The following is a 56,866-nucleotide window of genomic DNA, read 5'->3' as shown; positions in this document are numbered from 1 at the left end:
CGGGATACAGATACATATCGGCGGTGATCTCCATGCCGTCGCGCCGCGCCTGTTCGACGCGCTCGATCACCTGAGCCATTTTGCCCCAGTTTTTACGTCCCGCCGCCTTCAGGTGATAGATCTCGGCGCGGATGTTAGCCTCGCGCGAAATGGTGATCAGCTCTTCGAGCGCTTCGAGGAAGTGATCGCCTTCGCTGCGCAGATGCGAGATGTACAGGCCGCCGTACTGCGACACGACTTTCGCCAGCGCGATCAGTTCGTCGGTGCTGGCATAGGCGGCGGGCGGATAGATCAGCGCGGAGGACAGGCCGACCGCGCCTTCGCGCATCGCCTGCGCCGCCAGTTCCTGCATGTCTTCGAGTTCGGCTGGCGTCGGCGGGCGATCCTCATAGCCAAGCGCGTGAATGCGCAGCGTCGATGTGCCGACGAACGAGGCGACATTGGTCGAGACGCCGCGCCGCACCAACGACTCCAGATACTCGCCGAGGGTTGTCCAATCGACTTCGTACTGAATGTCGTTGTTGCCGAGGATGCCGCGCGTGCCCGCCGCTTTCATCGCATCGCTGAGCGGCCCCATCGAGAAGCCTTCGCCCAGAACTTCGAGCGTCACGCCCTGCCGCAAATTGCCTTGCGAGCGGCCATCCTCAATCAGCGACTCGACTGCCCAGCTCAGCATGTTGATGAAGCCGGGCGCAACCGCCAGCCCGTCCGCGTTGATGACCTGCTGGCCGCTCAATGTGCCCGGTGCGCCAATAGCGGCAATCGCCTGCCCGTCAATGCCAATGTCCCCAACGAACGGCGCGCTGCCGCTCCCGTCATAGATCGTCCCGCCGCGAATCACGATGTCATGCATGGCTCTGCCCCCTGTGTGCGCCGGAGATTGTACAATGGGTGATGTTCGGCTCTCAAATGATGAAAAGGACTGTTTTTGGATGAGTGCCCGTGAGAATGTTTTTGCCCAGCGCATCAGTTTATTGTGGCTCAACCCGGATCAAGAGATGCCGTCGAGCAACTGGGGGCACACCGCGCCCGACCTCGAACTCGCGGAGATCGCGAAGGCGCTCAGCCTGCATCCGCACTATACGCAGCGCATCCTCAAGCTGCTGCACAGCCTGACGACCGACCCGGCGGTGATCGAGTACCGCCAAGCCGTGCTGGATGATATTCTGCACAACCCGGCGCTGGCAAATGGGCTGGAAGACCTGCTCGGCAAAATCCAGACGTTTGACCGCTATGCCGAACTCGGGCGCAAATCCGACGCGTCGATTCATCAGGTGGTGTATCGCCTCGGCGAGCTGCAAAACTACCTTGACTGCATCGGCACGCTGCGCGGGCTGCTGGACGCCGCCGACCGCAACCTGCATTCGCCGGGGCTGCAAGCGATTCGGGCGCTGGCGCGGCGCATCGAAGCGGACGAGACGTTCGGGCGGCTGAAGCGCGAACTGCCGGGCATGCTCGCCCAAATCGAGAACATCCACAGCGTGACCATTGGCGTCAACCTCAACAGCGACCTCGCCCCGGTCGGCGCGACGCTGCTGGCGATCAACAAGTTTCGCTACAAAGGCTCGGCCTCGTTCATGAGCCGTCTGTTTCGCGGCGACGACAAGCCGGAGACCGAAGGCATCGCGCCGCTGCACGGCACGAGCGGCATGCAGGAAGTGCACACGCTCGATGCGATTGTCTTTCCCGAAGAAGAACGCGCGAAGGCGTCGGCGACGATGATGCTCATGCCGCTGCTCAAAGACCTGTCGCAAATCCTCGACAAGATCAGCAAGCGGATTGTGCAGGGCCTGCGCGACTACATGCAGATCGAGATCGGCTTTCTGCTGCAAATCCGCGAAGACCTCGCGTTTTACCTCGGCGCGGCGCGGTTGATTCAGCGCTTGCGGGCATGTGGACTGCCGCTGTGTCGTCCGACGCTCGCACCGATGGCGGAGCGCGTGGGCGAACTGCAGGATGCCTACAACCTGAATCTCGCGCTGCTCTACAGCGAAGGTCGCACGGTTGATCTGCATGAGCGCATCGTGCTCAATGATGTGACGTTTGGCGACGAGGGGCGGATCTACATCCTCACCGGACCGAATCAGGGTGGCAAGACCGTGTTTTCGCAGGGCGTGGGCTTGACACAGGTGCTGTTTCAGGCGGGGTTATATGTGCCTGCGGCCAGCGCCCGCCTCAGTCCGGTCGATGGCATCTACACGCATTTCGCCGTCGCCGAGAAGATCAGCCAGCAGGCGGGGCGGCTGGGTGAGGAAGCGCGCCGCCTGAACGCGATCTTCACGCTGGCGACGCGGCACAGTCTGCTGCTGCTCAATGAGTCGTTCAGCAGCACGAGCGCGGGCGAAAGCCTGTACCTCGCCCGGGACATTGTGCGCGTGATGCGGCGGCTCGGCACGCGGGCAATCTTCGCCACGCACCTGCACGACCTCGCGGCGGACTGCGCCAACATCAACGCGGAGACGCCGGGCGACAGTGCCGTCGCCAGCCTCGTCTCGGTGATGGTCAGCGAAGGCGATGGTGAGGCGCTGAAACGCAGCTACAAGATCGTGCCGTCGCCGCCGATGGGGCGCAGCTATGCCCGCGAGATCGCCGCGCAGTATGGCATCAGCTACGAGCAGTTGACGGCGGCGCTCCAAGCGCGCAAGTTGATCGACGGCGAGGCGTGATTTGCGGGTACAATCGGCCAGACTCCCGTGTTACAGGTCGGTGTTCTAAGGGAGGTGTTGAAAACCCCCACCCCCTCCCGCGGGAAGAGGGGCACCCCTTGTCCCTACAAAAGCTGCTTTCGTAGGGACGAGACATGTCTCGTCCTTAGGATTAACATGCGGTCGTGGGCTTATGCACATAGCAGCAAGATTGAGGTGACCCTATGAAGTTTTCCCGACGCTGGCTCGGCGGATGGATTGCGGTAAGTTTGCTGATGGGTGGCGCAGTCGCCGCGCAGGACGCCCCGACGAGTTTGCTCTTCCGGCGGCTGCACCGTGACATCATCGTCAATGCGGACATCTGGTCGGCACAGCCGGAGATCTTGTCGGCGGGTTACGGCTTCGACAATATCATCGGCGTGGATGGCGGCGAAGCGGAAGTGCGGGCGGCGGGTGGCGCGTGGAACACGGTCGAGTGCTCGTCCGGCGCGGACCCGGCGCGCAGCGTGCTGACCTCGTCCGCGCCCGCCGATGGCCTGACCAATCTGTTCGACCAGCCGACGAGCTACAGCGACGGCTTACCCGTGGTGTTCAGCATGCCCGTGCTGCCGAGCACCGTGAATCACACTGACTTTCTCGTCACGTTGAACACAGGCGTGACCGTCGTTCCCGACTCCGCCAGCATTTACCCCAATTGGGAGTTGAACGAACGGCATGTGGTGGTGCTGTTCGGGCAGTTTGGCAACCGCTTGATCAATGGTGAAGCGGGCGCGGAATACGCGGTGCGCGTCGACGTAGTGGCGGATGCGACGCCGCTCACGCTGGTCGCGCCGAGCGGTTTGGTCACCGCGGTCGGGCTGTTCAAAGAGTCGACCCTGTCGCCGTATGAGTCCGGGCCGTATCTGGTCGGCGCGAAGCTCAATCGCATTTCGGCGGAGGGCGAGGGCGGCGTGCAGTTCCTCAATGCGAACATGCCGAATGACGGGATCACGCTGTACGGCGCAGAAGCCCAGTATCGATTGCGTTTGTTCACCTCCGGCGGCTTTTCGCCGGATGGTGTGCGCGGTCTGCGACCGAATGCCTACGAAGATCACTTCCGCATTCAGGCGACGCGGGCGAGCGGGCGACCGCTGATGATCGAAGAAGTGGGACTGAACTACACCGTGCGCGGCGGCACCATCCGTGTGATCGGGCTGGCGGATCTGGGGCGCGGGCTGGCGTTCACGTTCAGCGGACATCCGGTGATCGCCTATGACGACTGTTACGAGGAAGATCACGACAACTACATTGACATCATTCTGGCGGGTGATGAAGAGGCGATGCGCAGCATCACCGCGGTGGAAATTCCGGCGGCGGGGGACTATATGCCGTTCTACAACCCCGGCGGCCCCGGCAACAACCCGACGCCCGGCGTGCGCTACACTGCCCCCGGCCCCGCCGACCTGGAACCCGTCATCATCGCGCTGGACGATCCGCTGGTCGTGTCGTATCAGGGGTGAGTCCGCAGGTAATCACGCGGTGTAAGCCCGACAACCGCTTTGAATTCATGCGTGAAATGCGCCTGATCATAATAGGCGAATTCCGCGCTAATGTGCGCGAGGGATACGCCATTGGCCTGCTTCAAAGCGAGGCGGGCGGCTTCGACTCGCTGCAGCCGGGCAAAGTGTTTGGGCGTCATGCCAACATGGATTTGATAGAGCCGCTCAAGCTGGCGCTGGCTGATGTAGAGATCGTCCGCGATGCGCTTCATGTCAAGCTGCCCGGCGTGCTGCTTGATCTGGTAGAGCGAGTGCAGCACGTACGGCGAGGCAGTAGGTTGGAGGCGCGCCAACAGCCAGGCTTCCAGCCGGGCGATTTTCGCGGTGAGGGTAGGCGCTTCAGCCATTTGCTCATGCAGCAGGAGGAGTGGACGTTGGCCCACAGCGCCCATGAGTTCCGTGCTGTTCGCCAGTTCGACCAGCGGAATTCCCAGAAACGGATACGCGGCGCCGGGGTGAAAGCGGATACCGAGCACATCGACTGCGCCAGTGAAGCTCATGCGGCGGCTGATTGTGTTCGTGCCATCCAGAAATACGGGATCGGTGATTGGTTGACTATCCAGCGCGAGCCCGCCACCGAAATCGAAGCCTAAGCCGAAGCCGCCGCCGGGATGCATGAATTCCGGCGCGACTGCCAGTGCGTGAGCCCGGCGCATGCCCCAATACGAGGCGATGAAGGGACGCAGCGCGGGCGTTGGTGGCACGAGCACGAAGCCGAGATGGGCTAAACGTTCCTCCGGGCTGACCGGCATCATCTCCCCCCAACATGTCGGAAATTTACAAGACCGCGCAGCGGCGCACTGCTATCCTAAGCATATCTACATGTGCCTGAAGGAGACAAGTATGCCGCATACGATTGGGATTATCGCCTTTGATGACGTCCTCACCAGTGAAGTGATTGCGCCGGTGGAAGTGTTCGCTAACGCCATTGAGCGCGGCTTGCTGCCGGATGCTCGTGTGCTCCTGATCGGCGTTGAGCCGCAGATGCAGGTGCGCACAGCGGAAGGCATCCGGCTGGCCGTCGACTGCACCGTCGCCGATGCGCCTGACCTAACGGTGCTCATCGTCCCCGGCGCCAATGATGTAGACGCGCTCATGCAGCACGCCGCATTGAACGCCTTCATCCGCAAGCACGCGGACGCGGCTGAGTATGTCGCCAGTGTGTGCGCCGGGGCGTTTCTGCTGGGCAGTGCGGGCGTGCTCGACGGCAAACAGGCGACCACGTGGTTCGGTGGGGAGTCCAGCTTGCAGGCGCAGTTCCCGCAGATCAACGTGGTCTTTGATGCGCCCGTCGTCAGCGATCAGCGGGTGATCACGGCGAACGGCGGGTTAGTCGCGTATCGCGCAGCGCTCGTGCTGCTGGCGCGGCTGACCTCGGCGGACGCCGCCGAACAGGTCTATCGTGGCTTAGGGATTAATCGCCTCGGCACGTGGGCAGCCATTGTGGAAAGCATTGCATAACCTGAGCCAAGCTCAAAATTGGCGTGAAGTGTAACCAGGCCCGGCATTGCCCCTCTCCCAACGGAGAGGGGCAGTTGAGCGCAGAGAAACGGGGTGCGGTTACACTTCCGAATTCGTCTTGATGAAATCGACGAGATCGTCGATGTGCGTGAAGGCCATGCCGGTGACCGTGTCTGCTGCGCCGTAGTAGATGGCGATGCGCCCGGTGTCCGGGTCGTGGAGCGACGCGCACGGGAACACGACGTTCGGCACATCGCCGACGCACTCATACAGCATCTGCGGCGACAGGAGGTACGGCGCGGCGCGGTGGATCACCTTCCACGGCTGGTCGAGGTCGAGCAGGGCGGCGCCCATGCTGTACACGAAGCCATTGCACGAAGTCAGCACGCCGTGATAGATGAGCAGCCAACCCTCGCTCGTCTCAATCGGAATTGGCCCCGCGCCGATCTTCGTGCTCTCCCAACGCCAGCCCTTCGGCTTCATGACGAAGCGATGATTACCCCAATGCACCATATCGGGGCTCTGGCTGATAAAAATATCACCAAAGGGCGTATGCCCCGTGTCGCTCGGGCGGCTGAACATGACGTACTTGCCGTTGATTTTGCGCGGGAACAGCACGCCGTTGCGGTTGTGCGGCAGGAACGCATTCTCCAAGAAATGGTACTCGTTGAAATCATACGTATAGCCGATGCCGATGGTCGGGCCGTGGTAGCCGTTGCACCACGTCACGTAGTAGCGGTCTTCGATCCACACGACGCGCGGATCGTAGCGGTGCTGAAATTCCGCGAGTTCGGGATCGTTGAACTGCCATTCGATCGGCTGGGGTTCGATGTTCCAGTTCACGCCATCATCGCTGCGCCCGGTGTGCAGCGTCATGATGCGGCGCGTGTCGTCGACGCGGAAGACGCCCGCGAACTTGCCCTCATGCGCGACGGCGGCGCTGTTAAAAATACTGTTCGACGTGGGGGTGGCATCACGCTGGATGATCGGGTTGCCGCTGAAGCGCCACAGGGGCGCGCTGCTGCCCGCGGGACGGTCTTCCCACGGAATATTGGGGAGGGACTGGCCAACCATTTTGACTTTTGGGGGTGCGGATTGCGTAATCATGGGTATGATCCTACTCTATGAAGGCTTGACAAACTGTTGCTTCAACTCTATCGTAAAAATAGTTTTCGAACAAGTTCGATTTTGTTTGATTGGCCAAATTTGATGCCTAAGAATCCGACGATGCGTGAGATTGCTGCGAAAGCGGAAGTCGCGCTGAGCACCGTCTCCCAAGTCCTCAACAACCGCGCGAACGTCGCGCCGGATACGCGCGAACGCGTGCTGCAAGCCGCGGCTGAACTCGGCTACCGCCCGAAAGTCGCCATTGATGCGCCCTTCGCCGCTACCTCCTCGACCATCGGCTTGATCACGCGCCGCCGCAATCACGAACGCCTGATCGTGAACCCGTTCTACTCGTACATCATTGCCGGGGTGGAGCGGGAATGTCAGCGCCAGCACATCAACCTGATGTACGCGAATCTCGAAGTGGACGAGCGCAACCACGCGCAGAGTCTGCCGGGGATGCTGCTCAATGAACTGGTGGACGGCGTGATCATCGTCGGCGCGTTTCTCGAGGAGGCGGTCGCGGACATCAGCCGCCGCATCCGGCGCAATATCGTGCTGGTGGATGGCTACACGTCGCAAGAGGCGTTTGACAGTGTGCTGATCGACAACTACGCGGGCGCGGTCAATGCGGTGACGCATCTGCTCGATCACGGCCATCGGCACATCGGGTTGATCGGCAGCAGCCCGGATGCGTATCCGAGTGTGCTGGAGCGGCGGCGCGGGTATCTGGCGGCGCTGGCGGCACGGGGGATCGAGCAGACCTATATCGAGGACAGCCCGCGCTTAGAACGGATTGACGCCTATGACGCGGCGCTCCGTCTGCTGAAGCGCTGTCCGCAGATCACGGCGATCTTCGCCATCAACGACGACAGTGCCATCGGCGTGCTGAATGCTGCCCGCGAACTCGGGCGGCGCGTGCCGGACAATCTCTCGGTGATCGGCTTTGATGACATTGATCTCGCGCAGGAGGTGACCCCCGCGCTGACGACGATCCACGTCGACAAGGTGCTGATGGGCACGATGGCGCTGCGCTTGCTGCGCGACCGCGTGAGCGACCCGGAACGCATGGCGATCACGACGACAATCACGACGCAGTTGATCGCGCGGGAGAGTCAGGCAGATTTAGCCTTACCCCTCTCCAGAGAGGAGGCCCCTCCCCTGGGAGTGGGGTGAGGGCGGTGGCAAAAACGGATGCCCTGGTGGGCATCCCTACAATTTCGTTTCTTTCTGTTCACTTTAAGGATGAAGAACTTGGCTCAACTGACACTCAACGGGGCATGGACGCTGTACAAACAGGGCGATCCCACGCCCATCCCGGCGACCGTGCCGGGCTGCGTCCACACGGATTTGCTGGCGCATGGCCTGCTGGACGATCCGTTTTACCGCGACAACGAACTGAAGCAGATGTGGATCGGCGAGACCGACTGGCACTATGCGCGGACGTTCACGGTCGCGCCGGAGTTTTTGGCGCATGACCGCGTGCTGCTGCGCTGCCACGGGCTGGACACGCTGGCGACTATCCGCGTGAACGGCGTCGAAATCGGGCGGGCGGACAACATGTTCCGCACGTGGGACTTTGACGTGAAAAGCGTGTTGCAAGTGGGCGAAAACACCATCGAAGTGGCGTTCGCCGCTGCCATGACCTACGCCTGTCAGATGGACGCCGAAAAGGGCGAGTGGCCCGGATGGGTCGAACCGATGCGCATCAACAGCGGCGCGTGGATTCGCAAAGAGCCGTGCAACTTTGGCTGGGACTGGGGTCCGAAGATGGTCACCAGCGGCATCTGGCGCGCCATCGAATTGGTCACCTATGAGGCGGCGCGTTTGTCTGATGTGCTGGTTACGCAGCACCATGACAACGGCGAAGTGTCGCTCACGGTGAAAATTGCGGCGGAAGTGTTCGGTGATGCGCCGATCCATGCGGCGGTGCAGGTGCTCAAAGAGGGCGCGGCGGTCACGGCGACCATGCCGGTCGTGCTCACCGATGGCGCGGGGTTGGTCACGCTGCGCATTCCCGATCCGCACTTGTGGTGGGTGAATGGTTTGGGCGAACAGCCGCTGTATGAGGTCAAAGTTGGCCTGTTTGACAACGGCGATGGCTTCATCGATACGTGGACGAAGCGCATTGGCCTGCGCACGCTCACGCTCGAACGCCACCCCGACGAATGGGGCGAGTCATTTTACTTTGCCTGCAACGGCGTGCCCTTCTTCGCCAAAGGCGCGAACTGGATTCCGGCCAGCCCCTACCCGTGGGAGCCGCAGTACGCACTCTATCAGATGCTGATCAGCGCGGCGGCGGACGTGCACATGAATATGCTGCGCGTGTGGGGCGGCGGTGTCTACGAGGATGATGCGTTCTACGCCCTGTGCGACGAGTACGGGATCGCCATCTGGCAGGATTTCATGTTCGCGTGCGGCACCTACCCGACGACCGATGCTGAGTTCATGGCGAACGTCAAAGCCGAGGCGACTGACAACATCAAGCGACTGCGGCATCACCCGTGTATGGCGCTGTGGTGCGGCAATAACGAGATTGAGCAGGGCATGGGCGGGAGCGGCTGGCAGTCCAAGCTGAGATGGGATGACTACGGCCTGCTGTGGGACAAGCTGCTGCCGGAACTGGTGGCGGAACTCGCCCCGCAGACGGCATACTGGCCGGGCAGCCCGCACACCCCGATTGGCGACCGCAACGATCACATGAACCCCGCGGCGGGCGATACGCATCTGTGGGGCGTGTGGCACGGTAAGCAGCCGTTTGAGTGGTATCACACGCGCCCGGATCGCTTTGTGAGCGAATTTGGCTTCCAGTCGTTCCCCGAGCCCGCGACGGTCTACGAATACACGCTGCCGCAGGATCGCAACATCACCAGCTACGTGATGGAGCACCACCAGCGCAGCGGCATCGGCAACAGCACGATCATTCACTATCTGCTCGACTGGTTCCGCCTATCGACCTCGTTCGATGGGACGCTGTGGCTGAGCCAGATTTTGCAGGGCATGGCGATGAAATACGCCGTTGAAGGCTGGCGGCGCAATATGCCCCGCTCGATGGGCGCGCTCTACTGGCAGTTGAACGACATGTGGCCCGCGCCGAGCTGGTCGTCGCTGGATTGGAAGGGCAACTGGAAGGCGCTGCACTACATGGCGCGGCGTTTCTTCGCCCCGCTGCTGATCACCGGCGTAGAAGACGAGGCCGGCGGCACGGTGCACATCCACGCGACGAACGATCAGCGTGTGGAAGGCGTGGGCGAAGCGGAATATGTGCTCACGACCGCGCACGGTGAGGTGCTGGAACACAGCACGTTCCCGGTGCGTGTTACGGCTGGAACGACGGCAGTGGTCGGCAGCGTTGATGTGCGCCGCTGGCTCGACGCGTATTCGCCGCGCGATTTGCTGATGTGGGTGAGTTTGCGCGTGGATGGTGCGGTCATCTCTGAAGATCTGGTGACGTTCTGCCGCCCCAAGCATCTCGAACTGGCACAGCCGAGCATCACACTGGATGTGCACACGGTCAGCGACGGCGAGTTCGATGTGACGCTCACGACGGACGCGGCAGCGCTCTATGTGTGGCTGGAACTGGCGAACGCGAAGTTCAGCGACAACTTTGTGCATCTGCGCCCCGGCACGCCCAAGACGATCCGCGTGCGCGCGCAGGACGCCGCCGATCTCAAGGTGCGCTCGCTGGTGGATACGTACTAAGCGACCCACCTGCTGCGCAAGCCGTCCCTCCTGGGGAGAGGGACAAGACCGCCCCCCCCCCCCGGGGGGGGGGGGGGGGCGCCGCGAAGGGGGGAGGTTTTGAAAAAGGTTCGAGTCCGACCCCATCCCCGGCCCCTCCCCGAATTCGGGGAGGGGAGCCAACACCGTTTGTCAAGTCGAGTTTGTTTTCGTAGGGACGCGCTTTATCGCGTCCGCTTGTGTCCGTTAACGACGCGCACTTACACGCGTTTGCGTGTATTGGTGCTTTTGCGATGCCCCTCCAACCGCTGGGATCGTGCTATAGTTGCAGCCATTGGCAACCATTGAGCATGGAGCAGCGCATGGATAACCAGCACAAGGGCGCGGCGTGGCTAATTAAGGAGCTGTGGGGCTTTGGGCAAGTGCCCCCCGAAGATAACGCGCTCACCTACGCCAAAGCGATCATGGTGTGCGCGTATGGCGATGGCGGTTTCTCACCGGAAGAACGCGCGTGGGTGCTTGGCTACTTCGCCGCGCTTGACTATTCTGAGGCATTTTTGGCGGTGTTGGAGCAGTATGACCCCGCAGACGACGCGCACAAGTTCGCCGCGCTGGTGGATCACTTAGCGTTGACCGCGCAGCCTGACACTCGCCTCTCGCTGATCTATGATGGCATTCGCGCGGCGTCTGCCGACAAGATCATCGACGCGGGCGAACTCGCAGCGATCAAGCGGTTGGCCGCGCTGATCGATGTGTCTGAGGAGACGGTCGACGATATCATCAATGCGTATATCACCGAAGTGAACGCGAAAATGGCGCGGATCATGCTGTGTTTCCCGGCGGGTATGCCGTTTTGATACACCCCACCCCTCCTCGAATTCAGGGACGGGAGACAGAAACGATTTGCCTGTGTAGGAACGAGGCATGCCTTGTCCCTACAAAAGCGTCTTTAACGGGAAGTTGTACGCGTTTTGGAAATCCGTTTCGGAGACTGACGGGGGCGTAGGGGCAGACCTGCGTGTCTGCCCGAAAAAGGGCGCACACACAGGTGCGCCCCTACAAGTTGATGCTTAAATTGTTTTGGGACCCCGATTCTGATTTTCTCTTCTACACCTTCACGACGATGATTTCGGTCTGCGGTTGACCGAGCCACTCGTTGCCGTTTTCCGTCACCAGCACATCTTCTTCCAACGACACCAGCCCGTAACCGGGGACATGCACGCCGAGTTCCAGCGTGAAGCAGTTGCCCGCTTCCACGATCCCGAACGGCGTCTGACCGTAGCGTTCCCAGCGTGGGCCGAGCAGTGTCGAGCCGTCGTGCACGGTGCGCCCGATGTGATGTCCGACCGCATGCTGATATTCCGGGTAGCCCGCCGCGACGATGAAATTACGTGCCGCGTCATCCACGACCGCGCCCTGCACGCCCGGTTTGAGCACGTCCCACGCCGCCATGATCGCGCCGCGCACCGAGTCGAAGGCATGCTGCACGGGCTGCGGAATGCTGGTTTCGCCCGCGGGCTGCAGATACCACACGCGCTGAATGTCCGAGATGTAATCGTTGAGCACGACGCCCTGATCGATGCGGACGGTTTGCCCCGGCGCGGTGATGTACTGCGCGGACGGCGACACGTGCCCTTGCGGTGAGTCCGGGCCGATGGTCACGGTCGGGCAGTAGGCCGTATCCCATGACGGGATGACGCCTTCTTTGGCGTATTCGCCGTGCACGTAGTTGGCGATCTCAAGTTCGCTCAGGCCAGGCTTCAGATATTTGGTGATGCGTCCGATGATGTCGTCGGTGAGCGCGACGGCAGCGCGAATGCGCGCGATTTCGGCGGGCGTCTTGCGACCACGCAGCGAATTGAGAATGCCATCCGCTGAGATGAGCTGATACGGCTTACCCGCGAGATAGCGCTGGAGCGTCAGGTACATGCCGTGGGATAGACCATCGGCGGCGGTGTCGCTCTCCGAGTAGTTGACGGCGATTTGCTGGGGCGCGAGGCGATCCAGCACTTCGACCAGCGCGGGCTGAATGCTCTGATCGTACTTGATGCATTCGTCCCAGCAGCCCATGCGCTCAAAGTTGACGATTTCGTAGCGCCCGGCAATGGCCACCTTGTAGCCGCTCTTGGTGATGATGAGCGCGGTGTGCCACGTGACATTCACGGGGCAGATTAGCGGCAGGGCGGGGTCGGCGTTGTGCTCGGTTTCGCGCACGAACGTCAGCCATAGGTCGACATTTTTCTCTTGCAGAATGCCGACGGCCTGCTGAATCTTTTCGAGTTGAATTGTGTAATCCATGAGGAGTCCTTTTGGAGCAAAAGTCAGAAACGAACCTCACCTCGACCTACTCTCCTCTAGGAGAGGGGGGGCTAACCCGCGCAAGTCCCTCTCCTTTAGGAGAGGGACTTAGGGTGAGGTTGATTGCCTAGTTTACCGCAGCGAACGCGGATCGAAAGCGTCGCGCAGACCATCGCCGAGGAAGTTGATCCCGAGCGTGGTCAGCATGATGAAGAACGCGGGGAAGAACCAGTAGAAATAGTAGTTGATGTAGGTGTTCGCTTCGCCCATGATGTTGCCCCACGTCGGAGTGGGTGCGCGCACGCCGAGGCCGAGGAAGCCGAGATAAGCTTCGAGCAGAATGGCGGAGGCCACGCCGAGCGTCGCCGACACGATGATCGGGGCGAAGCAGTTCGGCAGCACATGGCGCATGATGATCCGCCACGTCCCCGCGCCAATCGACCGCGCCGAGGTGATGTATTCCTGTTCCTTGACCGCCAGTACGACCGAACGCACGATGCGCGACACGCGCATCCAACTGGTCAGGCCGATGACGAACACGATCACGATCATGGTGCTGCTGTAGGTGCGCCCCATGAAGCTGAAGTCGGGGAACTGCGTCGGATCCGAGAAGATGCGCAGCGCGATCAAGGCGAGGAACAACTGCGGAATGCTCAGCATCGCTTCGGCGAGGCGCATCAGCAGGGAGTCGATATACCCGCCCAGGTACCCGGCCAATAGACCGATCACCGTGCCGACGAACATCTGCACGATCACCGCGGTCACGCCGACGAACAGCGAGATTTGCCCGCCGTAGACCGTCCGCGCCAGCAGGTCACGCCCGATTACGTCCGTGCCGAACGGAAATTCGGATGACGGATACTGGAGCGCACGCGACGGATCATTGAACGTCGAAGCGCGTTCCGGAATGAGGAGCGAGCCGACAAACACGAACGCAAAAACCAGGATGAGCAGCCCCGCGCCCACCAGCGCCATACGATGCCGGCGCAGGCGCGCCATGCTGCGCTGAAAGTTGGACTTGCCTTTGATGTAGGTGTCCAGTTTGGGGACGGTCTGGACCGTTTCGAGATTTTTGACTGTGCTCATGGTGTTCTCCCGTCCCTAATACCGAATCCGCGGATCAAACCACGTATAGACGACATCGGTCAAAATCTGAAACACGACGACCAGTACGCATAACAGCATCAAAATCGCCATCATCACGGGGACGTCAGCGCGTTCAAAGCTTTCGATGAACAGACGGCCCATGCCCGGCCACGCGAAGATGCGCTCGGTCACAACCGCGCCCGCCAGCAGGAAGGGGAGGTCGAGGCCGATCAGCGTGATCAGTGGGAGCGAGGCATTCTTGAGCGCGTGCCGGCGTACAACATAGCTGTCGGCCATGCCCTTAGCGTGCGCGGTGCGGATGTAATCCTGACCGAGCACTTCCAGCATCGACGAGCGGATGAAGCGCACATAGCCGGCCAGTTGAATGGCGACCAGACAAAACACGGGCATGAGCATGTGCACGATAAGGTCGACGGTGGAGCCGTCGCCGGTGCCGCCGATGGGTAAGGCTGGTAAGTCCCACCTCGTAAACTGTACGCCGAATATGTAGATGGTCATCAGCGCGATGAAGAAGATGGGCATCGAGTAGAAGAAGAATGAAACGCCCGTGATGACATTATCAACAAAGGTATATTGTCGCGTGGCTGAGTACACGCCAATGGCCAGCGCCAGAATCAATGTGATGCCGTAGGAGGGGATCATCAGCGTGAGGGTGGCGGGCAGGCGTTCTTCAATGCGCGTCCACGCGGGTTTGCGTGTGACGAACGAATTGCCGAGATCACCGCGCAGCACGCCTTGGCGGGTGCCGGGCTGCATATTCGTGCCGTCGCCATTCACATCGATCATCTGCCAGTCGTTGCCGATCAGCCACGTGACATACTGCTCGAACATCGGACGATCCAGCCCCATACGGCGGCGGATTTCCTCACGCTGGGCGGCAGTCGGGCGTTGGCGCGATTCGGCAAACACGGCCAGCGGGTCGCCGAGGGCATTGGTGAACGCGAACAGGATGAAGCTGAGAATGAACAGCAGGGGTAAGGCTTGCAGGGTGCGCCGCAGAATATACTGAGCCATGCAGGGAACTTTCGTCTGATCTCATAACATAAAAAGAGTGAGGACGAGTCAGCTTATGACCCGTCCTCACCGCTGAGGCAACTAATTTAGCTCGCGAGCTGCCAGTTCACAATGTCAAACCACGTGTTGCCGACGCCCGAACCGATGCGCGGGGTTTCCGCGAAGCGGCTGCCGATGAACGCATAGTTATCGCCACGCGGGAACAGATTGATCAGCGGCGCGTTGTCGCGCATGATGGTCTGAATCGTGTAGGCGGCGTCCAGACGTTCCTGCTCGTCGAGCGAGGACAGGGTCACCTGCGCGGCGGCATCCATTTCTTCGCTGCAGAAGCCGGTGAAGTTCTGGCCACCGGGGTTGGCTTCGCTGGGGATCTGCGCGCAGTTCAGCGATTCATACACGGTCACGTTGGCCGGATTGGTCAGCGCGGTGTTGTTGGCGAACTGGGCGATGTCATATTCGCCGACGGCGTTGATGCCGCTGTTCGCCCAAGCACCGAAGAATTCCGAGGCGGGGTAGGCTTCGAGAATCGTGCCGACGCCGACTTCCGCGAGCTGCTGCTGCACGACGGCCTGAATGTTGTTGCGCCAGCCGGCGGTGGTGGTGCTGTAACGCAGAACCAGTTCGACGCCGTCCTTATCACGCGTGCCGTCGTTATTGCTGTCGACCCAACCCGCGGCGTCGAGCAGTGCATTGGCTTGGGCAATGTCGTGCGGGGTCACGCCGAGGTTCGGATCTTCAAACGGCGAACCGGCATAAATGCTGTCGGTGGGGCTGACGGTGCCGGCCAGCAGCGCGTCGGAGATCGCCTGACGGTCGAGCGCAAAGCGGATCGCCTGACGGACGTTGACATCCTGCAGCGCGGGGTGACCGGCGCGCGGGTGTTCTTCGGTGCGCAGGTTCAGCCACAGGCTTTCGATGTAACCACCGAAGACGGTGACCATTTCGACGCCTTCGAATTCACTAACGCGCGGCTTGTCGCCTTCGCTGATGTTCGGGACGAAATCGAGCTGGCCGGCCTGGAGGGCGGCGTACTGGGTTTCGGTGTCCGGGAAGAAGCGCAGGACGATGCGGCCAATCGACGGCGCGCCGAGCGCATAGTTCGGGTTGACTTCAAAGGTCATCTGTTCGCCACGGCGCCATTCGGTCAGGGTGTACGCGCCGCTGAAGACGGTGGGATCCTGATTTTCTTCGGCGAATTCGATGCTGCCTTCGGCCTCGTAGACCGGGCGGAAAATGTGTGCCGGGAGGATGGTGGACAGACCGGGCGAACCGGCAATGTCTTCCGGGAAGGGCTTCGGCGAATTGAAGGTCAGAGTGAAGGTGGTCGCGTCAATCGCTTCCACGCTTTCCACGGCCTCGGCAATCGACGCGCCTTGCAGCATGTTGTTGGCCGGGTCTTCCAGCATCTGGTAGGTGAACACCAGATCGTCCGAGGTCAGCGGAGTACCATCACTCCACATCAAGCCTTCCTTGAGGTGGATGGTGTAGGTCATGTAGTCTTCGCTGATGCCGCCATTTTCGACCGACGGGACTTCGGTCACCAGCACGGGGACGGCTTCCAGCGTGTCGCTGATGTCCCACAGGCTCGACTGAACGAGGTCATTCGCCCACTGAGCGAACGCCATGCTGCTGTAGAAACCATTCATCGAGTCCGGTTCTTGCGCGAACCCGACCGTCAAAGTCGGCACATCCTGCGCCGCGACCGGGGCGATCATCAGACCCAGCGCCAGCAGCACGAGTGCAGCGAGGCTAACAAACTTCCGTACGTTCATAAGTGATGTTCTCCTTAAATACAGCACAATCACCAACCACACATCTGCGACTTGTAAATAGTGCAACACATCGTTAGTTCAACGCAGTTATGCAATTGTCACGATTTGCGCACCCATTCGGAATTCTATTGCATTCCGTCCCGAAAATGCAAACTTTCTCTAATTGGAATTAGATTATTATTTCACACTTATCTCGGCGTAAAGGTTCATTTACGCCGAATAGACTGTACCAGAGATTGAAGTAGAGGGGATTGGTGAACCCGACTGAATTTAACCTGACCTTCTTTGGACTGTATGTCCCGCGAGCTTTACGGAGTTTCGAGGCCGTGCCGCTCCATGAGTTCTCGGTCGTATAGAACCGACTCGACCGCGCCATCCGCAACGACCTGCCCGGCGTCGAGCACGACGGCGCGCGTACAGAGCTCGGCGGCGAGGCGCATATCGTGCGTGCTGATGAGCAGCGTTTGCTCGGTGAACGACTGCAGCAGCGTGATCAGTGACCGCCGCGCGCGCGGGTCAAGTCCGGCGGACGGTTCGTCGAGCACGAGGAGGCGCATATCCATCGTCAGCACGGTGGCCAGCGCGATGCGCTTCTTCTCGCCGATGCTCAGGTGATGCGAGATGCGGTCGGCATACGCTTCCATGCCGACCAAGCCCAGCGCATGCTGTACCCGATCTCTAACTTCGTTTTCCGGGAGCCCGCGATAGCGCGGCGCGAAGGCGACATCGTCGTAGACGCGCGGTGAGAACAGTTGATCGTCGGGGTTCTGGAAGACCAGCCCGACCCACGCGCGAATCTGCGGGATGCTCTGGTCGGTGAGCGGAACGCCGTTGATGGCGAGGCTGCCCGAGGCGGCGCGCAGAATGCCGTTGAGGTGCAGCAGCAGCGTCGATTTGCCGCTGCCGTTCGCGCCGACCAGCGCGACCCGTTCGCTGTGGGCCACGCCGAGCGTGAGGCCGCGCAGCGCCTGCTGCCCGTCGGGATACTGAAACTTCACTTCCCGGATGTCGAGGTCGTTCACAAGCGCACTCCGATTTGAAGGATGAGGACGGTGAACACGGGCAGCGCGCCCAACAGAAGCACTGGGCGGGTGAGCGGCGGCGGTGACTGCCGCCGTGCTTGACCATCATAGCCGCGTGCCAGCATCGCCGCATGGATACGTTCGCTGCGTTCGTAGCTGCGCAGGAATAAATTGCCGACCATGCCACCCGCAATGTGCGCGCGCCACAGCAGCGACCCGCCCGATCCGCCGCCGGACCGCGCCGCCCGCGCCCGCAGCAGGCGTTCGGCCTCGTCTTGCAGCGTGTCGAGGTAGCGGTACATGAAGCCGACGATGGCGGTGAGCGTCGCCGGGACGCGCAGACTATCCAGCGCCCACAGCAACTCGGTGAACGGGGTGGTCAGGCCGAGCAGCAGCGTCACCTGCACGGACAGCCAGCTTTTGAGCACGATCCCGGCGAAGCGCGCCAGGCCCGCGTCGGTGATGGGCAGTCCGGCGATCAGCGGCTGTCCCGGCGTGGTGAACATGAGCGTCGCCGCTGCGAGGGTGAAGGGCAGTGCCACCCCCGCCAAGCGTGCTAACCGCGCCGCGCTGACGTGCGCGACCCCGGCAAGGCTGCCGATCAGCGTCCAGAGCAGCGGGTAGGCGATCCAGCGGCCATCCGGCGTGACGACAATGCCAACCACGAGCACAAGCGCGACGACGACCTTGACGCGCGGATCAAGGCGATGCAGCGGACTGCTGCCCACTGCACCCTGCAAGGCAGATAACGTTCGGTTCATGCGGACGGTTCGGTATCAGCGGGACGCGACTTCACGGTGAGTCGGGCTGCGCCATAGCCGATGGCGGCGACAATCAGCACGCCGATGACGCCCGCGGCAACCGTGGTCAGCGCCTCATTCTGGATAAACGGAACCGTGTAATCGGGCAAAACGGTGTACGTCGGGTCTTGCGCTTGCTCGATGAATCCCTGGTCTTCGGCGACACGTTCCAACCCGTCCGGCTCGGGACTCGCCAGCGGCGACGCGAACGCGATCAGCAGGGCGATCACGAGTCCGACGGCGACCCAGCGCGCGCCTTGGGCTGGGGCAGCCTGCTTGAGCAGATCGGGGCGCGTCTGCTGCACAAAAGCGAGCGCGGCGACTGTGATCAATGCTTCGCCGAGGCCAATCAAGACATGCACGCCGAGCATCGCCGGGAGCGCGAGGCTCAGCGAGGCCGTGCCGGACACGCCGAGTTCCAGCGCCGTTGCGGCGGCAGCGCTCACCACGCCGAGCCACGCGCCGACGCCTGCGCCAATCAATGTGGAGAGTCCCGCGCGGCGCAGCAGCGTATAAACGGTGTAGCCGACTAAACCGCTCATGAAGCCCATATTGACGACATTGAAGCCGAGCGCCAGCAGCCCACCATCCTGAAACAGCAGCGCCTGCACGCCGATCACGCTGGTCATGACGACGACCATTGCCCACGGGCCGAGGAAGACGGCCACCAGCGTACTGCCGAGCAAGTGCCCGGATGTGCCGCCCGCCACCGGAAAGTTGATCATCTGCGCGGCGAACACGAAGGCCGCCAGCACACCCATCAGCGGGATTTGGCGTTCGCCGAGCTGCGTTTTCGTTTGGCGCAGCGCGTAACCGAGCAGGAGGATGAGCAGCAGCCAACCAACGGCGGAAACGGGTATACTGAGCAAACCATCAGGGATGTGCATAGCGACGATGGGGGGCATTCAGTAGCCTTTGTGTAAGAAATTACATCTGCAAGAAGTTACACTATTGTAGCGTGTGGAGGTGACCCAGCCTTGGCCGCAAGTTGCAGTTGACGAATGGTGGGGACGCCCCCTGCTTGAACTGTGGAAGAGAACGATGAAAGGTGCAGAGATGGATGTGATTGAGCAGGTCAAAGCGCAGGGGGAGCGTGTAACCCTGCCGCGCCGCCTCGTGATCGAAGCGCTCGGTCAAGCGCACGACCACCTGACCATCAGCGCATTGCAGCGGCACATTCAGGCGGAACATCCGGATCAGCCGATGAGCGACACGACTGTCTACCGCGTGCTTCAGTGGCTTAAAGCGATCGGTTTAGTGTCGCAGACCGACATGGGACAGGCGGGCACGGTCTACGCGCTGATCGAACGCCCGCACCATCACCATTTGATCTGCCTGAACTGCGGCGGGATGATCACCATCGACGATGCCGTCTTGGAAGCGCGGCGCGCGACGCTGTCCGCCCAGTATCACTTCATGCCGCGCATCGATCACATGGCGATTTACGGCACCTGTGAGCAATGCGCTGACCAAACTTCAGCCTCCTAGACGGCGATCCGTTCGCGCTGGCCGATCACCTTGACGGTGAAGTTTTTGTGCGGGCCGGGGATCGGCGCGATCTGCGTTTTGAGCCGGTAGTCGGGTGACGGCAGCGCGAGATCGACCTTGTGCACCAGTGTCGCCATGACAAGCATGATCAGCGCCTCGCCCATGCCCGCGCTCAAGCAGGTGCGCGATCCCAGACCATAGGGCGCAAACACGCCGGAGCGTTGATGTTCGCTGCGCGGCTCGAAGAAGCGTTCGGGGTCGAATTTGTAGGGATCACGGTAAACGTCCGGCAGAAAATGCGTGACGCCTGTCGCGATGAAGACCAACTGCCCCGCCTCAATCGTCTGCCCGCCGAACTCAAACGACTTCGCCACATAACGCGGCAGCGCCCCGGCGACCGGGTACATCCGCAGTACTTCCATGCACGCCCCGTACAACCAGCGCATTTTGCGCAGCGCGTTGAGCGTGAAGTCGCCCTCGGCGAACACGGCGTCGACTTCGGCGCGCACTTTGGCCAGCAGTTCCGGCGACCGCAGCAGTTCATAGAGCAGGTACCCGCTCAGACGCGGCGCATAGGCGACGCCGTTGACGAACGGCAGATGCACATAGGCGAGCAGATCATGCCCGCGCAGCGGTTGCCCGTCGAGCGCCGTGCTCTTGAGCAGCAGATCGACGTAGTCGTCGTGCGCGCCGGGCTGCGCCGCGTGCTGATCGACAATGCGCTGGAGGAACGCCTCAAAGCGCCGTTTCGCGCGCTGATAATCCGGCAGTTTGAGCAAAAACGCGGGCTGGAAAGCCACCCCCGACCCGATCAGGCGGTTGGTGAAGAAGATGATCGAGGCCAATTCGTCGCCGACTTCGGTGTTTTCGGCGGAACGGCTGATGATCTCGATGCACAGGCGCGTCAGCACATCCTGCACGCGCACCGCTTGCTCGGGCTGCCAGTCGGCGGTCGTCGCGTTGATCAAGTCGATGGCCTGCGGCAGATAATCAGCCAGCGTGTCGCGGGAGAGGCGCGGCTTGATCATCCGGCGGTAGTAGCTGTACTGCGGCTCGTCGAGCGTGGGCAGGTAAATATCGCTGCTCGTCTCTTCTGCCAGTTTGCCGTAGATCGGGTTGAGCTGGAGGTAGTCTGAGCCGAGATTGATCAGCAGGTGGTTGGCGTCGAGTCCGGCGAGAATCGTGATCTCGCGCCCCGGCACGCGCACGCGGTAGACCGGGCCGTACTCGTGATAGGCGCGCGTCATGAAGCCGATGGCGTCGCCGGTCAGTGACAGGGTGTTGCCAAGAAACGGTAAGCCTTTGACGAGGGGAATCGCGTGCGTCATAGTGTCCTTTTGAGCCGCAAAGTCAGGCGTTAGCTGTGTTCAGTTGTCGAATGAATGCGTTCAGTTCAATGCATTATACGAGGATTATGTTTTGCGTGGGGAGGAGTCGGGGCACACGACCGTGCGCCCCGACGAAGGTACTAACCCGTCACCGTGCGCAGATGGAATGATTTCGGGCGGGTGAAGCTGTCGAAGCCGAGAATCGACAGCGTGCAGCCGCGCCCACTGTCCTTGATGCCCGTCCACGCGAGTTCGGGGTCAAGGTAGTCGCAGCGGTTCATGTACCACGTCCCCGTGTTGACCTGATCGCCGATGCGCAGCGCGGCGTCCACATCCTGCGTCCAGATCGACGCCGTGAGGCCGTAGTGCGTATCGTTCATCAGCGCGACCGCTTCGGCGTCGTCCGTGACGCGCATAATGCCCATCACCGGGCCGAAACTCTCCTCGGTCATGATGCCCATGCTGTGATCCACGTTGACGAGGATCTGCGGTGCGACGTAGGCGGTTCCGGGTTGATCCGCCGGGAACAGCGCGGGATCGATCAGCGCCTGCGCGCCCTGCGCCACCGCCGCGCGGATGTGTTCGCGCACGGCATCGGCGGCGCGCACGCGCACGACCGGGCCAAGCGTCGTCGCCGGGTCAAGCGGGTTGCCGAGCACATAGGTTTTGGTCAGGCCAACCACGCCCGCTACGAACTGCTCGTAAACATCGGCGTGGACGTAGACGCGCTGGATGCCGCAGCACGACTGCCCGCTGTTGAACAGCGCGCCATCGACCACATTTTCAATAGCGTGCGCGAGGTCGACATCGGGACGGATGTAGGCCGGGTCACAGCCGCCGAGCTCCATGCCCGCCGCGATGAAGCGTCCGCTCGTGGCCGCTTGCACCGCGTGCCCGCCCGCGACTGACCCCGTGAAGGCGACGAAGTCCACGCGTGGATCGTCAATCATGCGCGCGACATCGTCATGGCTGGCGTGCAGGTACTGGAACACGCCTGCGGGCAGTCCCGCCGCGCGGAAGGCTTCCGCGAACCGTTCCGAGACCAACGGTGACTGATCCGAATGTTTGAGAATCACGCTGTTGCCCGCGAGAATGGCTGGAATCACCGAGTTGACCGTCACGAGGTACGGGTAATTCCACGGGGCGAGCACCAGCACCACGCCGACGGGTTCGCGGCGAATGAAGCGCTGGAAGCCGTCTTTGGGCTGCGTCGGAATATCGCTCAGGGCTTGCGGCGCGATGCTGATCATGTGCCGCCCGCGTTCCTGAAAGCCGCGCTTGATCTCGAACGGGCTGTAGCGGATGGGACGCCCGATCTGCATGGTGATTTCCATGCCGATCGCGTCGGCGTTGTCGACCATATAGGTCACGGCGCGTTCGCAGATCGCCATGCGGTCGGCCAGCGGCGTGTGCTTCCAAGACTGCTGCGCCGCGACCGCCGTGCTTAAAGCCGCGTCGATCTGCTGCGCGTCGGCCAGCTCTCGTTCGACATAAACCGAGCCGTCAATGGGTGAAATCGTCGTCTGTAGGCGCGCCATGATCTACTCGGGCGTGGTATAGGCGGAGGTGATGCCGCCATCGACCAGGAAGTTCGAACCCGTCACGAACGACGCTTCGTCCGAGGCGAGGAACAGCGCGGCGTTGGCGATTTCCGCCGCTTCGCCGAAGCGCCCCATCGGGATGTGCACGAGGCGGCGCTGCTTCTTGGCGTCGGTGTTCAGGTACTTCATCAGTAGTTCGGTGCGCAGCGGGCCGGGGCACAGCGCATTCACGCGGATGTTTTCGCGGGCGTGGATGGCCGCGAGTTCGCGCGTCATCGACAGCACCGCGCCCTTGCTGGCCGTGTAGGCGAGCTGCGGAGTCGCCGCGCCCAGCGTCGCCACGAAGGACGCCGTGTTGATCACGCTGCCGCCGCCCGCCCGCCGCAGCGCCGGGATGCCATACTTGCAGCCCAAAAACACGCCTTTGACGTTGATCTGAAACGTCAGATCCCACACATCTTCGGTCGTATTGACCGAGTCATCGTCGTCACCGTGGCTGATGCCCGCGTTGTTGAACAGCACGTTCAGCTTGCCGAACGTCGCCTCGGCGGTCTGCACCATCCGTTCGCAGTCGGCGGCTTTCGACACGTCTGCGCGCACGAACACGGCCTTGCCGCCCGCCGCTTGCACCTCGCTGACGGTCTTTTGGCCCGCCGCTTCATTGACGTCCACGACGACGACCGCCGCGCCTTCTCTGGCGAACACCAGCGCGCTGTGATAGCCGATGCCGCTGCCCGCTCCCGTAATCAACGCTACTTTATCTTGCAAACGCATCTCAAATCCCCTTCGGTGCTGTGCTGTGTAAATGCATCATCTGGTCATGCTTGTAGATTGCTGTCGGACGAGCCGCTAAATCTGCTCGAAATACCGTTTACGTTCCCAATCGGTGACCCATTTGTGGAATGCGGATACTTCCGTCCGGTAAAAGTGAGTATAGTGATCGACCACGTCTGCCCCAAAAACGCGCTTGGTGAAGTCGCTGGCCGCGAACAAATCGACGGCGTGCTCCAGCGTGTAGGGGACGCGCGGCAGCGTTTGCGCCTCGTAGATATTGCCCTCGAAGATCGGGGGCGGCTCAATCTTGTTTTGGATGCCGTCTAAGCCGGAGGCGAGCGCCGCGGCATAGGCGAGGTACGGGTTGCAGTCCGCGCCGGGGATGCGGCATTCGATGCGCAGGCTGCTGCCGTGCCCGACCACGCGGAAGCCCGCCGTGCGGTTGTCGTAGCTCCACGCGATACGCGTGGGTGCCCACGAGAAGTCAATGTAGCGCTTGTACGAGTTGACGGTCGGCGCGTAGAAGACCATCACTTCGGGGACGTGTGCCATCCACCCGCCCAAGAACCAGCGGAACACGTCCGATCCCTCGACCGGGCCGAGTTTGGTATCCCCGACAAAGGCGTTGGCGTCGTTCGCCCACAGGCTGAGGTGGATGTGCGAACTCGACCCGGCGGTCGCGTCAGGCGTCGGCTTGGCCATGAAGCTGACGCTCATACCGAGCCGTTCGGCGAGTTCCTTGAGGCACTGCTTGAAGACAATGTGGCGGTCGGCCATCGTCAGGCCGTCGGCGTAGCGCACATTGAGTTCGTGCTGACCGTGCCCCCATTCGCCCTTGGAGTTCTCAATCGGCACGCCGGAATACTTCAGATGCCGCCGCGCTTCTGCCGTAAATTTTTCCTGCCGCGTCCCTTGCAGCATGTGATAATCTTCGATGTACCAGCCGAGCGGCTGTAAATGGTTGTATTCTTTTTCCGCCGCCTTCCGATAAGAATCCTCATAGGCGTAATATTCGAGTTCCGACGCCGCCATCACCTGATAGCCGCTCTGCGCCGCCGTGTCGAGCTGCTTACGGACAATCGAGCGCGGCGCGACGGCGATATAATCGTGCGTCTTCTCGTCTTTGACATCGCATAACACCATCGCCGTTTTGTCCAGCCACGTGGCGAGGCGGAGCGTATCGAGGTCGGGCACGAGATGAAAGTCGCCGTAGCCATGTTCCCAGTTGGCGAAGCTGTAGCCGCGCACCGGGTCCATCTCCATGTTGGTGGTGAGCAGATAATCACAGGCGTGCGTCCCCGCGCTGGCGATCTCCTGAATGAAGAATTCGGCGTCGATGCGTTTGCCCATCAACCGCCCAAAGTGATCGGTGAAGCCGAGCACGACGGTTTCGACTTCATGCGCATCGACGAGGTCGGAGAGAGCATCCACTGTCAGCATTCCATGAATCTTGGTCATGCGTCCCCTGTTCTGGTGTTGGGTTGTCTGGTGAATGGGTGAACAGTTTATGCCTTTTGGCAGAAGTTGCCAAAAATCGCCGCAGACACCCAGGATGGTGGTCTGGCGGAAAGGCGCGACTCGGGCATAATCAGCCGACTGGATTGGAGAACAAAGTGAGTTGGGGAATGTCAGACACCTACGCTGAGATTAAGCAGTCGGCGCTGGACGTGCTGCTGCATAACGCGCACGGCGATCATGCGGGACTGCCGCGCGTGGCGGGCTGGGGCTACCCTGAGCCGTACACCCGCGACCTGATGATCGCGAGTCTGGGGATGCTGGTGAGCGGAAACGGCGTGCTGATCGACTCGCTGCGCCGCGTGCTGGCAGCGCTGGCGACGAACCAAACGCCGCTCGGACTTATGCCGGGGTTGGCGCACGACCCGCGCGATCTGGGATCGAGCGACACCACCCCGCTGTTTCTGATCGGGTTGGCTTTGTATCGCGAGTTCACCGGCGAGGCCGACTTTCTCACCGAGGCGGCGGTCAAAGCGCTGACATGGCTGCAGTATCAGAGCCCGGATGGCAGCGGTTTGATCGCGCAACAGCCGACGAGCGATTGGCGCGATGAGCAGTGGGTGTTGGGCTATGGGTTGTTCGTCAACACGCTGACTTACACGGCCCTGCGCCTGTGGCAGCGCGACGCGGAGGCCGACCGGTTGCGCGATCTCATCAACCAGCCGATTGTGCGCGCCGGCTGGAAAGACGCGCATGTGCACGAAGGGTTGGCAATTCCGGACAAGCCCTACTACGCGCTGTGGGCGTATAAAGTCCACAGCAGCGAGCGCTTTGACCTGATCGGCAACTGTTGGGCGATCCTCGCTGGCGTGGCGACGAAGGAGAAGGCGAACGCCATTATCAACTGGGTTGAGGCGGAATGCGCGGCCATGCGGGGGCGCGGCGAGCTGGCGGTCGATCTGCCGCCGTGCCTGTTCCCCTACATCCAGCCGACCGATCCCGATTGGCATCCCCGTTACGCGCAGTTCAACCTGCCCGGCGAGTATCACAACGGCGGCTTGTGGCCGTTCGGCATCGGTCTGTATATTGCGGCGCTGGTGGCGGCGGGACGCGTCGAATTGGCGCGGGCCAAGCTGGTTGCGCTGATCGAACTGCTGCGCCCCGCGCAGAACTCGCAGTTGGAGTTTGGCTTCAACGAATGGCTGCGCGCGCAGGATGGTGCGGTACGCGGTCAGGACTGGCAGACGTGGTCGGCGGCGCTGCTGCTGTACGCGGTCGCGGCGGTCGAAACCGGATCGACTCCCGGCTTCGACCGCCTTCGGAGTTGGTAAGCGTTACGCCGAGACTGGCACGACCGGATCGGCGATGGGGGTGCTGGTCTTGTGCGGCTTGAGCACGAACACGAACATCGCGACCGTGAACAGTGCCATGCCGCCCCAGAACAGGAACGGGACGCTTGCCCCAAGCGGCACGAGGCTGTTCCCGAGCGCGGGCGAGAACGCCCCGCCGAGGTTGCGGATCATGGTGGCGAAGCCGATGGCCGTCCCGGCGTATACGCCCGTGAGCCCATCCACTTCGAGCACGCTGGCATTGAGAATGGCCATGAACGAGTCGAAGACCAGCCCGGTGATAGCAATCGTCACGACGATCACCGACGCATCAATCACGCTCAGCGAGCCGATCCCGGTCATGAGGACGGCGGCGCCAAAGATCAAGAAGCTGCGCCGCAGCCGGAAGCGATCTGACAGAATCGAGAGCGGAATGACCGCGCACAGGCTGGCGAGGAAGAACGCCGCCAGCGCCTGATCCGCATCCAGCGGCTGCCAGCCAATCGATTTGAGGTAGGTCGGCAGGTAGCCCGTGAAGCCCGCGAAACAGGCATTGATCCCCAACCCGCCAATGCCGAGAATCCACACGTTGCGCAGACGCATGACAAAGCGCAGGCTGTCCATAAACGAGACGCGCGGCGCGGCGCCGGAAGTGCCCTTCTGGGTGACCGGATGCACCAACAACCACAGGAGACCAATCACGATGGCGACGATGCCGTAGAAAACCAGCACCTGCCGCCAACCGCCGAGTGTCGGCGCGATCACGCTGGTGCTGAGCAGCGGACCGAGCATCAGCCCAGTCGCGAAGCCGGACGAGATCACGCCGGAGGCCATGCCGAGCTGATGGGGCGGAAACCACTCCCGCGCCACTTTGAAGAGGATGACCGGGATGATCGCGCCGAAAATGCCGAAGACGAGCGTGGTCAGCAGCAGCGCGCTGAAATCCTGCGCGAAGGCGCGCGTCAAGCCGAAGATGCCCGCGCCGAGGCAGCACGCGAACAGCGTTGCCCGGCTGCCGAAGCGGTCGCCGAGCGTTCCGCCGATCAGCGCGAAGAAGATGCCGATGAACGAGCCTACGCCCCACACCATGCCGACTTCGACCAGCGTCAAATTGAGGTCGGCGGCGATGCTCGTGAACAGCGGCGGCAGCGACATGGCGGGCAGCGTGACGACGAAGAGGGGCGTGAGAGCGCACAAGAGCAGAATAACCCAGCGATAAGCACTGCGAGTTTGATAAATAGCGAGCGGATTAGTCAACATGATGATCCAGAATCGTAAGTGAGCGCGGAGGATTATAGCCTTTGCGCTGCTGGAGAGCAATCCTGAATAGTCCTTTGTGACCCTTATTCGCCCGCAGCCCCCAAGGTGTCGAACGTGCGCCCCACGGTGAGTGCCAGCCGCACATCGGTCTGCAAGCCCGCATAAACACCATCAGGTTCAGCATTGAGCGCATCAATCGTTTTGCTGAAGAAGCTGCGCGCGGTCGCCGCCAGCGTGATATCGAGCACCTCGGCATCGGTCAGCCCAAAGCTGCGCAGACTATCGACATCGGCCTGTGTAATGCTGCCCGACGCGGCGATGACTTTCTCCGCGAAGGCCATGATGGCGACTTCCTCTTCAGTCAAGCCGGCCTGCTGATAGTTGGTAGCAATCTCGGTCAACTGCGCCTCGTCGACTTCCCCTTTTTTGAGCAGCACATTGCCATGCGCCAGCATACAGTAAGTGCCCTGCAGGCGGCGGGCGGCGGCCAGCGTGACCAATTCGTAGCGGCGCAGCGTCATGTTGGTGCGAATGGACGCCAGCAGCGTTTGCCACGCCTGATAGACTTCCGGGCGGTGGCTGAACACCTTGAGATAATTGGGAATATACCCGGTGGCTGACTCCGCCGCCTCGTACTGCTCTTTGAGCAGCCCGGTCGCTTCCTCACGGGGAACAGGGGTGATATAGGGCATCAGGTTTTACCTTTCTGGTGGACAATGCGCCTAGGATACGGCACGCTGCGGCGCATTGTCATCAATCGAAAGGCGGGAATTTAGGGGTTAGGTGGTGCGGGGGGGGCGGCCCGAAGCGCCCCCCCCCCCCCGGCCCGCCGGGGGGGGGCGCGCCCGCCGGGGGGGCGAAACGCGCCCCCTGGCGGGGGGGGGGGGGGGGGGGGGGCCGGCCCGCCCCTCCCCGTGCCCCCCCCGGGGACCCGCGGGGGGGGGGGCCCGCACACGGAACCCCCCCCCCCCCCCCCCGCCGGGCCGGGGGCCCCCACCCCCCGGGGTGAGGTTAATTTCCTGTCCACGTCTTCGCTAAGGCGACGGCCGCCGAGACGGGCAGGCCGCTCAACGCGCTGTCCGCGCCGATGCGTTCCGCGAGCGGCTTGAGCGCGGCGGGGATGGCGTCCTGCGCGCTCAGCAGGTCGATCACGTCGCCGAGCGGCGGGTTTTGCGTCAGCAGATCGGGCTGCAAGGCGAGCGCGGCGCTCAACAGCGCGTCAATCGTCGTATTCGCGCCATGGCCATTCAGCTTGCCGCCGAGCAGCGTGGTGAGCGCGTTCTTGGCCGGGTCGGGCAGCGCGTCATACACCTGATTCGCGCCCTGCGACCACGAGATCAGCTGCAGCAGGCGCTGCGCGGTCGCACCGTCGCCGAAGATGTGCGTATCCATGTTGGAGAGCGCCTCGCCCAACGCCTGCGCGCGGGCAATTTCAATGGCCTGCGTGGTATCCGACGCCAGATGCGCCAGTTCCAACTGCTGACCGAGGCCGTCGTAGCTGGCCAGCGTTTCGAGACGGGCGCGTTCGCCTTCGGCTTCGGCGACCATCTTCTGCCGCAGTGTTTCGGCTTCCAACTGCAAGACCTTGATGCGTTCCATCGCTACCTGCACTTCGGCCAACCCGGATGCGCTCTGGCGTTCGCGTTCACTCTGCGCCGCCAAGCGCGCGACTTCGTACTCCGCTTCGGCGCGTGCCCGCTGGATTTGCACCTGCAATCCCGTGAGCGCGGTTTCGAGTTCGGCCATCTCCGTGCGGCGCTTGCTCTCCAGTTCGACCGCGTGATCGCTTTCCAACTGCTTGCGCCGCGCTTCGTACTCGAGGTTGAGCAGTTCGAGTTCGCCTTCGCGCCGCGCAATCGTCTGGTCAATCGTCGAGGTGGCCGCTTCCAGCACCTGCTGGCGGGCGAGGTCGGCTTCGATGCGCTGGCTTTCGGCGGTCAGCTTGCGGATGATCGCTTCGGAGATCTGGATCTGGCGTTCTTCGTCAGCAATCGCGAGGTCGCGCTCGACCAGCAGCTTTTCGAGGCGGAGTTCTTTGTCCGTCTGTTCGCGCAGCAGCAGTTCGAGCCGTTCGTTGCGGATGCGTTCTTCGATCAGCGCGCGTTCGGCGAGGATGCGGGCGCGTTCCGCCTCTTCGCGCTTCACTTCCTGCTGCACCTGCGCCGCGGTCTCTTCGGTGGCGCGCACCACGGTGATCGTCTTGAGGCGTTCGGCGCGTTCCTTCTCGATGGCCTCTTCAATCGCCATGCGTTCGCGTTCGACGTCGGCGTCCTGCCGCGAGCGTTCGAGCGTCCCCTGCTTTTCGAGCTGGTTCTTCTCGCTCAGCGCTTTTTCGATGATGGCCGCGTTGGTGCGGGCGACCTGCGCGCCGAGCACGTCATCGGTGGAGAATTCGCCCTGCGTTTTGGGGCGCAGCGTGATGATGCTCACGCTTTCCAGCACGATCCCGTTTTCGGCTAGTTCGTCGCGCAGGCGTTCTTTCAGCGCGGCAATGAAGTCGCGGCGTTTTTCCATCAACTGCTTGAGTTCCAGCCCGGCGGCGACATCGCGCACCACGCCTTGCAGTTTGGGGTCCACGATGCGGCGGATCGCGTCGGCCTCGACCGCTTCGCCGCTGATGGTGCGCGCGGCCACGCTGATACTGGCCGGGTCGCTGCCCACCTTGACGAAGAAGCGCGCCTCAAAATCGACATACTGCGGGTCAACCGTCACCAGCGGCTCGTCGCCCATCTTCTTGACGGACGCGGTCACCGTTTCCAGCGAGACCCACTTGAGGCGGTGCAGAAAGCCGAAAACCCACGCCGCACCGTTCACCACGACCAGCGGTTCGCGCTGGCTGCCGCCTGTGCGGACGAAGGCTGTCCCGGCGGTCGTCTTGATGTAGTGACGCGAATACAGGCGCAAGATCAGCCAGATCACGGCGAGAATCGCGACGATGATGATGATAATCGTAAGAATATCTGAGAACGACATGGCTGTTTTCCTTCCCCCTACGGCTTGATCGAGCGCCGCAGCGTAGAGACTTCTTCACTCAGTTGACGCAGCATGGCGCGCAGTTCGCTGACTTCGTTCGCGCCGCCCGATGGGGGGCTGATCGCCCCTTCGCCCGCCTGAATAAACTGGCTGATCCAGCCGTCGACCGTCGCCCGCTCCACGCCGAAGCGCAGCGCGACCGCCGCGGCGGAGGTTTCGCCGCGAATGATGCTCAGAATGGCGTCGACTTTGTCGGACTGGCGGATGCTGCCGCCGCCGCGCGGTTCGTAGGCGGCTTCGCGGGCGCTGCTCGTCGTGGGCGCGAAGCTGGAACGCGCATTGAGCGCGCTGCGCCGCCGTTCGCCGCGACCGGTGCGCGGGTCGATGAGGACGCCGTACTCGCGTTCCGCTTGGTCGGCGCTGATGTATTCGTTGCGCACGTCGCGCTCGACTTCTTCGACGGGGCGCGACATCGGATCGCCGTAGCCGCCGCCCGTCCCGGTCGCCATGCGCGCCACTTCGCCGCGCTTGAGCTTGTAGCGCGCGACCTTGCCGAAGACCTTTGATGAGCCATCGGCGTGGAACATTTCCATGTAATTGCGCGACCCCTGCTGGCCGTTCTTCATGCCCCACGGCAGGAACTTGTGCCGCCCGAACGTCCCGGTGACGATGGCTTCGTCGGCCGTGATGCGGTAGTCGCGGAACACGCCGCGCCCGCCGCGATAGCGCCCCGCGCCGCCGTCGGCATTGTTGAGCGCGAACTGATCGACCATGACACCGTAGCGCGTCTCGCACACTTCGACCGGAATGACGTAGGTTTCGCCGTCGCCGATGCAGAACATGGCGTTTTCGCCATCGCGCCCGACCGCCGCGCCCCACCCGCCGACCTGTGGTTCGACGAGGATGAACAGTTCGCCCGTGTCCGGGTGCTTGCCGCTGATCACCGTGCCGCACACGCTCAGGAAGTGCCCCATCGTCAGGCGTTCCGGCACATAAGGCGCGAGCGCCTTCCACACGAGATCCGCACCGAACTCCATAACTTCCCAGTACGTTGAAGTCGGAGCGGGGCGGCTGGCGGTCGCCATCGTGCCGTCGGGGCAGATGACGCGCAGCGGGCGGAAGCAGCCTTCGTTGGCGGGGATTTGCGGGTCGGTCAGCGCCTTGAAGAGCACGCGCACCGCCGACTCTAAGCCCGTGCGCCCGCTGTTGATCGGCCCGGCGACCTGCGCGTGCGTGCCCGTGAAGTCGCAGATGAATTCGTCGTCGGTCACGGTGACTTTGACGCGCATTTCGAAGGGGCCGGGGTCGATGCCGTCATCGTCCACATAATCGACCGCTTCGTAGACGCCGCGCGGGATGCGCTTGAGCGCCTGCCGCGTGAGTTCTTCGCCGTAATCGAGCAGCGATTCGACGCCGTGCAGCACCGTCTCCACGCCGTAGCGTTCGCACAGTTCGATGTAGCGCAGCTCGGCGAGGCGCAGCGAGGCGGCCTGCGCGTTCATATCGCCGATGCTCATGTCCGGCGTGCGCACGTTGGCGCGGATCATGTCGATCAAGCCGGGGACGACTTCACCTTTGATGTACAGCTTGATGCACGGGAACTGAATGCCTTCCTGCCACACATCAGTGCTGTCGGTCGTCCAACTGCCGGGAGCCATGCCGCCGACTTCCGTCCAGTGGGCTTTGTTGGCCGCGAAGGCGACCAGTTGCCCTTTGTGGAAGATGGGCATGGCGAGCGTGACATCCGAGAGGTGCGTGCCGCCGCCGCTGTACGGGTCGTTGGTGATGACGATGTCGCCGGGGTGCAGGTCAGCGCCGAACTTGTCGATCACGCTGCGCACTGCGTAGGTGAGCGTGCCGAGGAAGCCCGTCACGCCGTTGCCCTGCACGATCAGGTTGCCGTGCGCGTCGGTCAGGCCGCTGGCGTAGTCCAGCACTTCGTAGATGATTGTGCTCATGCTGGTGCGCTGGGTCGCGATGAACATCTCATCGCCGATCGCGATCAGCGATCTTTGATGATTTCCAGCGTAAATGGGTCGACTTTGATCGGTTTGGTCGCCATGTTTGTTTCCCTATCCCAAGAAGCCAAAACGCTGCTTGCTGCTGCCGCTGCCCGCCGCTTCGACGTGCAGGAAACCGTACTTGTCCCGGTAGAACTGCTGATCAGGATACACGACCGTCGCCGACGATGCCTCTTCGATCACGGCGGGGCCGGGGATCGGCTTGCCGATAGGCAGCTGGTCGCGCTCGTAGATTGCCGTTTGTACGGCGCCCACGCCTTCGAAGTACACGGCGCGCGTCTCTTTGCGCGCGCGGCCTAAGCTCGCGCCGTCCGCCTTGATCGGCTTGATCTCCGCCTTGTTGACCATCCCAATGGCGGTCACATGGTAGCTGACCATCTCCAGCGGCGAGTCGAGGCGGAAAGTGAAGGCCTGTTCGTGCAAATCGTGGAACGCCACGCTGACCTTTTCCATCGCGGCGGGGGTGAGCGCGCCGTTGGGCACGGGCACTTTCACCGTGTGTTCCTGACCGAGATAGCGCATGTCGGCGTGCCGTTGAATGCGGATGCTCTCGCGGGCGATGTTTTCGGCTTCGAGGTTGTGCCGCGACTGCGCTTCCATTTCGTCGTACAGCCCGGTGATCGCCGTCAAGTCCGCGCCGTCGACGCGCATGATGCGGGTGCGCAGCGTGTCGATCTGCAAGTCGCTCATCAGCATGCCGAACGCCGAAAACACGCCGGGATACACGGGAATGACGACTTTCTTGCAGCGCAGTTCGCGCATCATTGCGCCCGCGTGCATGGGGCCGCCGCCGCCGAAGGCGACCAGCACGAAGTCACGCGGGTCGTAGCCGCGCCGCACCGAGATCAGCTTGATGGCGTTCATCTTGCCGAAGTCGGAAATGCGGATGATGCCGAGCGCCGCCTCTTCGATGCTGGTGTTGAAGCGTTCGGCAATCGGCTTGATGGCCTGCCGCGCTTTTTCGAGGCTGACTTTGAGCTCGCCGCCGAGGAAGTTGCGCGCATTCAAGCGACCGACGACCAGATTCGCGTCGGTGACGGTGGGTTGCGTGCCACCTTGATCGTAGCAGGCGGGGCCGGGAACCGCGCCCGCGCTGATCGGCCCGACGCGCAGCGCGCCCGCGTCATCGACATAGGCGATGCTGCCGCCGCCCGACCCGATTTCGACAATATCAATCGTCGGCACAAGGATCGGGTAGCCGGCGAATTCGCGCGTGTGCTCGATCTTGTACTCGGTCGTGATCTTGGGCTGGCCGCCTTCGATCAGCGAGGTTTTGGCCGTCGTGCCGCCCACGTCGAAGGCGATCACGTTCGGTTCGCCGATCAGGTCGCCGATGCGCGCCGACCCGATCACCCCGGCGACGGGGCCGGACTCGACCAGATTGATCGGCGTGCGTTTGGCGAGCGCGAAAGTCGCGCTGCCGCCGTTCGACTGCATGATGTGCAGCACGTCGCCCATGCGCTTCTGGTTGGTGAGCTGCGTTTCGAGGTTGTCGAGATACTTCTGCGCGGTCGGCAGGATGTAACTGTTGAAGACCGCCGTGCTCGTGCGCTCGTATTCGCGCCATTCGCCCGTCACCTGATGCGAGAGCGTGAAGGGGAGGCGCGGCGCGGTCTGGCGGATGATTTCGCCCGCTTCCAGCTCGTGATTTGGGTTGATGTAGGCATGCAGGAAGCACACGGCGATGCTCTCCACGCCCTCTTTGACCAACTGCGCGACCGCCTGCCGCATCTCTTCGCGATCCAGCGGGGTGAGGATGTCGCCCTTGTAGTTGAGGCGTTCGCTCACTTCGAGGCGCAGGCTGCGTTCGACGAACGGCTTGGGCTTGCTGTAGGCGAGGTTGTAGATGTCGGGGCGGTTGGAGCGCTGAATTTCCAGCACGTCGCGGAAACCGCGCGTCGTGATCAAGCCCGTTTTGACGCCTTTGCGCTCGGTCAGGGCGTTGATGACGACCGTTGTCCCATGCACAAAGAACGTCGTGCGCGCCGTATCCAGCCGATCTGACTTGTTGATGGTGTCGAGGATGCCCTGCGAGAAATCCTGGGGTGTGGTCGAGGCTTTGGCGACGGTGATTTCGCCCGTCTCCTCGTTGAGTACCACCAGATCGGTGAACGTGCCGCCAATGTCGGTGGCGATGCGGTAGCCTCTCATATGTTTTTGTCTCCGAACGGTATTGGCGTAGGGTTCCCCCGAGGCCGTGATGATGCCTAAGGGCAGGTTTTGCAATGCCAGATGACAGGCGGCGCGGTGGCCGCGCCAGACTTCATCGAGGGCGGGTTCTTCGGCTTTACACAGATCAATTTGCGCGGCGGGGCAGCGCGGGCTGAAACGGCAGCCCTGCCCGATGGCGCGCTGGCTGACTTCGCCTTGCAGGATGATTTCGCCGCGTTTCTGTTCGATTTTCGCTTCGGGCGCGGCGGAGAGCAGCGAAATGGTGTACGGGTGCTTGGGATCTTCGAAGATCTCGTGCGTCGGCGCGAGTTCGACGATGCGCCCCAGATACATGATGCCGATGCGGTCGCACACGTAGCGCAGCACGTTCAAATCGTGCGAGATGAACAGGTAGCTCAGGCCGAGTTCGTCGCGCAGTTTGAGCAGCAGATTCAGGATGGTCGCCTGCACCGACACATCGAGCGCGGAGGTCGGCTCGTCGAGAATCAGCAGCTTGGGGTTGAGCGCCAGCGCCCGCGCAATGCCGATGCGCTGCCGCTGCCCGCCGCTGAATTCGTGCGGGTAGCGGTCGAGGTGTTCTTCCTGCAAGCCGACCAACTGCAGCAGTTCGCGCAGGCGCTTCTCGCGGCTCGCCTCGTCGCCGATCTGGTGAATCTCCAGCGGTTCGAGGATCAGCTTGCGCACGTTCATGCGCGGGTCGAGCGCGGCGAATGGATTCTGAAACACGATCTGCATGGCTTCGCGGGCGCGGCGCAGTTCTTCTTCGCCGAGCGCCGCGAGGTCGCGCCCTTCGATCAGCACCTGCCCGGCGGTTGGCTCGATCAGGCGCAGGATGGCGCGCCCGACGGTCGTCTTACCGGAGCCGGATTCGCCCGCGATGCCGACCACTTCGCCCGGTTCGATGGTCAGGTCCACGTCGTCGACGGCCTTGATGTAGCTCGTACTGCGGCGTAACACGCCCTGCTGTACGGGAAAATAGACTTTGAGTCCTCGGACTTCCAGCAAACTCATGCGCGCCTCTCGTCCGTGTAGAGATAACAAGCGACTTCATGCCCGGCGCTGACGTGCGTGACGGCGGGCGGGTGGGAATGGCAATGGGACAGGCGGGCGGGGCAGCGCGGGTGAAAGCGGCAGCCCGTCGGCGGGTTGAGGAAGCTCGGCGGCGCGCCCGCAATGCCGCGCAGTTCGCCGCGTTCGATCTGATCGGTCGGGATGGCGGCGAGCAGCCCCCGCGTGTACGGGTGCTTGGGGTTCTCGAAGATGTCGCGCACTGTGCCGCTCTCCGCGACTGTGCCGCCGTACATCACCGTGATGCGGTCGCAGATGCGCGCCACTACGCCGAGATCATGCGTAATGACGATGGCGGACATGTGGCGTTCGCGCACCAGTTCCTGAATCAAGCGCAGGATTTGCGCCTGCATCGCCACATCGAGCGCGGTGGTTGGCTCGTCGGCGATCAGCAGGTCGGGATCGCCCGCTAAGGCGATGGCGATCAGCACGCGCTGCTTTTGCCCGCCGGAGAGTTGATGCCCGTAGCTGCCCATCCGCTGCGCCGCGTCGGGGATGCCCACGCGGTCGAGCAGGGCAATCGCTTCGTCGCGGGCTTGCTGGCGCTGTTTGCGATTCAGCCACTTGCCACCTGTGAGCAGCTTCCAGCCGGGGACGCCGTATTTCTGCACCAGCACCGCATCGATCAGCAGTTCGCCGATGGTGAACACCGGGTTGAGGTTGGTCGTCGGGTCTTGAAAGACCATGCCTAAGCGTTTGGCGCGGAACTTCTGGAGCGCGCGACCGCTTTTGGTCAGCACTTCTTCGCCTTCAAAGCGGACGCTGCCTTTGAGTACGCCGTTGGGCACCAGATGCGCAATGCTGAGCGCGGTCATGGTTTTGCCGCTGCCCGTCTCGCCGACGATGCCCAGAATTTCGCCGCGCTGGAGCGTCAAATCGACGCCGTCCAGCACGCGGGACACGCCGTCAAAGCCGCTGAATTCCAGTTTTAAGCCGCGAATATCGACCAGTGCGTCTACCATTTAGCGCCTCGTCTTCGGGTCGAGAATGTCGCGCAGACCGTCGCCGAGCAGGTTGAAGCCCAGCACGGTCGTGAACATGGCGACGCCGGGGACAATCGATGCCCACCACGCCTGCCGCAGCAAACCGCGCCCTTCGCTGATCATCACGCCCCATTCGGGAGTTGGCGCTTGCACGCCCACGCCGATGTAACCGAGCCCCGCCGCGACCAGAATCGCAAAGCCAATATCCATCGACGCTTTGACGATCACGGCAGAGAGGATATTCGGCAGAATGTGCCGGAAAATCGTGTGCCAGCGGCCACCGCCGAGTGCGCGCGTCGCTTCGATGAATTCGCGTTCACGCAGCGAGAGCACTTGTCCGCGTGTCAAACGGGCGTAACCCGGCCACCACACCAGCGCAATCGCGATCATGGCGTTGACCATGCCCGTGCCGAGCGCGGCGGCCATCGCCATCGCCAGCAGCAGCGCGGGCACGGTCAGGAAAATGTCGGTAATGCGCATGATCACTTCGTCGATCCAGCCGCCGAAAAAGCCGCTGATCGCGCCGAGCGGAATGCCGATCAAAATGGCGATGAGCAGCACAACAAGGCTGATGACCAATGATGTGCGCGTGGCGATCACCGTGCGGCTGAACACATCACGCCCGACGTCATCCGTGCCGAAGAAGTAGGTTTCGTTAGGCGCGGTCAGGCGGGCTTCCATGCGCGTGTTCCCGGTCGCATCTTCGGGGAAGGGCACAAGTTCCGGGCCGATGATGCCCACGAACAGCACGAACGCCACCATCACCAGACCGATGACCGAGAGCGGACTCTGGCGCAGGCGATAGAGCGCCAGCCGGAAAGCCTTATTGCTTTTGGGCGGCGTGACGGTGCTGCCGGGGCGGGGAAAACTCGTCTGAATGCTCATGAGGTGTACTTGATCCGCGGATCGAGCGTCAGATACAGGAAATCGGTCAGCAGGTTGACGACGACAATGGCAAAGCCGGTCAGCAACGTGACGCCCATGAGCGGCACGAAGTCTTTCGTCAAGGCGGCGGAGACCGCATAGTTGCCAATGCCGGGCCAGCTAAAAATGTTCTCCACCAGCACCGATCCGGTGAGCGTGTAGCCGAAGAACAGGCCGACTTGCGTCAGCGTGTTCAGCGAGGCATTTTTAAGTGCATATTTGAGGATCAGCACCGAGGTTGGGATGCCGACCGCGCGGGCGGTGCGGATGTAATCCGTGCCGAGCACGTCGAGCAGATCGGCGCGGACGGTGCGCGCAATCGTCGCCAGCGCGCCAAGCGATAAGCAGAACGCCGGGGCGATCAAGTAGCGCAGGGCGGTGCCGAAGGCCGGGAAGTTGAGCGTGAGCAATGAGTCGAGCGTGTAGAGGCCGGTGAGCGTCGTGGGCGGCGTGAGCAGGCGATCAAAGCGCCCGGTGAAGGGCAAAATCGTCAGCGTGAAGGCCAGCACCAACTGCAAGACAATCGCCAGCCAGAAGTTCGGAATGCTCACCATGCCGAGGCTGAACACGCGCGAAAGCTGGTCGGGCAGGCGGTCGCGGTAGACCGCAGCGATCAAGCCGAGTGGAACGCCAAGCACCACACCAATCCCCAGCGCCATGAGCACCAGTTCGAGCGTGGCGGGGAAGTAACGCGCGAGATCCGAGCCGACATCACGGCGCAGCACCACCGATGTGCCGAGGTCGCCGCGCAGCAGGTCGCCCATGTAGCGCAGATATTGTTCGACGAGCGGGCGATCATAGCCGTAGCGTTCGCGCAATTGCTGAATCTGCGCGTCCGACGCGCGGGGGCCAGCGGCCAGCAAAATCGGGATCGGCGGGGATGATGCGCGCGACGAAAAGGTCAGCATCGACAAGCCGACGAGGACGACGAGGGTGAGCGCGAGGCGCTGAAGGACAAGCCTGACCATAACACCGACCGGAACTGCAAGGCCGAAGCGAAACAAAGGAAATGCACGTTGAAGAGGTCAATCTTTTTGTAGGGGCAAGGCCAGCCCCTACGGTTAGATGTGTTCGAAAATCACCCGCCGACGGCGAAGAAGTAGAAGTCTTCCATCGACCCCATGACGGGCGAGTAGACCGCGCCATAGTTGCTCAGGCGCGGGCCGACGATGTGAGCTTCGGGCGTCGTGGCGATGAACAGGTTCGGCGCGTCCGCGGGGAGGAGCGCGACGGCCTGATCGTAGAGCGCGGCACGTTCTTCAGCGCCGACCGTGGCGCGGGCTTGTTCGAGCAGCGCGTCAACGGCGGGATTAGCGTAATGGCCGGGGTTCGTCCAGTTGCCCGCCAGCGACGAGTGGAACGACGCCCACAGGTAGTTGTCCGGGTCGGCGAAGGCGGTGCCGCTGTACAGCGGGAACAGATCGGGCGCAGTGGCGGGGTCGGCGAAGGTGGCGACCGCATCCGCCCACGCGACGGCGCTGATGGTCACGTCGATGCCGATTTCCGCGAGCGAGTCCTGCAGTACCAAACCAGTACGGCGTTCATCTTCGAGGCCGGTCACGTAGACGTATTCCAGCGCGACGCCGTCCGGGTAGGCCGAAGCGGCCAGCGCGGCGCGCGCCGCGTCGAGATCCTGATTGTACATGGGGGCGGCGTCACCGGAGAGCGACGGCGGCAGCGGGCCAGCGAGGCGCGTCCCACCGCCACCCCAGATCGCCAGCATGGCGTCGTAATCGACGGCGAAGGCGATGGCGCGGCGCAGGTTGGCGTCGGCGGTGGGGCCGTCCGCGGTGTTCATCTTGACATCGTACACGGTCAGCGTCGGGCCGGGGGCGACCGTAATACCGTTCACGCCGTTGAGCGCGACTGCATCATCGACCGACATCCAATCCACGAGATCCGCTTCGCCGCTTTCAATGCCGAGGCGGCGGGTGGACGCTTCACGAGTGACGACGCGCGTCACGGTGGTGGGATAGTTTTCGTTGGGCCAGCCGCGCCAGTAACCCGCGTTGGCGGTGAATTCGTAGAGTTCACCCGGACGCCACTGGGAAATGCTGAAGGGGCCAGAACCCGCGGACGCGTTCGTCAGGTAGGTCACGCCGTCATCGTCGCCGAGGTTGGCTTCGACGACTGCCGGATTGACGATGAACAGCCACGTCAGAATGTCGAGGAACGGGCCATACGGCTGTGTCAGCGCGAACTGCACGGTGTGTTCGTCGACGGCGGTCGTGCCGCCGGGGAGCCAGCACGCCCGTGAACGGACCCGCCCCGCCTTGTCCACCGCGCAGCAGACGTCCCGCCCAATAGACCACGGCTTCGGCTGTCAGCGGGCTGCCATCCTGAAACGCCCCATCCTGACGGAGGGTGACGGTATACGTCAGACCATCATCGGAGACGGTATAGGACTCTGCCAGCCACGGTTAGACGGTGGGCGGGTTGCCGACATAGCGGAACAGCGAGTCGTACAACTGCTTGAGGGTGCTGCCAATCGCCTGATCAAAGCCAACGGCCGGATCGATGGTGTAGAGTGCGACGAACGAGTACATGACGACAGAACGGGCACCCTGCGCGCCAATGGCAGACGCAGACAGCAAACCGATCACCACGACGAGTAACAAAAGGCGGAACAACCGTGTACGCATTGAAGACCTCCGGGTAACACTAATCGTAGAGTTCACTTTGGATCAAAAGCTCGCCGGTCATCGTGCCGCGGGGCAAATTGGCGATATGCCAGATGGTCTCGGCTATCGTCTCGGCGCTGATGACAAGATCGCGTGCGAAATCCGGCGTTGCTGACCAGCGCATCGGGGTATCGACGGGGCCGGGGCATAAAGCAGCGACGCGGATGCGTTCCGGGCGTAATTCGACGGCCAGCGACCGGGCGAAACCAACAACGCCCGCTTTGGCGGCTGAATACGCGGCAACTCCACCGTAACCACGCAGGGCGACTTTGGAGGAGATCAAAATGAGGCTGGGGTTGGCGCTGGTATGGACAAAACCGACCAGCTTGGTAACAGCCAGAATCGCCGTGCCTAAGTTGATGGCGATCGTGCGATTGAAGTCAGCAAAGGTGGTGTCTTCAATGGGCTTAATGAACGATTCGCCCGCGCAGTGGACGAGCAGATCCAGCGCTACCTGATCGGCGGTGAGCTGGGCGGTGAGCGCATCGAGCGCGGTTTCTTCGGTCAGGTCAGCCGGAAATACGTGACAGCTCCCGCCCGCTGCGCGAATCGCGTCCGCGGTGGTCTGGAGCTTGGCCTCCGTGCGCCCGACGAGGTAAACGGTGAGCCCGTGTCGCGCCAGCAGCAGAGCAGTGGTTTGCCCCATGCCTTGTCCAGCGCCAATCACTACAGCAGTCTGTAACGTCACAATGCCTGCTTTCGGGTTGCAGTCATTCAAAATATTACAAATGAACACTTGATGAGTTATGATTTGTGAGTATAGTGAGAGCAACGCTTTATGTCAATAAAGTTGCTGTTGTTGGATTAGAAATTCGGTGATGACACAAAAAACGACTTTTGGAACCGCCCTGCGCGCTTTTCGTCAGCGGGAAGGGATCGGCATTTTTGACCTAGCGGCGCGCCTCGGCTGGAAGGGGACGGGGCCGGTTATCGAATTGGAAAAAGGCCGGCGGCTGCCCCGTCCGTCGACCATTGACCGGCTCGGCGCGGCGCTGCGGCTGACGCCCTCCGATATCGCCTATCTGCGCGGACTGGCGGGTTATGGCAACATCACGCGCCTGCCACCCAAAGAGCAAATCATCGCCGTGCTGGAGACGGTCGCGGAACAAGTGCGTGATTATCAGTTTCCGCTGTACATCACGGACTTTCGCGGGCTGTATTGGCTGATCAACGAAAACGAAATCACCCTGCACGGGACGGACTACAGCACGCTCGAAGCGTCGATGCGCAGTTATCTGACGGTGTTCGACGCTATTTTCGATTCGCGGTTGGATGTGCGCGGACGGCTGGTCAACTGTGATCAGATCGAGCAGGAGCATGTCTTTCGCTTTAAGGCGCGTAACGCTTTCCGGCGGCATGAGCCGTTCTACGATGAGTACCCCGACGCTATGTCCGCGCGGCTTCTGCCTGAGGATTACGCGCATTTCCGCGCGGTGTGGGACCAAGTGGTGCTCGAACTCAGCCCGAACAAACTGCTGTTTCCGTTTGGCAACATGCAGCACGGGAGTGTCGATTTGACGATCAGCGTGACGGATAAGCAGGTGTTCAACTTTCAGCGCGTCGAACAGCAGATTTTGCACGTCGATGGCTTGTTCGACCTGATCTATTACCGCCCGGTCGGCACCGGGGTAGAACAGGACGCGACGTACGCCTATTTCGCGGCGCATCGTCCGATTTTAGCCCAACTGCGGCTGTGGGAATTAGTTGACATCGACGCGGTGATCGCGGCGTACAACCGGGATGTGACCGTCGAAGCGTAAGGCGGCTTACCCGATTTGCCGCTACTGATGCAGACGGTTGCTGGCAATTTGGCTTTAAAGACAAACAAGCAGTGTTATAAATCTCTGACTTAAGCTTTATCTGTGAAAGCATTGTTTTCGTAGATAATTACTCTATCGAAAAAGCTCTCTTAAGCCAGATACGATGTGGCGAATGGATTGGTTTTAGAACGAAGATGACATTGGAGAAGAACATGAAGCTCAAATCGATCATTCTAGCCGCAATTGTTATCGTAGTTAGCCAAATCGCGGTCATGGCACAAGTTGACCCTTCCAGTAGTTTTTCTGCCAGTAGCTTTGCAACTTGTAATGGGGCCGGGGGTGTTAATGTCTACGTTCGGGCTGATATTTATTGGACAATGACTGTTTATCGAGAATATGTCCTGACTACCGTTTCGGGCAACTACACGACTTCAGCAGCCAGCGCAACAAATACGGGTTGGACAACTGGCACACATCTCTTAAATGGCAGTAATCGTTGGTCAGAGTGGGATAAGATGTGGATTGGCACGGATTCATCGGGTGTCTTTGCGACCCAGCATTTTATTGAGTTTGATTGCACGGGTAAAAGCGCCGGGGCGGCGGCTGACGTCTACATCTGCAACGATTTCATTGGCAATGACCCGTATCTCTGTCCACCAGCAAGCGGAAGTTCCGGCCCCACCAGCGATAGTAACGGGCCTTTCCACTTTTCGGATGGTCGCCTCAATGCGTATGATGTTGCCGCGCCGGTTGTCGTTTATCCGTGGGAACAGGCCACGGGTCTCGGCGTAGCCATCTACAGCCCTCAAGGCGCAGCCCTCTTGTTTGTGAGCGCCGCCGAATTAGGCGAATGCCCGAGCGAAAACACCTTAATTGCGGCCAATGAGAGCGCCCAAGTTTGGGTTTATCGCCTCAGTTCGTGCGACTATCAAATTCGAGCCACGCAGACCAACGGTAAAACCTACGTCTTGCACTTTACTAGCATTGGCAGTTCCGTCGAGTATAGGTCCCACGAAATCGAGTAGCCCACAAAACCCGACCTCCAAGTGTCGGAGGCCGGGTTTGATTCCTAGCGCTGGACTAGATGCGGGCGGGCAATCCGAAGCGCGGCACGAGATCCGGCTTGCGGAAGGTGATAATGTCGCTGATCCTGTCACCGGCAAACGTCACGATTTGAATGCCATAGGCCGCATAACATGCGTCCCCGCGCCGGTACAGCCCAAAGGCGATCTGGCCGTTCGCGCGGGCGGGCAGCAAGCGCCAGAGTCCCGGTTGCCCCGCAAAGACGCGCGCGCCGACGATTTGGTGAATCGCCGCTGTGCCCTGATACCACGAGGGGATCGGTGGCATGCTGAAGGTCGCGTCGGCGCGCAGCAGGTCGATCAGCGCGTCCACATCGGCAGTTTCCCACGCCCGGACATACGCTTCCAGCTGCGCCATCAGCGCCGCGTTGTCGGAACGCAGTGGCCCCTCCTGAATTTCTTGAAATTCGATTTCGGCGGCGATCGCTGAACGCGCCCGATGCAGCGCGCTTTTGACCGCTGAAACGGTTGTCTCCAACAATGCCGCAATCTCCGCTGCGCTCCAGTCGAGCACATCGCTGAGCAGCAGTACGGCGCGCTGGCGGGGTGGTAGCAGTTGGAGCGCTGCCAGAAACGCGATGCTCACCGTTTCGCGGGTGACGACCTGCTGTTCGGGATGCGCCGCATCCCACGGAATGAGATCATCAGGATACGGATCGAGCCAGATGGGTTCGAGGATTGGCGGTGGGACAGAGTCGCCGCTCGGCTCGGCATCCCGCAGCGTTTTGGGGATCACGCGCCGCCGCGTTTTCTTGAGTGCGTCGAGGCAGACATTAGTCGCGATTTTGTAGAGCCACGCCCGCGCGGAGATGTCTTCCGTGTAGGTTTCACGGCGTTTCCACGCCCGCAGCAAGGTTTCCTGCACCATGTCTTCGGCATCTTGCAGCGAACCGAGCAGGCGATAGCAGTGGACTTGCAGTTCCCGGCGGTAGGGTTCGACGGTGCTGCCAAACTCGTGTTGATTTAGTTCAGTGAGCATACCGATTCCTTCTGGCGAGCGCTGGAGTGCCTGACGATGAGTGTGCTGTGGATCGTATAGTGAACTGGAAAACAGCGCATCCTTTGACACATCTCTGTCGTTACATAACGATCGAATGTGAGCAAAAGGATGAGGAATGCCGAAAGATGGTCAAGCCACCACCTCGAAAACGCTGTTTCGGATGCAAGTGGGCGTCCAGATCAATGTGAAAGCGCCGCCGGAACGCATCTGGGCACTGCTGACCAATGCCCAGCAGTTTCCCACCTGGAATTCGACGATCACGAGCATTGATGGCAAGATCGCCCCCGGCGAAACCATCCGCTTGAAATCGACGAGTTCGGAGCGGATTTTCAAGCTGAAAGTCGCCAAATTTGAGCCGAATGCCCACATGCTGTGGCAAGATGGAGCGGCGCCGATGTTCAAGGGTGAACGGCGCTTCACCCTCACCCCCAAAGGCAGCGGCAGCACGGAGTTCGCGATGGAGGAAAGCTTCTCCGGCTTGATGCTGCCGATGATCGCCGGCTCACTCCTGGATTTTCGTCCCATATTTGAACGTTACGCCGCTGATTTGAAGGCGGCGGCTGAGCGCGCGTAAGCGCCTTGAATAATTCTGGCATAGTATAGAAGAACAGCATAAAGGGAGCATAAGATGAGCGAACAGAACGCCAAAGGAACCGGGACGCAGGCTGATCCGTGGGTGTTGAAGACGCCGCCGGGAACGTCGGACTACACGCTGTATAAGGATGAGAGCAAAGATCCGCCGGTGCTGGTGTGCACAGTCGGCACAACCACGCTGTTCTACGATCTGCGCTGCATCAATGACCTGCACGCGATGCTCAAAGCGCACGGCGACTGGATGGAGCTGGGCAGCGCCGACGAGCAAAAGCCGGCCAAAGAGGGGACGGTCGAAGCGTGGGGGCGGTCGCCTGACAATCCGGTCGGCGGGTGGTATGGGCTCAAAAAAGGACTGCGCGGTCGCTTCGGCATGTATATTCCGCCGCTGCTCGAAGCGCTAGGGCTCGCCGAAGTCGAGCACAATGCGCGCGGCAACCGGATGCGGGCGCTCTAACTGACTGACTCCTCAAATACAGTCTGCCATGGGCGCAAGTGGTGGTCATGGCAGACTGGCTCGACTCCCTGTATGGCTTTAAAACATCGTGTTATTGTTCGCCGCGGTGGCCGGGATGGCTTGCAGCACGTCCCAGTGCTCGACGACCTTGCCATTGTCATCCACGCGAAAAATGTCGATCCCCGCCCAGTCGCTGTCGCCGGGCCACTGCTGGTAGCAGTGCAGCACGACGTAATTGCCTTCGGCAATCACCCGGCGGAACTCAACGCGCTTGCCCGGATACTCCTGCGCCATGTGTGTGAAGTACGCGATGAAGGCCTCTTTCCCGTCCGGCACCGCCGGATTGTGCTGGATGTACTGATCACCGCTGTAAAGTGCCATGGCTTCAGCCGGTTTACACTGGTTGAACATGAGATCATAGAAGGCGATCACGGTTTGTTTGTTGCGCTCAAGTTGGTCGGTCATGGCTGTCCTCCTCAAGGATCGATTCATTGCGGACGGAGTCCGCGCACGGGCGGATCCCGACGATAACGTTCCACACACTTCGGCTGGCTAGGGGGGGGGCCCCCCCCGGTCGGGGGGGGGCGCCCCCGCCCCCCCCCCCCCTCCCGGGGCGCGGCGGGGGGTGGGGGGGGGGGGGGGGGGGGGGGGGGGGGGGGGGGGGCCGCGGCCGGGGGGGGCGCCGGGGGGGCGGGGGGCGGGGGGCCCCGCCGGGGGGCGCGGGGGGGGGGGGGGGGGGGGGGCCCCGGGGGTGGGGGGGGGGGGGGGGGGGGGGGGGGGGGGGGGGGGGGGGGGGGGGGGCGCCGGGGGGCGGGGGGGCGCCCCGGGGGGGGCCCGGCAAGGGGCGCCCGAAAGAGGGGGGAGGGGGGGGGGGGGGGGGGGGGGGGGGGGAAGGGGGCGGGGGGGCGGGGGGGGGGGGCGGGGGGGGGGCGGTGGGGGGGGGGGGGGGGGGGCGCGCCCCCCGCCGGGGGCGGCCCCCGCGGGGGCGGGGGGGGGGCGGGGGGGGGGGGGGGGGGGGGGCGGGCCGGGGGGGGGGGTGGTTTGGGTGGGGGGGGGCCCGGGGGGGGGGCCGGGCGGCCGCCCCCCCCCCCCCCCCCGCCCGGGTGGTGGGGGGGGGGGGGGGCGCCCCGCGGGGGGTTTTTGTTGTTTTTTGGTTGGGGGGGGGGGCCCCCCTTGGGGGGGGGGGGCCCCCCCCCCCCGGCGCCGGGGCGGCGCCGGCGGGGGGGGGGGGGGGGGCGGGGGTCTTCCTTTCTCTCCTCCCCCCCCTCCCCTGCCCCCCCGGGTCGGTCCGGCCGGGGTTTTCCTTTTGTCGGCCTAGGTAGGCTAGATGCTGGCAGTATAACACTGTTAGAATAGCCATTAAACAGAGGGTGAAAGAGTCGTTGAAATGCCACGACCACGCGAATTTGACAAAGACGAAGTGATCAGCCGGGCGATGCGGCTGTTCTGGGAACGCGGCTATGAAGCGACATCAATCCGTGACTTGATCGACGCGACGGGCATTAGCAGCAGCAGCATGTATGAGGTTTTCGGCGACAAACGGGGACTGTTCCTCGCGACGCTAGCCCGCTTTTGCGAACAGGAACGCGCGCAGATCGCGCAGATGGCGCTTGACGAGCCCGAGCCTGACGAGTTCATCAGCCGCCTGTTTGGCTCAATTGAGCACGCCATCCACTCGCAGTCGCCTGCGCAAGGTTCACTGGCGTTTAACGCGATGGTCGAATTCGGCACACGTGACCCGGATGTGACTCCGTTGCTGCTCACCCACTATTTCGGCATCGCCCAGATCATCGCGGATGTGATCCGGCAGGGACAGCTTGACGGGGCTGTCAGCAGCGGTCAAGACCCGCGCGATCTCGCGTATGCCATCCTGAGCGCGCTGCATGGCCTCGCCACCGTGAAGGGTGTGAAGCCAGATTACCCGCATGCCCCGGCCATCACTCAGATCATTATCCAACTACTGCATTTGTAGGAATTTTACCAATCCCTAAGCTTTCTCCGGCCTAACCTCTGCTACAATTGCGTCTATTCTGAAACGATTGTTTCAAAACCAATCAACTTCGCACACTGTACAGTCAGTAGTAGAGGGCGTGAGCATGACAGTTACTGTTCCTCCGATGGTCTCGGGCGGATGGCCGGTGATCGGGCATCTGGTCGAGATGCTGCGGAATCGCGAGGCATTATTCAAACGCGGGTATGCCGAACACGGCGATCTGTTTGCGATCAAGCTCGGGCCGCAGCCCGTTCTGGTGATCAGCGGCGCTGAACACAACAAAGTGTTCTATACCGAAACCGATAAGGCATTGAATATGCAGGAGGGGTACGCCTTCCTGAAGGCATCGATCGGCGAAGTGCTGTTCACGGCCAGCGCGGAAGCGTATTACAACCAGCGGCCGCTGCTGCAGGAAATCTTCAAGCGGGAACGGATGACGGGCTACATTGAAGCCATGAATGCCGAAGTGCAGGGGTGGTTGGACTCGCTCGGTCAATCCGGCGAGCTGGATGTGACCAAGGAAATGCTGCGGTTGACACAGTATGTTGCCGGACGCGCCCTGATCGGTCAGGCTTTTGCGCAGGAATTGGGCGACGAATTCTGGCAGGAATACGCCGCGATCAGCGCCTCGCTCGACCCGGTGCTGCCGCCCAATCTCCCGCTGCCCAAGTTCAAGCGCCGCGACCGGGCCAAGCAGAAGATCAGCGCAACGCTCAAACAGGTAATCGAGACACGACGTCAGCATCCCGGTGAGTACGACGACCTCATCACGATCCTGCTCGCGACGCCGCTCAAAGATGGCACCTTCCTGCCCGGAAGAACAGATCGTCACGATTTTCATGGGGCTGCTGTTCGCTGGTCACGAGACGACCGCCGGGCAAGCCGCGTGGCTCGTCGCGCTACTGCTGCAAAACCGGGAGTATCTGGGGTTGGTACAGGCGGAAATTCGGCAGAATGTCGCTTACGGCGGTCTGGTCGACGCCAACGTGCTGCACAAACTTGAGCACATGTACTGGGCCATCGACGAGACGACGCGCCTGCGTCCGTCCGCCGACACGCAGATTCGCACGGTCACGACGCCGCTGCAAGTCGGCGGGTACGAAATTCCGGCGGGCTGGCGGCTCATGGTCAGCGCGGCGACTTCACATGTGAAAGCCGACGTGTTCGCTAACCCCGACCAGTTTGACCCGCATCGTTACGCGCCGGAACGTGGCGAGGGCAAAAACCCGTTTGCGATTGTTGGCTTCGGCGGTGGCATTCACAAATGCACGGGCATGAACTTCGCCAAGAATGAAATGGCGATCATCACCGCGCTGCTGTTCCAGCAATTTGACGTGGAGCTCCTCTCAAGGAAATCCATGTGGTGACCGGCAACGGCGCGGATCACCCGTCGGAAGTGCGCGTGCGCTACCAGCGCAAGCCGCTTAGCGAATTGACCGACGCCGCGACGATCCGCAAGGCGGTCGCTGCTGGATGTCCGCATGTGCGTCAACACGCCGCCGCCGAGCAGAACTGACCTCAAACGCAACGGACGCCCAACTTGGCGTCCGTTTTTGTATTCGGCGGCTACCATACTGAAGGTAACCGACCAGGTATTTATTGTCGGTCCGAGACCCGCATCGACCTGATGTGGGCTTGTCCCTACACATCGGTTATTTTACCCGCCGGCCATTGCCCCGATGATGCGGAACGGTTCTTTGCCCGCTGCAACTTCCGCGGGTACGGCAGCGTCTCGTGACTCGTGTGAAATGTCTTCGCCACAGGCAAAAAAGCGGACGAAGGCGCGGCGCTCTTTGGTCACATGGTCGCGAATCGTGCCGCGCAGCATGGGATACGCCGCCTCCAACGTGTCGAGAATCGCCCGCTGCGTAATCGGCTCCTCGACGTGGAGCTCAACCGCGCCGGACACGCGCGCCAGCGTGCGGAGGTGGGTGGGCAGCGTCACGGTAATCATGATAGAACTTGCACCTCAACTGAAAGCACCGGGGGCAGGTCGTGGACAATCGCCTGCCAGTTATCGCCTGAATCGGCGGACACGTACACCTGACCGCCCGTCGTGCCGAAGTAGACGCCGCACGAAGCGAGCGAGTCGATGGCCAGCGCATTGCGCAGCACGTTCACATAGCAGTCGCTTTGCGGCAGACCGTTGGTGAGCGCTTCCCATTCGTTGCCGCCGGAACGACTGCGATACACGCGCAGCTTGCCGTCGGGCGGGAAGTGATGCGAGTCGCTGGTAATCGGCACGACGTAGATCGTGTTCGGTTCGTGCGCATGGACGCCGATCGGGAAGCCAAAATCGCTCGGCAGGTTGCCACTAATTTCGTGCCACGAGTCGCCGCCGTTGTCCGAGCGCATCACATCCCAGTGTTTTTGCATGAACAGAATATTGGGGCGGGACGGATGCATAGCGATGCTGTGGACACAGTGACCGACTTCGGCGGTGGCGTCCGGCAGTTCATAATCCGATTTCAGCCCCTCGTTGACCGCGCGCCACGTTTGGCCGCCATCGTCACTGCGGAACGCGCCCGCCGCCGAAATCGCGACGAAGATGCGCTTCGGATCATCCTTGCTGAGCACGATGGTATGCAGGCACAGGCCGCCCGCGCCGGGCTGCCACAGATTAGCCTTCACATCGCGTAAGCCGGAAAGTTCCTGCCACGATTTGCCACCGTCATTCGAGTGAAAGAGGGCGGCATCCTCAACGCCCGCATAGAGCGAGTCCGGGTTGGTCGGCGACGGTTCGAGATGCCAGACGCGCTTGAATTCCCATGGATGCTGCGTGCCGTCGTACCACTGATGCGTGCCGGGAACGCCAGCATAGGCGAATTCATTGTTCATCGTTTCCCAGGTCTTGCCGGCATCGTCGGACCGCTGAATGACTTGTCCGAACCAACCGCCCGATTGCGAAACGTACAGCCGATTGGGATCGCTCGGTGTCCCGGTGATGTGATAGATTTCCCAGCCGGGAAAGTGTGGGCCTTCGACCGTCCAGTCTTTGCGCTGTTCGTTTGAACGCAGTACGAAAGCGCCCTTGCGTGTGCCAACCAGTACACGGACTTCGCTCATATGACTACCCCTTGAGATGCGTATTAGGCAGACAACAGCATAGAACAATTGTTCCTTTTAGTCAAGCAGGTTGCGCACAAATGAGCGGAATTTGTATGTTGTACGTTAAATAGCGTATAGTGATAGGACACGAGTCCCACGACAATCAGTTGACTAGGCCGCTGCCCGGTGAGGTACAGAGTTCGTTCGTCGATCTCCGCGACTATCTCCGCTCGCTTGGTCTTGATGTCCCAACCGCTGCCCTTATCGTTGGCTCGTGTAAGTCCATTTCGACCGTCGCATAAGGGGTAGAGGGTGTAGTCACATGCAGCAAACGTCGAACAGCAGTAGTAACGTTATTCTCAAATTTCTACTCGCTTCCCTCCTTGTTTATGCCCTGATGGGTGTGTTTTCGGGCGTGCCTGCCAGCGCGGATTTCACCGCGTTCATCGCGGGGCTCATCATTCTATTTGTCGGGCTGGTGGTGCTGCTCAGTTTCGGGTGGTATGCCGTCGTCAAACCGCTGCCCGTGCCGCTCGCGCCGAGCAAGAACCTGCCGCTGCCGCGTGAACTGCGTCAGGGCGTGGCGCTGGCGCTCACCCTGCTGAACACCGTGGGCATCATCGGCGGTCTGTGGGATGTGACGTGGCATGTGCGTTCCGGCTTGCCGTTTGGCGAAGACTTCTTCTGGGAGCCGCACCAGTTCATCTATGTCGCGCTGATCGTGCCGATTCTCATCGGCGGCTTTTTGTGGGTGCGCGTGCTGCGGAACAGCAGCGGCACGCTGCGTCAGCGCCTGCAAGCCGATATTCCGGTGACGTTGATCATCTTCGGCAGCATGTTGAGCCTGTTCACACTCCCCGCCGATCCCCTGTGGCATGTCCTGTATGGCGAAGACCTGACCGGCATGAGCGTGCCGCACCTCGTGTTCAGCGTGTCGAGCACCATCACGGCGGTCGGCGTGTTGAGCATTCTGCTCTCGTATACGCCCGCCCGACAGACATGGGCGAGTATTCTTAACCTCAGCCGCCTCGAACTGCTGATCGTGTTTTCGCTGGCGCTGATGTTCGTCTCGCTGCTCATTCCCATGCTCGGTGACTGGGAAGCCGTGGTGCTCGCACCGGATACGCTCCCGCGTCTGCCCGCCTTGGTCGAAGCGCGTCCCGATTGGGCGCTGCCGTTCCTCGCCGCGTTTGCCGCGTTGTTCCCGACCACCATGGCCCTGCATATCACCAAACGCTTCGGCATGGCGACGTTCCTGTGGCTGATCGCGTCGGTCGTGCGCAGTGGTTCGTTTCTGTTCCTCGGCTATGGGGATACCGGGCTGTCAACGATGCTGCTGACGCTGCCGTTGGTCATTGCGCTGGATGTCGCCGTCTGGTATCGCGTTTCACGCGGGCAGGCGCTGAGCCCGATCTTCACGGCGCTTGTGGTCACCGTTGTGGGCACGGTGGCCGTGCTCCCGCAGATTCCGCTGTGGTTTACCATTCCGATTCTCAGCGCCAGCAATGTGCCGCTGATGATTCCGGCGCTGTTTGTCGGGGCATTCGTCTCCACGTGGATGGCTGGCCGACTCGGCGACGTTGTCGCCACCACGCCGCGCTTTGCCCAGCTCGCCGAACAACCGATCATTGTGCGGTCGGTGGCGCGCCTGGTCTCCGTCGCGGCGGTCGTCATCGCCGTGATTGCGGCCTTCTTCATCGTCACCTCGACGATGCCGGGCGCGTAGCCTAAAGTGTAAATCGGGGCAGCCTACCGATGTCGGCGGGCTGCCCCGGACTCCACGAACGCTGACACTCCATAACATCCCCTCTAGCTATAGTATAATTTGATGCCGTGATCCTTAGAGTCAGTCGACGACATGGTTAATTCTCTACGTACCCAAGCAGAACAGTGGTTGCAGTCCACCCTCGGCGCTCAGGCGCATTTTCGCGATGGTCAATGGGAAGCGATTGAGGCGCTGGTGGTCAATCGTCAGCGGGTGTTGGTGGTGCAGCGCACCGGGTGGGGCAAAGTCTCGTCTATTTCATGGCGACGCGCTTGCTGCGCGCTCAGGGTGCGGGCGTCACGATCCTGATCAGTCCGCTGCTCTCGCTGATGCGCAACCAGATCGACTCGGCGGCGCAGTGGGGACTGCGCGCCGCCACCATCAACAGCGATAACGCGGACGAACACCCGATCATCGAGCAGGATTTATTGAACGGTGAGATCGATTTGCTGCTGATATCCCCCGAACGGCTCGCCAATGATCGCTTTCAGGCGCAGGTCTGGTCGGTGCTGCGGGAGCAGGTCGGCTTGCTGGTGGTCGATGAGGCGCACTGTATTTCGGATTGGGGCCACGACTTCCGCCCGAATTATCGCCGGATTATGAATCTGCTGGATGAAATCCCCGCGCACACGCCCGTGATCGGTACAACGGCGACGGCGAATGATCGCGTAGTCAAGGATGTGGCCGAAATCCTCGGTACGGGGATTCACATCCAGCGCGGCTCGCTTACCCGCGACAGTCTCGCCCTCTATGTCTATCCCGAGGCGCTGGATGCTGCGACCCGGCTCACGCTGCTGTCGCATCTTCTGCGCACTATTCCCGGCAGCGGCATCATCTACTGTACGACGACGCGCGACTGCCGCTTGGTCGCGGATTGGCTGAAAGCTGACGGGCTGAACGTCAAACCCTATTACGCCGACGTCGAAGCGCAGGAAGCCGAAGACCGTGCCGAACTTGAACAGCAGTTGATGAATAATCAGGTCAAGGCGCTGGTCTCCAGCGTCGCTTTAGGCATGGGCTTTGATAAGAGCGATCTGCATTTTGTCATCCATTATCAACTGCCGGGGAATATCATCAGTTACTACCAGCAGATCGGGCGCGCAGGCCGGGGGATCGACAAAGCCTACATCGTCCTGATGCACGGTCCCGGCGATGAAGATATTCAGCGCTATTTCATCGATACTGCCTTTCCCACGCCCCAACAGGTCAATTCGGCGATGTCAATGCGCGCCTGTCGGTGCTGGAGAAAATCCTGACGCATCTGGAAGTTGAACGGATCATCGAAAAGCGTGACTCGGCCTATGTGCTGCTGAAGACCGATACACAGCCAGACTATGCGCGCTGGGAGTCGGTCACCCAGATGCGCTATGCAGAGCTGCGCCACATGCAAGCCTATACGCGCGAAGCGGGCTGCCTGATGCATTTCATCGCGGCGGCACTCGATGATCCGCAGCCGCCGCAGCGCTGTGGTCGCTGTAAAAACTGCACCGGGGTAAGTAGCAAGTTCCAGCCGGACAATCAAGCCATTGTTCGCGCGCAGCAGTTTTTGCGGCAGGGTAAACCGCTGACATTTGAACCGCGCCGCCGCTGGTCAGCCGGGCTGCCGGGCATCGCCAAAACGACAGACATGCGCGTGAATCAGCCGGGATTGGCGCTGTGCGTCTATTTTGACGATGGGTATGGCGCGCTCGTGCGCGCTGACCGGGGGCGCGGTTTGCGCTACGATGAGGCGCTCGTCGAGGCATCCGCGCTCGCTTTACGTGCACACCTACGTTCGCTGTCAACGCCACCCAGACTCATCGTCCCCGTGCCGTCGCTGCGCCGCCCCCAGTTGGTGACCGAGTTCGCCGAACGCCTCGCCCAGAAAGTCGGCTTGCCAGTGGTGCAGGCGCTGGAACATACGGCCCAGCATCCGCCGCAAACGGAAATGCGCAACAGCTATCAGCAGGCGCTCAACGTGCTAGAGCGGTTTGCGGTGGTCAAACGCCTGCAAGGTGAAACAATTTTGTTGGTGGATGATATTGCCGACTCGCGGTGGACGTTGACCGTGCTCGGCGATTTGCTCCAGCGTTCAGGCGCGGGAGCAGTGCATCCGTTTGTCATCGCGGTGACGAATACGTCGGATTAGGCGCTTGAGCCAACCCGGATAGGCTGAAATTACCGCTTCAATTGACCGGTGGGCTGTCGAGCACTGGCGGCTCAAATTTTGTGCCTGCAATCTCTGCGAACCCGGTACGGACAATTTGCCAGACTTCATAGGCAAGTGGCAGCATAGACGCGAACCACAATCCATACGCCGCGCCGTGTAACACCAGCTGCGCAGCCCGCAGGAAAATGCCGAGCCACAGCAGGACTCCGCCGAGATGCACAGCGATCAGGCTGAACCAATTGCCACCGAGCTTGGGCGGCGCTTTGGGCGCGAGCATGCGTCGGAACACCAGCGGATGATCGCAGAGCCGAACTGAAGTACCCAACCGTAGATGAGGGCTTGCGGCGCGTTTTGTTCGATGCCCGCACCGGGGAATCCCGGCACTCCGAGGATGATAAGCGGGGCAACCATAACTGGCGCGAGAATCCACGCGTAAGCGGTGACCAAATGCAGCATCCCCGCTGACCACGTGCTGCGCTCTCCCCAGAGCGGCTTGACAACCTTGATCAGCAGCCAGATGGTCGCCGAGAGGTGGAGGATCAGCCCCGGTACAGAGAATAGATCCGATTGTACCCACGGCCCCAGAACCAGACCGAGCGCACCAAACGTCATCATCCAGAAAACTGGTGATCGAACGCGGCCACTGTAATGAACGCCCGGTGAAACTTGGATAGAGATCGACCAGCAGCAGTCCGGCGAAGATCAACGACATGAAACCCCAGTTATTCGCGTGGATGTGAACTTCAATCGGCACTTGATTTGCAGCCACGCGCTCCAGCCTGCCATAAGCCTGTGCCACGGTAATACCCACGAGCAGGTAGACGAGCCCCATGGCGTAAAATTTCCGTCCGGCCGGAGGGGTGCGTCACAGCACCCGGATCGCGCAGTTGACCCAGCTGGATGATGAGCAGGATGGCCGCGGCGAAGATCAGCCCTCCACCAATGGTGATCAGAGCGCCGTTGATCATGGGAATGCCCACCAGCAAAATCAGCAGTCCGAGATTCAGTGTGAGCCAGATGTCCCACCGGAATTGGGGACGTGGCAGTTTGATGCGTGCTGCCGCGACCAGCGGCAGGATGCCAAAAGCGAACTCCGTCAGCGCGCCTAGGGTAATTAAATGCACCCGTATCCAGCGTAATCCCGCAAACGCGGGCAGGAACTGGAAGTTAACCAGCGAGGCATCCAACGCGCCGAGAACGGCAAGGGCAAGGTAAAGAAAGGTCATGAGAACATACGGGTTGAACACGCGGTTCCTCCTCTGATGGGCTGTGTTTGGGTTTAGCGAAAGCGTGAAATGTTGACTGAGCAGCTATTCGGCTTTGGACATCCGGGTGGCCAGAAACGCCAAGCGAGTTTCTGCCTCAATTCCGCGTTTAGCGCCGTTGGGGGTGATGATGATCGTTCCCGCGCTGACGGGATGCCGTTCATCGTCAACGATCATCCAGCCCGTGCCTTCAAGAAAGTGGTAGATCGCCAACGTCTGCGGATGCGGAGGCAGCTTTTGCCCGGCTTCGAGGCCGACGATCACGACTTTGACCTGCGTGTTCTCCACGAGTGTTTGCGCCGCGGACCATCCGGTGCGAAACAACGGTCGTCTGCCAGTTGGGATACCCCATGGCTGACATGTGGCTCCTCTGCTCTGCTGCTGGCGGGTAATGTGATTGGTGGTGTTCGACTTTTGTATCCGGACAGCATAGGTTGGAGTTGGTCGGCTGTCTTCGACTTTGTCGAATTTGACCCGGATGAAACTTGTTGACCGAATCCGTCTGGGCGATAATGAGCGGCCTGAACAAAATAGGTGTCTAGGAACACAATGGATGTGACCGATGAGGCGCTACGCGCCTTAACAGCGGTTCCCTACCTCACTGATGTTGATGCATCTCTCGTGAAAATGATTGCTGCGCGCGCTGTGCGGCAAGAATATGCTGCGGGGCAGGTGGTGCTTCTGGAAGGATCACCAGAAGTTGCGATCTATATCGTGCAGCGTGGGTGGCTTAAGGCCGTGAAGATGTCGCTCGATGGTAGGAGCAGGTGCTTCCGCATCGGCGTAGGGGAGGCATTCAACGCGATTGGCGTGTTTATCGAATCGACCAATCCGGCGACGGTCGTTACGCTCGAAGCGGCAACGGTATGGGTCATCCAGAAAGAGGATATGCTGAAATTGCTGGATGAATCTCCCAACGGCGCGCGTCGTCATTCGGCGCCTCGCGGTTAGGTGCAGTGCAGGGTGGTCGCGATAATTCGAAGATCTTTCGCTGCGCACGATTGAAGTGCGGCTCGCGCGTTATCTCATCGAACAATCGACTGCTGAGCAGCTGCACCGACCCCGCTGGGCAACTCAAGCGGAGTTGGCAAATCGGCTCGGCACTGTCCCGGATGTGCTCAACCGCACCCTGCGAAATTTAGCCAAGGAGAAGCTGATTTTGGTCAAGCGCCAGCAGATCCAGATTCTCGACTACAAGGGACTAGCAGCAAAAGCTGGATTAGAAACGTGATCTCAGTGCGTCACGAAAGTTAACCTTCAACTCGCCCTGACTTGCGGCGTTCGAATGGGATTACCCCGCGGCTAGGATTTTGGC

Annotated in this window: 53 protein-coding genes and 2 pseudogenes (1 of these 55 cut by a window edge); 21 read left to right on the top strand and 34 right to left on the bottom strand. The window is 61.7% G+C overall.

Going from position 1 to position 56,866, the window contains the following annotated elements; all coding sequences use genetic code 11:
* Positions 1-853, bottom strand: partial view of an N-acyl-D-amino-acid deacylase family protein gene (locus tag IPK17_RS16525; RefSeq protein WP_343418790.1) — the 5' portion only. It extends 767 nt beyond the left edge of the window; only the first 853 of its 1,620 coding nucleotides appear in the window; the start codon lies at positions 851-853; the stop codon falls past the left edge of the window.
* Positions 854-932: 79 nt separating this feature from the next.
* Here IPK17_RS16525 and IPK17_RS16520 point away from each other — a divergent pair, with 79 nt between their 5' ends.
* Both IPK17_RS16520 and IPK17_RS16515 read left to right on the top strand, forming a co-directional pair.
* A complete protein-coding gene (locus IPK17_RS16520) occupies positions 933-2,666 on the top strand; it encodes a MutS-related protein (RefSeq protein ID WP_343418789.1) in 1,734 nt (577 codons plus the stop codon).
* Between the two features lie 203 nt (positions 2,667-2,869).
* Positions 2,870-4,144, top strand: a complete 1,275-nt coding sequence (locus IPK17_RS16515; protein WP_343418788.1) for a phospholipase — start codon at positions 2,870-2,872, stop codon at positions 4,142-4,144.
* Here the strand turns inward: IPK17_RS16515 and IPK17_RS16510 are convergent.
* Positions 4,135-4,938 (bottom strand): AraC family transcriptional regulator, encoded by an 804-nt coding sequence (locus IPK17_RS16510; RefSeq protein WP_343418787.1) that lies wholly within the window; start codon positions 4,936-4,938, stop codon positions 4,135-4,137. The two genes, IPK17_RS16515 and IPK17_RS16510, sit on opposite strands and share 10 nt — an antisense overlap.
* An 88-nt stretch (positions 4,939-5,026) precedes the next feature.
* Here IPK17_RS16510 and IPK17_RS16505 point away from each other — a divergent pair, with 88 nt between their 5' ends.
* Positions 5,027-5,644: a DJ-1/PfpI family protein gene (locus IPK17_RS16505; RefSeq protein WP_343418786.1), complete on the top strand. Its 618-nt coding sequence runs from the start codon at positions 5,027-5,029 to the stop codon at positions 5,642-5,644.
* Positions 5,645-5,743: 99 nt separating this feature from the next.
* Here the strand turns inward: IPK17_RS16505 and IPK17_RS16500 are convergent, their stop codons facing one another.
* Entirely contained in the window at positions 5,744-6,751 is a 1,008-nt protein-coding gene (locus IPK17_RS16500) for a glycoside hydrolase family 130 protein (RefSeq protein WP_343418785.1), read from the bottom strand.
* A 120-nt stretch (positions 6,752-6,871) separates the two neighbouring features.
* On the opposite strand from IPK17_RS16500, the gene IPK17_RS16495 reads away from it, so the two are divergent.
* The 3 genes from IPK17_RS16495 (at position 6,872) to IPK17_RS16485 (ending at position 11,289) form a co-directional block, all read left to right on the top strand.
* The gene (locus tag IPK17_RS16495) at positions 6,872-7,927 is read left to right on the top strand and encodes a LacI family DNA-binding transcriptional regulator (protein WP_343418784.1); all 1,056 of its coding nucleotides are present in this window, start codon (positions 6,872-6,874) and stop codon (positions 7,925-7,927) included.
* Positions 7,928-8,005: 78 nt separating this feature from the next.
* A complete protein-coding gene (locus IPK17_RS16490; RefSeq protein ID WP_343418783.1) occupies positions 8,006-10,453 on the top strand; it encodes a beta-mannosidase in 2,448 nt (815 codons plus the stop codon).
* Positions 10,454-10,794: 341 nt separating this feature from the next.
* Positions 10,795-11,289, top strand: coding sequence for a TerB family tellurite resistance protein (locus IPK17_RS16485; RefSeq protein WP_343418782.1), 495 nt, complete (start codon positions 10,795-10,797; stop codon positions 11,287-11,289).
* 250 nt (positions 11,290-11,539) lie between these two features.
* On the opposite strand, the gene IPK17_RS16480 is transcribed toward IPK17_RS16485, so the two are convergent.
* The 7 genes from IPK17_RS16480 to IPK17_RS16450 all read right to left on the bottom strand — a co-directional run bounded on the left by IPK17_RS16480 (position 11,540) and on the right by IPK17_RS16450 (position 19,350).
* Complete coding sequence (locus IPK17_RS16480; RefSeq protein WP_343418781.1) at positions 11,540-12,730, bottom strand: M24 family metallopeptidase; 1,191 nt, start codon at positions 12,728-12,730, stop codon at positions 11,540-11,542.
* A 132-nt stretch (positions 12,731-12,862) separates the two neighbouring features.
* The gene (locus IPK17_RS16475) at positions 12,863-13,816 is read right to left on the bottom strand and encodes an ABC transporter permease (protein ID WP_343418780.1); all 954 of its coding nucleotides are present in this window, start codon (positions 13,814-13,816) and stop codon (positions 12,863-12,865) included.
* 15 nt (positions 13,817-13,831) lie between these two features.
* Complete coding sequence (locus tag IPK17_RS16470; protein ID WP_343418779.1) at positions 13,832-14,851, bottom strand: ABC transporter permease; 1,020 nt, start codon at positions 14,849-14,851, stop codon at positions 13,832-13,834.
* Positions 14,852-14,937: 86 nt separating this feature from the next.
* The gene (locus IPK17_RS16465) at positions 14,938-16,623 is read right to left on the bottom strand and encodes a peptide ABC transporter substrate-binding protein (protein ID WP_343418778.1); all 1,686 of its coding nucleotides are present in this window, start codon (positions 16,621-16,623) and stop codon (positions 14,938-14,940) included.
* 308 nt (positions 16,624-16,931) lie between these two features.
* Positions 16,932-17,645, bottom strand: a complete 714-nt coding sequence (locus IPK17_RS16460) for an energy-coupling factor ABC transporter ATP-binding protein (RefSeq protein ID WP_343418777.1) — start codon at positions 17,643-17,645, stop codon at positions 16,932-16,934.
* Positions 17,642-18,406, bottom strand: a complete 765-nt coding sequence (gene cbiQ, locus IPK17_RS16455) for a cobalt ECF transporter T component CbiQ (protein ID WP_343418776.1) — start codon at positions 18,404-18,406, stop codon at positions 17,642-17,644. Before cbiQ ends, IPK17_RS16460 begins: the two co-directional genes overlap by 4 nt.
* Positions 18,403-19,350, bottom strand: coding sequence for an energy-coupling factor ABC transporter permease (locus IPK17_RS16450; RefSeq protein ID WP_343418775.1), 948 nt, complete (start codon positions 19,348-19,350; stop codon positions 18,403-18,405). Before IPK17_RS16450 ends, cbiQ begins: the two co-directional genes overlap by 4 nt.
* 136 nt (positions 19,351-19,486) lie before the next feature.
* On the opposite strand from IPK17_RS16450, the gene IPK17_RS16445 reads away from it, so the two are divergent.
* Positions 19,487-19,933, top strand: coding sequence for a Fur family transcriptional regulator (locus IPK17_RS16445; protein ID WP_343418774.1), 447 nt, complete (start codon positions 19,487-19,489; stop codon positions 19,931-19,933).
* Here the strand turns inward: IPK17_RS16445 and IPK17_RS16440 are convergent.
* The 4 genes from IPK17_RS16440 to IPK17_RS16425 form a co-directional block, all read right to left on the bottom strand.
* Complete coding sequence (locus IPK17_RS16440) at positions 19,930-21,261, bottom strand: cytochrome P450 (protein WP_343418773.1); 1,332 nt, start codon at positions 21,259-21,261, stop codon at positions 19,930-19,932. The two genes, IPK17_RS16445 and IPK17_RS16440, sit on opposite strands and share 4 nt — an antisense overlap.
* A gap of 140 nt (positions 21,262-21,401) precedes the next feature.
* Entirely contained in the window at positions 21,402-22,799 is a 1,398-nt protein-coding gene (locus tag IPK17_RS16435) for an aldehyde dehydrogenase family protein (protein ID WP_343418772.1), read from the bottom strand.
* A 3-nt stretch (positions 22,800-22,802) separates the two neighbouring features.
* Positions 22,803-23,576, bottom strand: a complete 774-nt coding sequence (locus IPK17_RS16430; RefSeq protein ID WP_343418771.1) for a glucose 1-dehydrogenase — start codon at positions 23,574-23,576, stop codon at positions 22,803-22,805.
* 75 nt (positions 23,577-23,651) lie between these two features.
* Positions 23,652-25,034 carry a glutamine synthetase family protein gene (locus IPK17_RS16425; protein WP_343418770.1) on the bottom strand — a complete coding sequence of 461 codons (1,383 nt, stop codon included), beginning with the start codon at positions 25,032-25,034 and terminating at the stop codon, positions 23,652-23,654.
* A gap of 167 nt (positions 25,035-25,201) precedes the next feature.
* Between IPK17_RS16425 and IPK17_RS16420 the strand changes: the two genes are divergently transcribed.
* Positions 25,202-26,362 (top strand): glycoside hydrolase 100 family protein, encoded by a 1,161-nt coding sequence (locus tag IPK17_RS16420; protein WP_343418769.1) that lies wholly within the window; start codon positions 25,202-25,204, stop codon positions 26,360-26,362.
* A 3-nt stretch (positions 26,363-26,365) separates the two neighbouring features.
* On the opposite strand, the gene IPK17_RS16415 is transcribed toward IPK17_RS16420, so the two are convergent.
* From IPK17_RS16415 to IPK17_RS16365, 12 genes and pseudogenes are all read right to left on the bottom strand, one after another.
* Entirely contained in the window at positions 26,366-27,619 is a 1,254-nt protein-coding gene (locus tag IPK17_RS16415; protein WP_343418768.1) for an MFS transporter, read from the bottom strand.
* 83 nt (positions 27,620-27,702) lie between these two features.
* The gene (locus IPK17_RS16410; RefSeq protein ID WP_343418767.1) at positions 27,703-28,311 is read right to left on the bottom strand and encodes a carboxymuconolactone decarboxylase family protein; all 609 of its coding nucleotides are present in this window, start codon (positions 28,309-28,311) and stop codon (positions 27,703-27,705) included.
* A 319-nt stretch (positions 28,312-28,630) separates the two neighbouring features.
* The gene (locus IPK17_RS16405; RefSeq protein ID WP_343418766.1) at positions 28,631-30,592 is read right to left on the bottom strand and encodes an SPFH domain-containing protein; all 1,962 of its coding nucleotides are present in this window, start codon (positions 30,590-30,592) and stop codon (positions 28,631-28,633) included.
* A gap of 17 nt (positions 30,593-30,609) precedes the next feature.
* Positions 30,610-32,577 carry a hydantoinase B/oxoprolinase family protein gene (locus tag IPK17_RS16400; RefSeq protein WP_343418765.1) on the bottom strand — a complete coding sequence of 656 codons (1,968 nt, stop codon included), beginning with the start codon at positions 32,575-32,577 and terminating at the stop codon, positions 30,610-30,612.
* 87 nt (positions 32,578-32,664) lie between these two features.
* Complete coding sequence (locus IPK17_RS16395) at positions 32,665-35,796, bottom strand: oligopeptide/dipeptide ABC transporter ATP-binding protein (RefSeq protein WP_343418764.1); 3,132 nt, start codon at positions 35,794-35,796, stop codon at positions 32,665-32,667.
* The gene (locus IPK17_RS16390; protein WP_343418763.1) at positions 35,793-36,815 is read right to left on the bottom strand and encodes an ABC transporter ATP-binding protein; all 1,023 of its coding nucleotides are present in this window, start codon (positions 36,813-36,815) and stop codon (positions 35,793-35,795) included. Before IPK17_RS16390 ends, IPK17_RS16395 begins: the two co-directional genes overlap by 4 nt.
* Positions 36,816-37,721 (bottom strand): ABC transporter permease, encoded by a 906-nt coding sequence (locus tag IPK17_RS16385; RefSeq protein ID WP_343418762.1) that lies wholly within the window; start codon positions 37,719-37,721, stop codon positions 36,816-36,818.
* Complete coding sequence (locus IPK17_RS16380) at positions 37,718-38,728, bottom strand: ABC transporter permease (RefSeq protein ID WP_343418761.1); 1,011 nt, start codon at positions 38,726-38,728, stop codon at positions 37,718-37,720. The genes IPK17_RS16385 and IPK17_RS16380 overlap by 4 nt, the downstream gene beginning before the upstream one ends.
* Before the next feature lie 110 nt (positions 38,729-38,838).
* Complete coding sequence (locus IPK17_RS16375) at positions 38,839-40,041, bottom strand: ABC transporter substrate-binding protein (RefSeq protein ID WP_343418760.1); 1,203 nt, start codon at positions 40,039-40,041, stop codon at positions 38,839-38,841.
* A 43-nt stretch (positions 40,042-40,084) separates the two neighbouring features.
* Positions 40,085-40,141: pseudogene (locus IPK17_RS40590) on the bottom strand (hypothetical protein); the annotation flags it as partial.
* 39 nt (positions 40,142-40,180) lie between these two features.
* Positions 40,181-40,402, bottom strand: coding sequence for a hypothetical protein (locus IPK17_RS16370; protein ID WP_343418759.1), 222 nt, complete (start codon positions 40,400-40,402; stop codon positions 40,181-40,183).
* Positions 40,403-40,421: 19 nt separating this feature from the next.
* Positions 40,422-41,129, bottom strand: a complete 708-nt coding sequence (locus IPK17_RS16365; protein WP_343418758.1) for an SDR family NAD(P)-dependent oxidoreductase — start codon at positions 41,127-41,129, stop codon at positions 40,422-40,424.
* Positions 41,130-41,259: 130 nt separating this feature from the next.
* Here IPK17_RS16365 and IPK17_RS16360 point away from each other — a divergent pair, with 130 nt between their 5' ends.
* The gene (locus tag IPK17_RS16360; protein ID WP_343418757.1) at positions 41,260-42,201 is read left to right on the top strand and encodes a helix-turn-helix domain-containing protein; all 942 of its coding nucleotides are present in this window, start codon (positions 41,260-41,262) and stop codon (positions 42,199-42,201) included.
* A gap of 212 nt (positions 42,202-42,413) precedes the next feature.
* Positions 42,414-43,226: a hypothetical protein gene (locus tag IPK17_RS16355; protein ID WP_343418756.1), complete on the top strand. Its 813-nt coding sequence runs from the start codon at positions 42,414-42,416 to the stop codon at positions 43,224-43,226.
* A 55-nt stretch (positions 43,227-43,281) separates the two neighbouring features.
* Here IPK17_RS16355 and IPK17_RS16350 read toward each other — a convergent pair whose 3' ends face one another.
* Positions 43,282-44,262 (bottom strand): RNA polymerase subunit sigma-70, encoded by a 981-nt coding sequence (locus IPK17_RS16350; RefSeq protein WP_343418755.1) that lies wholly within the window; start codon positions 44,260-44,262, stop codon positions 43,282-43,284.
* A gap of 136 nt (positions 44,263-44,398) precedes the next feature.
* On the opposite strand from IPK17_RS16350, the gene IPK17_RS16345 reads away from it, so the two are divergent.
* Positions 44,399-44,857: an SRPBCC family protein gene (locus IPK17_RS16345; protein ID WP_343418754.1), complete on the top strand. Its 459-nt coding sequence runs from the start codon at positions 44,399-44,401 to the stop codon at positions 44,855-44,857.
* Positions 44,858-44,911: 54 nt separating this feature from the next.
* Entirely contained in the window at positions 44,912-45,331 is a 420-nt protein-coding gene (locus IPK17_RS16340) for a DUF6855 family protein (protein ID WP_343418753.1), read from the top strand.
* Between the two features lie 78 nt (positions 45,332-45,409).
* Here the strand turns inward: IPK17_RS16340 and IPK17_RS16335 are convergent, their stop codons facing one another.
* Complete coding sequence (locus IPK17_RS16335; protein ID WP_343418752.1) at positions 45,410-45,796, bottom strand: nuclear transport factor 2 family protein; 387 nt, start codon at positions 45,794-45,796, stop codon at positions 45,410-45,412.
* Positions 45,797-46,718: 922 nt separating this feature from the next.
* Between IPK17_RS16335 and IPK17_RS16330 the strand changes: the two genes are divergently transcribed.
* From IPK17_RS16330 to IPK17_RS16315, 4 genes and pseudogenes are all read left to right on the top strand, one after another.
* Entirely contained in the window at positions 46,719-47,303 is a 585-nt protein-coding gene (locus IPK17_RS16330) for a TetR/AcrR family transcriptional regulator (RefSeq protein ID WP_343418751.1), read from the top strand.
* Between the two features lie 124 nt (positions 47,304-47,427).
* Positions 47,428-48,087: pseudogene (locus IPK17_RS16325) on the top strand (cytochrome P450); the annotation flags it as partial.
* Positions 48,088-48,121: 34 nt separating this feature from the next.
* Positions 48,122-48,691: a cytochrome P450 gene (locus IPK17_RS16320; protein WP_343418750.1), complete on the top strand. Its 570-nt coding sequence runs from the start codon at positions 48,122-48,124 to the stop codon at positions 48,689-48,691.
* Complete coding sequence (locus IPK17_RS16315; protein WP_343418749.1) at positions 48,685-48,840, top strand: hypothetical protein; 156 nt, start codon at positions 48,685-48,687, stop codon at positions 48,838-48,840. Before IPK17_RS16320 ends, IPK17_RS16315 begins: the two co-directional genes overlap by 7 nt.
* A gap of 141 nt (positions 48,841-48,981) precedes the next feature.
* Here IPK17_RS16315 and IPK17_RS16310 read toward each other — a convergent pair whose 3' ends face one another.
* A complete protein-coding gene (locus IPK17_RS16310) occupies positions 48,982-49,278 on the bottom strand; it encodes a MoaD/ThiS family protein (RefSeq protein ID WP_343418748.1) in 297 nt (98 codons plus the stop codon).
* The gene (locus IPK17_RS16305) at positions 49,275-50,390 is read right to left on the bottom strand and encodes a WD40/YVTN/BNR-like repeat-containing protein (protein ID WP_343418747.1); all 1,116 of its coding nucleotides are present in this window, start codon (positions 50,388-50,390) and stop codon (positions 49,275-49,277) included. The genes IPK17_RS16310 and IPK17_RS16305 overlap by 4 nt, the downstream gene beginning before the upstream one ends.
* 304 nt (positions 50,391-50,694) lie before the next feature.
* On the opposite strand from IPK17_RS16305, the gene IPK17_RS16300 reads away from it, so the two are divergent.
* From IPK17_RS16300 to IPK17_RS16290, 3 genes are all read left to right on the top strand, one after another.
* Entirely contained in the window at positions 50,695-52,098 is a 1,404-nt protein-coding gene (locus IPK17_RS16300) for a hypothetical protein (RefSeq protein ID WP_343418746.1), read from the top strand.
* Between the two features lie 275 nt (positions 52,099-52,373).
* The gene (locus IPK17_RS16295) at positions 52,374-53,393 is read left to right on the top strand and encodes a RecQ family ATP-dependent DNA helicase (RefSeq protein WP_343418745.1); all 1,020 of its coding nucleotides are present in this window, start codon (positions 52,374-52,376) and stop codon (positions 53,391-53,393) included.
* Positions 53,375-54,265, top strand: a complete 891-nt coding sequence (locus tag IPK17_RS16290) for a ComF family protein (RefSeq protein WP_343418744.1) — start codon at positions 53,375-53,377, stop codon at positions 54,263-54,265. The genes IPK17_RS16295 and IPK17_RS16290 overlap by 19 nt, the downstream gene beginning before the upstream one ends.
* Before the next feature lie 37 nt (positions 54,266-54,302).
* Here IPK17_RS16290 and IPK17_RS16285 read toward each other — a convergent pair whose 3' ends face one another.
* From IPK17_RS16285 to IPK17_RS16270, 4 genes are all read right to left on the bottom strand, one after another.
* Complete coding sequence (locus tag IPK17_RS16285; RefSeq protein ID WP_343418743.1) at positions 54,303-54,563, bottom strand: hypothetical protein; 261 nt, start codon at positions 54,561-54,563, stop codon at positions 54,303-54,305.
* Complete coding sequence (locus IPK17_RS16280; protein WP_343418742.1) at positions 54,512-54,901, bottom strand: hypothetical protein; 390 nt, start codon at positions 54,899-54,901, stop codon at positions 54,512-54,514. The genes IPK17_RS16285 and IPK17_RS16280 overlap by 52 nt, the downstream gene beginning before the upstream one ends.
* 128 nt (positions 54,902-55,029) lie before the next feature.
* The gene (locus tag IPK17_RS16275; RefSeq protein WP_343418741.1) at positions 55,030-55,533 is read right to left on the bottom strand and encodes a hypothetical protein; all 504 of its coding nucleotides are present in this window, start codon (positions 55,531-55,533) and stop codon (positions 55,030-55,032) included.
* Between the two features lie 63 nt (positions 55,534-55,596).
* Positions 55,597-55,875, bottom strand: a complete 279-nt coding sequence (locus IPK17_RS16270) for a cupin domain-containing protein (RefSeq protein WP_343418740.1) — start codon at positions 55,873-55,875, stop codon at positions 55,597-55,599.
* Between the two features lie 225 nt (positions 55,876-56,100).
* On the opposite strand from IPK17_RS16270, the gene IPK17_RS16265 reads away from it, so the two are divergent.
* Together IPK17_RS16265 and IPK17_RS16260 are read left to right on the top strand one after the other, a co-directional pair.
* Positions 56,101-56,502 (top strand): Crp/Fnr family transcriptional regulator, encoded by a 402-nt coding sequence (locus tag IPK17_RS16265; protein ID WP_343418739.1) that lies wholly within the window; start codon positions 56,101-56,103, stop codon positions 56,500-56,502.
* 55 nt (positions 56,503-56,557) lie between these two features.
* Positions 56,558-56,782 (top strand): helix-turn-helix domain-containing protein, encoded by a 225-nt coding sequence (locus IPK17_RS16260; RefSeq protein ID WP_343418738.1) that lies wholly within the window; start codon positions 56,558-56,560, stop codon positions 56,780-56,782.
* Positions 56,783-56,866 lie beyond the last annotated feature (84 nt).

Source organism: Candidatus Flexifilum breve (assembly GCF_016713355.1).
Note: the sequence above shows the minus strand (reverse complement) of the source record. Positions and strands in the feature narration are given on the sequence as shown.

Excerpts from the sequence above, each read along its gene's own strand:
- IPK17_RS16415 (WP_343418768.1), bottom strand. The coding sequence starts at position 27,619 with ATGTTGACTAATCCGCTCGCTATTTATCAAACTCGCAGTGCTTATCGC.
- IPK17_RS16320 (WP_343418750.1), top strand. The coding sequence starts at position 48,122 with ATGGCACCTTCCTGCCCGGAAGAACAGATCGTCACGATTTTCATGGGG.
- IPK17_RS16425 (WP_343418770.1), bottom strand. The coding sequence starts at position 25,034 with ATGACCAAGATTCATGGAATGCTGACAGTGGATGCTCTCTCCGACCTC.
- IPK17_RS16305 (WP_343418747.1), bottom strand. The coding sequence starts at position 50,390 with ATGAGCGAAGTCCGTGTACTGGTTGGCACACGCAAGGGCGCTTTCGTA.
- IPK17_RS16395 (WP_343418764.1), bottom strand. The coding sequence starts at position 35,796 with ATGAGTTTGCTGGAAGTCCGAGGACTCAAAGTCTATTTTCCCGTACAG.
- IPK17_RS16440 (WP_343418773.1), bottom strand. The coding sequence starts at position 21,261 with ATGACGCACGCGATTCCCCTCGTCAAAGGCTTACCGTTTCTTGGCAAC.
- IPK17_RS16390 (WP_343418763.1), bottom strand. The coding sequence starts at position 36,815 with ATGGTAGACGCACTGGTCGATATTCGCGGCTTAAAACTGGAATTCAGC.
- IPK17_RS16280 (WP_343418742.1), bottom strand. The coding sequence starts at position 54,901 with ATGATGACGTTTGGTGCGCTCGGTCTGGTTCTGGGGCCGTGGGTACAA.
- IPK17_RS16380 (WP_343418761.1), bottom strand. The coding sequence starts at position 38,728 with ATGGTCAGGCTTGTCCTTCAGCGCCTCGCGCTCACCCTCGTCGTCCTC.
- IPK17_RS16470 (WP_343418779.1), bottom strand. The coding sequence starts at position 14,851 with ATGGCTCAGTATATTCTGCGGCGCACCCTGCAAGCCTTACCCCTGCTG.
- IPK17_RS16330 (WP_343418751.1), top strand. The coding sequence starts at position 46,719 with ATGCCACGACCACGCGAATTTGACAAAGACGAAGTGATCAGCCGGGCG.
- IPK17_RS16480 (WP_343418781.1), bottom strand. The coding sequence starts at position 12,730 with ATGGATTACACAATTCAACTCGAAAAGATTCAGCAGGCCGTCGGCATT.
- IPK17_RS16345 (WP_343418754.1), top strand. The coding sequence starts at position 44,399 with ATGCCGAAAGATGGTCAAGCCACCACCTCGAAAACGCTGTTTCGGATG.
- cbiQ (WP_343418776.1), bottom strand. The coding sequence starts at position 18,406 with ATGAACCGAACGTTATCTGCCTTGCAGGGTGCAGTGGGCAGCAGTCCG.
- IPK17_RS16505 (WP_343418786.1), top strand. The coding sequence starts at position 5,027 with ATGCCGCATACGATTGGGATTATCGCCTTTGATGACGTCCTCACCAGT.
- IPK17_RS16355 (WP_343418756.1), top strand. The coding sequence starts at position 42,414 with ATGAAGCTCAAATCGATCATTCTAGCCGCAATTGTTATCGTAGTTAGC.
- IPK17_RS16410 (WP_343418767.1), bottom strand. The coding sequence starts at position 28,311 with ATGCCCTATATCACCCCTGTTCCCCGTGAGGAAGCGACCGGGCTGCTC.
- IPK17_RS16285 (WP_343418743.1), bottom strand. The coding sequence starts at position 54,563 with ATGCTCGCGCCCAAAGCGCCGCCCAAGCTCGGTGGCAATTGGTTCAGC.
- IPK17_RS16475 (WP_343418780.1), bottom strand. The coding sequence starts at position 13,816 with ATGAGCACAGTCAAAAATCTCGAAACGGTCCAGACCGTCCCCAAACTG.
- IPK17_RS16520 (WP_343418789.1), top strand. The coding sequence starts at position 933 with ATGAGTGCCCGTGAGAATGTTTTTGCCCAGCGCATCAGTTTATTGTGG.
- IPK17_RS16515 (WP_343418788.1), top strand. The coding sequence starts at position 2,870 with ATGAAGTTTTCCCGACGCTGGCTCGGCGGATGGATTGCGGTAAGTTTG.
- IPK17_RS16450 (WP_343418775.1), bottom strand. The coding sequence starts at position 19,350 with ATGCCCCCCATCGTCGCTATGCACATCCCTGATGGTTTGCTCAGTATA.
- IPK17_RS16335 (WP_343418752.1), bottom strand. The coding sequence starts at position 45,796 with ATGACCGACCAACTTGAGCGCAACAAACAAACCGTGATCGCCTTCTAT.
- IPK17_RS16495 (WP_343418784.1), top strand. The coding sequence starts at position 6,872 with ATGCGTGAGATTGCTGCGAAAGCGGAAGTCGCGCTGAGCACCGTCTCC.
- IPK17_RS16420 (WP_343418769.1), top strand. The coding sequence starts at position 25,202 with ATGTCAGACACCTACGCTGAGATTAAGCAGTCGGCGCTGGACGTGCTG.
- IPK17_RS16370 (WP_343418759.1), bottom strand. The coding sequence starts at position 40,402 with ATGCGTACACGGTTGTTCCGCCTTTTGTTACTCGTCGTGGTGATCGGT.
- IPK17_RS16360 (WP_343418757.1), top strand. The coding sequence starts at position 41,260 with ATGACACAAAAAACGACTTTTGGAACCGCCCTGCGCGCTTTTCGTCAG.
- IPK17_RS16300 (WP_343418746.1), top strand. The coding sequence starts at position 50,695 with ATGCAGCAAACGTCGAACAGCAGTAGTAACGTTATTCTCAAATTTCTA.
- IPK17_RS16350 (WP_343418755.1), bottom strand. The coding sequence starts at position 44,262 with ATGCTCACTGAACTAAATCAACACGAGTTTGGCAGCACCGTCGAACCC.
- IPK17_RS16510 (WP_343418787.1), bottom strand. The coding sequence starts at position 4,938 with ATGATGCCGGTCAGCCCGGAGGAACGTTTAGCCCATCTCGGCTTCGTG.
- IPK17_RS16265 (WP_343418739.1), top strand. The coding sequence starts at position 56,101 with ATGGATGTGACCGATGAGGCGCTACGCGCCTTAACAGCGGTTCCCTAC.
- IPK17_RS16340 (WP_343418753.1), top strand. The coding sequence starts at position 44,912 with ATGAGCGAACAGAACGCCAAAGGAACCGGGACGCAGGCTGATCCGTGG.
- IPK17_RS16405 (WP_343418766.1), bottom strand. The coding sequence starts at position 30,592 with ATGTCGTTCTCAGATATTCTTACGATTATCATCATCATCGTCGCGATT.
- IPK17_RS16465 (WP_343418778.1), bottom strand. The coding sequence starts at position 16,623 with ATGAACGTACGGAAGTTTGTTAGCCTCGCTGCACTCGTGCTGCTGGCG.
- IPK17_RS16430 (WP_343418771.1), bottom strand. The coding sequence starts at position 23,576 with ATGCGTTTGCAAGATAAAGTAGCGTTGATTACGGGAGCGGGCAGCGGC.
- IPK17_RS16435 (WP_343418772.1), bottom strand. The coding sequence starts at position 22,799 with ATGGCGCGCCTACAGACGACGATTTCACCCATTGACGGCTCGGTTTAT.
- IPK17_RS16485 (WP_343418782.1), top strand. The coding sequence starts at position 10,795 with ATGGATAACCAGCACAAGGGCGCGGCGTGGCTAATTAAGGAGCTGTGG.
- IPK17_RS16310 (WP_343418748.1), bottom strand. The coding sequence starts at position 49,278 with ATGATTACCGTGACGCTGCCCACCCACCTCCGCACGCTGGCGCGCGTG.
- IPK17_RS16500 (WP_343418785.1), bottom strand. The coding sequence starts at position 6,751 with ATGATTACGCAATCCGCACCCCCAAAAGTCAAAATGGTTGGCCAGTCC.
- IPK17_RS16445 (WP_343418774.1), top strand. The coding sequence starts at position 19,487 with ATGAAAGGTGCAGAGATGGATGTGATTGAGCAGGTCAAAGCGCAGGGG.
- IPK17_RS16385 (WP_343418762.1), bottom strand. The coding sequence starts at position 37,721 with ATGAGCATTCAGACGAGTTTTCCCCGCCCCGGCAGCACCGTCACGCCG.
- IPK17_RS16400 (WP_343418765.1), bottom strand. The coding sequence starts at position 32,577 with ATGTTCATCGCGACCCAGCGCACCAGCATGAGCACAATCATCTACGAA.